The organism is Aromatoleum evansii, from assembly GCF_012910805.1.
GTDB classification, from domain to species: Bacteria; Pseudomonadota; Gammaproteobacteria; order Burkholderiales; family Rhodocyclaceae; genus Aromatoleum; species Aromatoleum evansii.
Genome location: NZ_WTVK01000017.1, coordinates 55,417 through 104,304, shown reverse-complemented (window position 1 = coordinate 104,304; position 48,888 = coordinate 55,417). Strand labels below are relative to the sequence as shown.

Sequence of the window (48,888 nt, the reverse complement as noted above, 5' to 3'; positions counted from 1 at the left end):
GCCTCCAGCCCCCGCCGCCTCCCGGCGCTGAAGGGCCTGTGGCCCTTCCTGCGCCCCTACCGGGCGCGCATGGCGCTCGCCTTCGCCCTGCTGTGCCTGGGCTCTGCGCTCATCCTGCTGATGCCGCTGGCGTTCCGCGACCTCATCGACTTCGGCTTCGGTGCGCACTCCACACGCCCCGCCGGCGGCCTGCTCCCCGGGCTGAGCCTGGACGGGCATTTCGTCGCGCTCTTCGGCCTGGCGGGCGCCTGGGCGCTCGCGGTGTCGGCGCGCTACTACACCGTGTCCTGGATCGGCGAGCGCGCGACCGCGGACCTGCGCAGCGCGGTCTATGCGCGCGTGCTCACCCAGTCGCCGCAGTTCTTCGAGACCCTGCAGACCGGCGAGGTCCTGTCCCGCCTCAGCGGCGACGCGACGCTGATCCAGACCGTCGTCGGCAGCTCGGTATCGATGGGCCTGCGCAGCCTGTTCCAGTTCGCCGGCGGCATGGTCATGCTGGCCGTCACCAGCTTCCACCTCTTCGCGCTGAACCTGGGCCTGATGGCGCTGCTGACCCTGCCCATCCTCGCCATCGGCCGCAAGCTGCGGCGGCTGTCGCGCGAATCGCAGGACCGCATCGCCGACGCCTCGGCGCTCGCCGGCGAAATCCTCAACGCCATGCCCACGGTGCAGGCGTACACGCAGGAACGGCAGGAAGCGGCACGCTTCGCCGACGCCACCGAAACCAGCTTCGCGACCGCGATCCGGCGCACGCGCATGCGCGCCGTGCTGACGGCCCTGATCATCACCGCGGTGATGGGCACCATCGTCTTCGTGCTGTGGATCGGCGTGCGCCAGGTGCACGCCGGCGCCATGACCCAGGGCCAGCTCGCGTCCTTCCTCCTGTATGCCGTGCTCGTCGCCGGCGGCGTCGGCACGCTGGCCGAAGTGTGGGGCGACGTGATGCGCGCGGCCGGCGCCGCCGAGCGCCTGCTCGAACTGCTGCACGCCGACAGCGCGATCCGCGAAGCGCCCCACCCGCAGGCGCCGGTCCGCCCGACGCAGGCCGCGATCACTTTCGAGCACCTCACGTTCTGCTATCCGGCCCGCCCGCACACGCGCGCGCTCGACGACATCTGCCTCGACGTCGCACCGGGCGAAAGCGTCGCCCTCGTCGGCCCCTCGGGCGCCGGCAAGACGAGCCTCTTCCTCGTCCTGCTGCGCTACTACGACGCGACCGGCGGTCGCATCCGCCTCAACGGGCAGGACATCCGCGAACTCGGCCTGCACGACCTGCGCCGCGGCATTGCCATCGTCCCGCAGGAACCGGTGATCTTCTCGGCGAGCGCGCTCGACAACATCCGCTACGGCCGCCCCGGGGCGAGCGACGCCGAAGTTCGGACAGCCGCCCGCGCCGCGCTCGTCGACGAATTCGTCGAGCGCCTGCCCGACGGCTACGACACCTTCCTCGGCGAACGCGGCACCCGCCTGTCCGGCGGACAGCGCCAGCGCATCGCCATCGCGCGCGCGATCCTCAAAGGCGCCCCGTTGTTGCTGCTCGACGAGGCCACGAGCGCCCTCGACGCCGAATCGGAAATCCTCGTGCAGCAAGGCCTCCACAGCGCGATGCAGGGCCGCACCACGCTCATCATCGCCCATCGCCTCGCCACCGTGCAGAAGGTCGACCGCATCGTCGTGCTCGATCAGGGGCGTGTCGTGGAAACCGGCACCCCGGCCGATCTCCGCCGCCAGGGCGGACTTTATGCGCGTCTGGCGGCGCTGCAGCTCGCCATGTGAGCCGCGGGGCCACGGCCATGCGCCCGGCCCGCGCGCCGCCCCGCAGTCACGGTCCTTCCCCCCGACGACCGGCGCGATGCCCGCAAGCGTGCGCGCTACGACAAGCGCGTAGCTTGGCGGGTGTAGACTCTGACCTTTGCCCCGGGGGCGTCGAGCAGCCGCCGACTCCCGCCCCGGCGAGTTCCACGGAGACGCCATGCGCAAGCGCGACAACACGCTCACCACCGACCAGAAGGCCCTCGCGATCAACCTCGACAAGTACAAGTACGGCTCGATCGTCGAGATCGGCGCCGGCCAGGAAGTGGCCCGGCGCTTCTTCTCCGTCGGGGCCGCCGCCGGCACGATCGCGAAGACCATGTCGGCCTACGACATGGCCGTGAGCGACGACATCTACGGGCACGTCGACCGCTACGTGAGCCGGGCGCGGCTGCTGCAGATGCTGGAGAAGGAATTCACCCAGGTCGTCGACCGACTCGCCCATCTGCGGGCGAAGAACACGACCTTCTTCGCCTACGCTGCGACCGTGACCGCCCGCAGCTTCAAGCAGAAGAACGAATGCCACGGCTGGGTCGGCATCCGCCTGCAACTGCATCCGGGCGCCATGCCCAGCGACGTGATCATGCACGTGCGCATGCTCGACAACGACAATGCGCTACAGTCGGAAGCGCTCGGCATCCTCGGCGTGAACCTGATCCACGGCGCCTTCCTCCATCACCAGCACCCCGAATGGGTCGTCGAGGGACTGGCGGACGGACTCGGCTCCGACCGCATCGAGGTCGACCTCATCCACTTCTCCGGCCCCTACTTCGAGGAAGTCGAGAACCGCCTGATGAACCTGCACCTGATCCGCGCATGGCTCACCCGGGCGGTGGTGTTCAATCCGGCGGGCGAGGTGGTGGTACCGGGAGAGTTGTTCTATCGCAAGCCGGTGACGGTCATTCGCGGCAGCTTCAAGCCGGTGACGCTGGTGAACGTCGACATGATGTCCGCGGCCCTCAAGCAGTTCAGCCAGCTCGCGGCGGTGGATGAGAACGAGATCCTGTCACTCGCCGAGATCACGATGAATTCGCTCGTGAGCGGCGACAACGTGGACGGCGCGGACTTCCTCGCGCGCATCGACCTGCTCGCGTCGCAGGGCTGCACGGTGATGGTCTCGGACTACGTGCGCTTCTTCCGCCTGCGCGCCTACCTGCGCCGCTACACGCAGAAACCCATCGGCATCGTGCTGTCGGTACGCGACTTCGACTTCCTGTTCGACGAAAAATACTACGACGGCCTGGAGGGCGGAATCCTCGAAGCCTTCGGCAAGCTCTTCCCCGACAACACGTATGTCTACGTGTATCCCTCGCGCCCGCGCCACGGCAACACGCAGGCGCTCGTCACGCTGGACAACGTCGTGGTACCCGCCAACCTCGGCCACCTGCTCGCCTTCCTCAAGGAAAACCGCAAGCTGATCGCGGTCGAACCGCGCGACGAGAGCCACCTGCACATCGACGCCACCGAGGTGCTGGCCGCGCTGCGCCGCGGTCGCGGCGAATGGGAGCACGACGTGCCAGCGGTGGTCGCCGCGCGGATCATCGAATCTCGGCTGCTCGGCTTCGACACCGAGTGAGGGCTTGCTCCGGGCGGGCGCCCCGCCCGCCTCAGTCCTCCAGCGGGCGCTCCGGGTGCAGCCGGCGCCACAGCTCCGGCATCGCCTCGGCGGCGCCCAGGCGCAGGCGGTGCGAGACGATCTCGCTGACTTCGGTTTCGCCCGGGTTGATCTCGACGCTGGGCACGCCGACCTCCCTCGCCCACCACACCGGCCCCGAGATGTAGGGGAACACGCTGGTGGTGCCGATCGACACGACGAGGTCGAGGCCATGCGCGATCAGGGTCTCCAGCCGGTGCAGGCCGGCCTCCGGCAGCATCTCGCCGAACAGCACGACATCGGGCCGCAGCACGCCGCCGCACTTCGGGCACGCCGGCGGCAGCTGCAGGCCGGAGTAGTCCTTGACGCTGCGATGATGATTGCACTCCATGCAACGCAGGTGATGCACGGTGCCGTGGATCTCGATGACGTTGCGCGAACCGGCGTCGCGGTGCAGGCCATCGACGTTCTGCGTGAGCACCCAGACGCCCGGCTTCTCGTGTTCCAGCGCGGCGATGATGCGGTGCGCGATGTTGGGCTGTGCGCCGCGGCAGTTGGCCTCGATCTGCGCGATGTACTTCCACGAGATGTCGGGGCGGCGATTCATCATCTCGCCCGACAGGGCCTCCTCGATCATCAGCCCTTCGTCGGTGAGGCGTTCGTGGTACAGCCCGCCGATGCCGCGGTAGGTGGGCAGGCCGGAATCGGCCGAGATGCCCGCGCCGGTGATGAAGAGGATGCGCTTGGCGTCGGCGATCAGTTGCGCGACGCGGTCCAGGGTTTCGGCTTCGCTCATGCTTTCGCCACTTCGACGAGACAGTCGTAGAAGGTCGGTCCGCCGCCGAAGTCGGTCAGCGCGGGCGAGGTGACGGCGTTGGCGTTCTCGCCGTCGCCCGAGAGCTTGCGCCACCACACCGAGGGGCACACGACGACGCCCGGCCGCACGCGTTCGGTAACGACCGCCTGCGCGTGGAAGGCGCCACGGTCGTTGAAGATGCGCAGGCGCTCGCCCGCGGCGATGCCGCGCCGTGCGGCATCGTCCGGGTGGATCTCGAGCTTCGGCCCGCCTTCCTGCTCGCGGAAGCGCGGCAGGTTGGCGAAGCTGGTATTGAGGAAGTTGCGCGCCGGCGGCGAGATCATCGCCAGCGGATAGCGTGCGGCGAGTTGGGGGTTGCTGACCGGCGACTCGTGCGGCGGCACCCAGCCCGGCAGCGGGTCGAGGCCGCGCTGCGCGAGCGATTCGGAGAAGAACTCGCACTTGCCCGAAGGCGTCGGGAAGTTGCCCTTCGCGAACGGGGCGAAGGGGCGCGGCAGGTTGAGGCGCACCCAGCCGCGCGTGCGCAGCGTCTCGGGGTCGAGGCCCAGCGCGCGGTTGTCGCGACGCTTGAAGGCCTGCGCGGCGATCTCGTCGTCCGACTCGCGCAGCGCCGCGTCGGTGAAACCCATGCGCGCGGCGAGCAACCGGAACACTTCGCTGTTGGGCTTGGCCTCACCGAGCGGTGCGATCGCCGGCTCGTTCGTCAGCGCATAGAGATGGCCGTAGGCCTTGTGCACGTCGCGGTGTTCGAGCTGGCTGGTGGCGGGCAGCAGGATGTCGGCGTAGTCAGCGGTGTCGGTCTGGAAGAGCTCATGCACGACGCAGAAGAGGTCCTCGCGCATGAAGCCTTCGCGCACGCGCGTGCCGTCCGGGGCGACCGCGACGGGGTTGGAGTTGTACACGTACAGCGCACGGATCGGCGGCTCGCCGGCGCCGAGCAGCGCCTCGCCGATCGCCGACATGTTGATCGTGCGCGGCGGGCGCGTGTGGTGCGCGGTGTACAGCTCGGGGCGTTCCAGCGACTGCTGGTCGAGGGGGAAGTTGCCCGAGGTCGATAGCAGCGCGCCGCCCGCCGGATGGCGCCACGCGCCGGTGAGCGCCGGCAGGCAGGCGATGTTGCGCATCACCGTGGCGCCGCCCGCGCAGCGGTTGAGGCCGTAGTTGAGGCGGATCGCCGCCGGTGTCGTGCTGCCATATTCGCGTGCGAGGCTGCGGATCGCATCCGCGGGCAGGCCGGTAAGCGGCGCCGCCCATTCGGGGGTGAAGGCCTGCACGCGCTCGGCCATGGCCTTGAAGCCCAGCGTGTGGGCGTCGACGTACTCACGGTCGATGAGGCCGTCGGCGATCAGCACCTGCATCATCGCCAGCGCCAGCGCGCCGTCGGTGCCGGGCCAGGGGGCGAGGTGCAGGTCGCACTTCTCGGCCGTCTGCGAACGCCACGGGTCGATGCACACGAGCTTCGCGCCGCGCCGCTTCGCCTCCAGGATGTAGCGCCAGCCGTGCAGGTTGGAGACGACCGGGTTGCCGCCCCAGATCAGGATCAGCCTGGCGTCGACGATCGCCTCGGGGTCCATGCCGACCGAGGCCCCCATCGTCGCCTTCCAGCCCGCCGCACCGGCCGAGGCGCAGATCGTGCGGTCCAGCAGCGAGGCGCCGAGGCGGTGGAAGAAGCGGCGGTCCATGCTCTCGCCCTGAACCAGGCCCATCGTGCCGGCGTAGCTGTAGGGCAGGATCGCGCGCGGGTCGTCGGCGGCGATCGCGGCGAACTTCGCAGCGATGGTATCGAGCGCCTCGTCCCACGAGATGCGCTCGAAGCGCCCCTCGCCCTTCCTGCCGACGCGCTTCATCGGGTGCAGCAGGCGCTGGTCGGAGTAGACGCGTTCGAGGTAGTGCGCGACCTTGGTGCACAGCGCGCCGTTGGTGAAGGGCAGGTCGTCGGCGCCGCGGATCTTCACCGCGCGGCCGTCCTCGACGGTGACCTCCATCGCGCAGGTGTCGGGACAGTCGTGCGGGCAGGCGGCGCGGACGACCTTGCTGGCGGCAGTGCTCATGACGACTCCTGAATCCTGCCGGACCACGCGACGCGCGCCGGCCTGCAATCACGGGGCGGAGATCGCGGCGCCCCGCCCGCCGCGAGCCGGCCGATGAAGGCCGGCACCCGGCACGTTCAGCGCTGCTTCGCGGCGGCGCTGCTCAGTTCCACGTAGCGGGCGCGGTCGGCCTCGAAGCGCGCGCGCGTCGCTTCGAGTTCGCGCGTCTTGTCCTCGATCAGCTTGCCCTGCGACGCCAGCTCGCTGTCGATCGAGCGCAGGTTGGCGGCGAGGTCGCGCGGCAGGTCGCGTCCCTTGTGGAACTCGGCTTCCTTCTCGAAGCGCTGGCGTTTGGTGCGCAACTCCTTGTCGCGCTTGCGCGCCTCTTCGATGCTGCGCTCGATGTCGGCAACGTCCTTGTCGCGGCGGCGGTCGAGATCCTCGACGCTCGCATAGGTCTCCAGCAAGGCCTGGTCAAGGCGGCGCTGTTTGGCCTGGCGCGTCTCGTCATCCTTCTTCTGCTGCTCCGCGGCATTGCGCCGTGCGATTTCGTCAGCCGTCAAGGGCGCGGAAACCTCGCGCTTGATCGTGCCCTGCGGGCCCATCTCGCGGTACGCACGCCCGTAACAAGCCTGCGGCAGCACGTCGCCGCACTGGCGCCGCCCGTTGGCATCCTCGCAGCAATACACCTTCGCACCGGCCGTGTTCGCCAGCGTCAGGCCGAACAGGAGGGCCACCAGCAGCTCAGGACTGCGTCGCGATGCCATATGTGCTCCGGTAGGCCTGCACGGCCTCGAGGTTGGCGGCCAGTTCGGGGCTGTCGCCCAGGTAGCCGATCAGGTCCTCGAGCGTCGCAACGGCGACGACCGGGATGCCGAAGGACTCGCGCACTTCCTGCACCGCCGATTTCTCGCCTTTGCCGCGCTCCATGCGGTCCAGCGCGATGACGACGCCGGCCGGCTCGGCACCTGCGCCGCGGATGATGTCGACCGATTCGCGCACCGAGGTGCCGGCCGAGATCACGTCGTCGAGGATCAGCACGCGGCCCTTGAGCGGCGCACCGACGAGGGTGCCGCCTTCGCCATGATCCTTGGCTTCCTTGCGGTTGAACGCGAAGGGCAGGTTCACGCCCTGCTCGGCGAGACGGATCGCCACGCCGGCGACCAGCGGGATGCCCTTGTAGGCCGGCCCGAAGAGCATGTCGCAGGGCACGCCCGCGGCCAGAATCGCGCGCGCGTAGAAGCCGCACAGCTCGCGGAACGAGCTGCCGTCGTCGAACAGCCCGGCGTTGAAGAAGTACGGCGAATTGCGCCCCGCCTTGGTCACGAAGGACCCGAATCGCAGCACGCCCTTGTCGCAGGCCAGTGCGATGAAATCCCGGCTAAAATCCACGCTTTGCATCCAGTTCTGGGTTATCCGGCCGAATGTTACGCATCATCACCCTAAACCTCAACGGCATCCGCTCGGCTACCACGAAAGGCTTCCTCGACTGGCTCCCCGCGCAGGACGCGGACGTCGTCTGCCTGCAGGAACTCAAGGCGCACGCGGGCGACCTCAGCGAGGCGATGCGCACGCCCGCCGGCTACACCGGCTACTTCCATCACGCCGAAAAGAAGGGCTACAGCGGCGTCGGCCTGTATGCGCGGCGCACGCCGGACCGCGTGATCGAGGGGCTCGGGATCGCCGACATCGACGCCGAGGGGCGCTTCCTGCAGCTCGACTTCGGGCAGCTGTCGGTCGTGTCGCTGTACCTGCCCTCGGGGTCGAGCTCCGAGGAACGCCAGCAGATCAAGTTCGGTTTCATGGAGCGCTTCCTGCCGCACATGGAGAAGCTGTACGCGAGCGGGCGCGAGGTCGTGATCTGCGGCGACTGGAACATCGCGCACAAGGAGATCGACCTCCGGAACTGGAAGTCGAACCAGAAGAATTCCGGCTTCCTGCCCGAGGAGCGCGCATGGATGACGCGCGTGCAGGACGAACAGGGCTGGGTGGACGTGTATCGCCGCCTGTACCCGGACACCACGGACGCCTGCTACACGTGGTGGTCGAACCGCGGCCAGGCCTGGGCGAAGAACGTCGGCTGGCGGCTCGACTACCAGCTCGCGACACCGGGCATCGCCGGGACCGCGCGCGAAGCCCGCGTCTACAAGGACCAGCGCTTCTCCGACCACGCGCCGCTGACGATCGACTACGACTGGTCCGCCTGAGCCCGCTCCCCGGGCTCAATGCGCGTGGCCGGCGGCCTCGCGCAGCACCTCGCGCAGGTCGCCGAACTTCCGCCGGTAGCGCGCCGGCGTGAGTTTCACCTCGCGCTTGAACAGGCGCGAGAAGAAGCTCGCGTCCTCGTAGCCGAGTTCCTCGGCGATCGCCTCGACCGGCAGGCGCGTCGATTCGAGCATCTGCTTGGCCTCCTCGATGCGCACCGCGTGCACATACGCGAGCGGCGACATGCCCGTGACCTGACGGAAGCGACGCACGAAGGCGCGCTCGGACAGGCCGGTGAGTTCGGCCATCGCGGCGACCGGCGCCGCCTCCGCATAATGCGTCGCCGCCCACACCTGGGCGCGGGCGATCAGCGCATCGTCGGTCTGCCGGCTGGCCGAAAGGCGCGCGAAGGGCTGCTGGCCGACGTGATGCCAGTCGATGAGGTTCATGCGCGCGAGCTGCATCGCGGGCTCGACGCCGGCGAAGCGTGCGATCAGGTACAGCGCGAGGTCCTGCCAGGTCGTGCCGCCGCCCGCCATCACCAGACGCTGGCCATCGCCGGCGACCACCAGCGAGCGCTGGCACTGCACCCGCACCCTGGGGAAGCGCTCGGCGAGCGTGCCGCAGAAGGCCCAGTGCGTCGTCGCCGGCTCGTCGTCGAGCAGCCCCGCCTGCGCCATCAGCAGCGCCCCCGAGCAGGCCGAGGCGATGACGGCGCCGCCCGCATAGGCCCCCCGCAGCCACGCGCACTCGGGCTCGAAGCGCTGCAACAGCTCATCGTTCGGCATCACCGCGATTTCGGGAATGCAGACCAGGTCCGGCTGCGGCGTTGCGTCAAGACGGCAGTCCGGGCACACGCGCACGCCGTTCCCGACCGTCAGCGGCGCACCGTCCCCCGACACGACCACCGGCGCCATCAGCGACAGGCCGGGGGCACCATGCTCGATCAGGCCCCAGTCGCGCCCGGCCGAGTGGAACAGGTCGTGCATGCCGTACAGCACCGACGCGGTCGTCTCGGGGAAGGCGAGGATGGCGACTGTGGGCAGACTGTTTCCGCGGCGGGGGGCATGCATGGCGCGATCGTCCTGTTCGTGACCGTTTTCACCTTAGTCCACACCGGCCATCCACCATAGGATGCATTCCAGACACCGCCGCCACGACGGCGCAAGGTGCACCACCCCAATGGAGAGACACCATGAAGACGACCGACCTTGCCGGCAACCCCCTCAGCGCGACCGACGACGCCGCGTTCGCGCACTACGCGCGGGCGCTGCAGGAATTCCACTGCTACCGCAGCGACCCCGTCGCGACGATCAACGCAGCGACGGCGATCCAGCCGGATTTCGTGATGGGCCATGTGCTGCATGCCTGGCTGCATCTGCTCGGCACCGAACCGGAAGGCCTCGCCGTGGCGCGTGACGATGCGGCGAAGGCGGCGGCCTGTGCGCCGAACCGCCGCGAGCAGGCTCACCTCGACGCGATCGCGCACTTCGCCGGCGGACGCTGGGAAGCGGCCGGGCGCGTACTGGAGGACCTGGCGATCGAGTGGCCGCGCGACATCCTCGCGCTGCAGGCGGGGCATCTGGTCGACTTCTACCGCGGCGACTCGCGCATGCTGCGCGACCGCATCGCCCGCGCGCTGCCGGCATGGGACGCGTCCCTGCCCGGCTACCACGCGCTGCTCGGCATGCACGCCTTCGGCTGCGAGGAGACGGGCGACTACCGCCGCGCGGAGGCGCAGGGGCGGCGCGCGCTGGAGCTCGAACCGGGCGATTCCTGGGCTCACCACGCGCTCGCCCACGTGATCGAGATGGAGGGGCGCAGCGCCGACGGCATCGCATGGATGCGCGAGCGCCGGCCGCACTGGGCCGAGGACAACTTCTTCGCCGTGCATAACTGGTGGCATCTCGCGATGTTCCACCTCGACCGCGACGAGATCGACGAGGCGCTCGCACTCTTCGACGGCCCGATCCACGGACCGCGCTCGGTGCTGATGCTGGACCTCATCGACGCTTCCGCGCTGCTGTGCCGGCTGCAGTTCACCGGCATCGACGTCGCCGCGCGCTGGGCGAGCGTCGCGGACTGCTGGCGCACGTCGGCACGGCCGGGGCTGTATTCCTTCAACGACCTGCACGCGATGATGGCCTGGCTCGGCGCGGGCCAGGATGCGTCGGCGGGCGACTGGATGGCTGCGCAGCGTCATCTCGACGCGGCGAAGATCGGCGACCACGCCGCCCTCGGGACCGCGGTCGGCGAACCCCTGCTGCGCGCCTTCGCCGACCTCGCCGCCGGCCGGTACGAGGCGGCGATCGAGACGCTGCGCACGGTCCGCCCGATCGCCCACCGCTTCGGCGGCAGCCACGCGCAGCGCGACCTGATCGACCTCGCGCTGGTCGAGGCGGCGCTGCGCGGCGGGCGCGCCCCTCTCGCCCGCGCGCTGATCAACGAACGCCTCGCGCGCAAGCCGGACAGCGCGATCAACCGCCGGCTCGTCGCGCGCCTGCCCCGCTGAGCCGTCCCGCGCCGGCCGCGGCGGCGTTCGCTGCGACGGCGCGGCCCGCGGGCGGACTTACCCCCGTCCGGACACGGATCGCATGATATCGGCGTAGGCGGTTTCCAGCGCCCGCACGTAGGCAGGCCCATCCATGATGGGCGATGCGCGAAGCCTGGCCCGCAGCGAGGAACGCAGCCCTGCCAGCGCATCCACGTCGGTGGCGATCGCTTTCCCCTTCGCGACGAACTCGTCCGGCCCGTCCGCGATGAACCGCTCCAGTCCGAGGTTGGAATTGATCGAAACGCCGCCGTTGCTCGTCTGGGTCGGTCCCCTCATGGTCAGAACGGGAACCCCCATCCAGACGGACTCCAGCGTCGTCGTGCCACCGGCGTACGGGAAGGTGTCAAGGCCGACGTCTATGCGGTCGTAGAACGTCAGGTAGCTGCGATGGGCGGCCGGATCGGCGAAGGCGACCCGGGCGGCGAGTCCGCGGCCGGCGAAGTGGCGCTCGAGGTCCTGGCGCGGCGCCGCTCCCCATACGACCATCAGCAGGCGAGCATCGGGCACCGCGGCGAGGATGTCGGCAAAAAGATCGAGCTGGGCCGGCGTCAGCTTCGCCAGGTTGTGGAAGCTGCCGAACGTGAGATAGCCGTTCTTCTGTGCGGGCGAAGGTCCGACCTGCGGCTGCTCGTCATCCGGTTCGTAGCACCATTGACACGCTGGCAGGCGCACCAGTTTTTCGGTGCCGTATTGGTCGAGCCCCGGCGGACAGGTGAAGCGGTCGCCGAAGCGGTAGTCGATGGCTTGCAGGCCCGTCGTGTTGAGATAGCCGAGCATCGTGGCCTGAACTGGCGCCGGGCGGGTGGCCAGCGCCTTCAGGCGTTTTCCGTGGCTATGGCCGGTCATGTCGACAAGCAGGTCGATGCCGTCCGCGCGTATTCTTCCTGCAAGCTCTTCATCCGACATCGAATGGCAGTCGACCCAATGATCGACCATGCCCTTCAGTTCCACCGTCACTTCATCCTCGATCGGGGAGTTCGAATAGCAGTGGATCTCGAAACGGGATCGGTCGTGGTGCCGCAGGATGGGGCGAACGAAAAAACGCAGCGCGTGCCGCCGGAAGTCGGCCGAAAGATAGCCCACGCGCAGCTTGCGACTCCCGTCCCAGGCCAGACCGGCCGACGGCGAGGCAGGCGTGTCCTGCGGGACGAAGCGCCTGGCCCACTCGCGGTGAACGGCGCTCATCGCCTGCAAATCGGTGGAGAGGTAGTTCAGGTTCATGAGCCGCGACCACCAGGCGGGCTCGAAGCCGGGGTCCAGGCGCAGCGCTTCCTCGATCAAGGTCTCGGCCTCCCGCACCCTGCCGAAGCGCGTCACGATGACGGCGAGCTTGGTCAGCACGCGGGGGTCGCGGTGCACGCCGAGCGCCAGCCGGTAGCTGTGCTCGGCCTCGTCGATGTTCTCCACGTTGTAGCTTGCGTCACCGAGCGCGACCCACGCCGGAAACATGTTCGGCGCTGCCTCCGTCGCCTTGCGCGCGGCGGGCAGGGCCTCTGCGGACCGTCCCGTCGAGATGCAGGCGTTCGCGAGCCCGAGGAGCGCCGCTGCAAAACCGGGATCGAGCGTGCAGGCCTCGCGGTAGCCTCGTTCCGCGTCACCGAAGCGCCCCAGGCGCATGAGCGCGTTGCCAAGGTTGCAGTGGAAGGCGGGTGTGCGGGGGTTGCGGGCGATGGCCTGCTCGATGAGAGCGACGGATTCCGCATACCGCTGCCGCTGGAACGCGATCATCCCGAGGTAATGCAGCGCATCGCAGTCGCCTGGCGAGGAAACGAGGATTGCACGGTAGGCCTGTTCCGCCGCGTCGAGATGTCCTGCCTGGTGCAGCGCGACGGCGTCGAGGAGCCGGGCCGAAGCGGGACGGGCGTTCGCGGTGTTCGTGACCGGACCCGCCGCGCGATTCTGGCAGCATTTCTTGAACTTCTTCCCGCTGCCGCAGGGACAGGGGTCGTTTCGGCCGGTCATCGGGGGCATCCTCGCGAAAGGGGCGAGGCTACCATAAGCCGCGCCACGGCACGCATTATGCCGATGCGTTAAATCGTCACGCATCCGGCAATCCGCAGTTGCCTTCATCCGGGATTGGGGCTAGCCTGACCTTCCAACCCGCGCGTTCGCGCGCATGTCATGTTCAGAGCAGAAACGGGGGTGCAAGATGACTAATAACGCAGATGTTTCCCGCGACAAACTGGTTGCCGACTTCAAGGTCGTGATGAGCGACGCCGAGGAACTTCTGAAGCTGACCGCCGGGCAGGCAGGCGACAAGCTGAGCGAGGTCCGCAGCCGCCTCAACGATCGCATGCTGGCCGCGAAGGACCGCATTGCCGACATGGAGGCCGCGGCCGTCGAGCAGGCGAAGAAGGTCGCCCACGCGACCGACGACTACGTGCACAAGAATCCGTGGCAGTCGGTCGGGATCGCCGCCGGCGTGGCCTTCCTGCTGGGCCTGCTGTCGGGCCGCCGCTGAGCCGTGGCGGGAGAGGAGCACAAGCGACGCCTTGCGGGCAGCCTGCGCGGGCTGCTCGATACCGGGCTCGCCACCGCGCAGACGCGGCTGGAACTGCTCGCCGTCGAGGCGCAGGAGGAGAAGCTGCGGCTGACCGCCCTGCTCTTCAACACCGTGCTGAGCGCGGTGTTCCTCGGCTTCGGGGTCGTGTTCCTGGCGGTGTTCCTGACCGTGCTGTTCTGGGAGGAGCACCGCTTGCTCGCGCTCGGGCTCGGCACGGTCGTGCTGCTGGGCGCCGGCTTGCTCGCGGCGAGCAATGCGGCACGCGAGGTGAAGCGTGGCAGCCGCCTGTTCGCGGCGAGCCTGGGCGAACTCGCGCGCGATCGTGAAGCCTTGCGGCCACGCGAATGAATCCGCGGCTGCTCGAGCTGGCGCTGAAGAAGCAGCGCCTGCAATTCGACGCCGAACGGCAGCGCGAGACGCTCGTCGCCGGGCTGGAACGCATCGAGTCGGTGCTCGACGCGGTCGACCGCGCCCGCGACCGCGCGCAGGGTCTGCGCGAGCATGTTCCGCTGCTGTCGGCCGTGGCGTTCGCGGTCGTGCTCCTGCGGCCGCGCCTGGTGCTGCGCGTCGCGCGCCGCGCCTGGTTCGGCTGGATGCTCTACCGCAAGCTCGGGCGTGGCCTCGATCCGCTGATCGGCTTCCTGCGCCGCTTCGCTAGCTGAGGCGCTTCTTCGGCAGCACGAAGTTCAGCAGCACCGCCGCGACGCCGCACAGGCTCACGCCCTGCAGCGCGACGCCGTCGAGCTTGAGCGCGAGCCCGCCGATGCCGAACACCAGCACCGAGGAGACGATCACGAGGTTGCGCGGCTCTTCGAGGTCTACGCGCGCGGCGATCAGCGTCTTCAGGCCGATGCTCGCGACCGAGCCGAACAGCAGCATCATGATGCCGCCCATCACCGGAACCGGGATCGACTGCAGGATCGCGTTGAACTTGCCGAAGAAGGCCATCACGATCGCAAGCACCGCCGCCCAGGTCATGATCGCAGGGTTGAAGTTGCGCGTGAGCGTCACCGCGCCGGTCACTTCCGAGTAGGTCGTCACCGGCGGGCCGCCGATCAGGCCGGCGAAGGCGACCGCCAGCCCGTCGCCGGCGAGCGTGCGGTGCAGGCCGGGGCTCTCGGTGTAGTCCTTGCCGGTGACGCCGCCGATGGCGACGATGTCGCCGACGTGCTCGATCGCCGGCGCGAGCGCGACCGGCAACAGGAACAGGATCGCCGCCCACTCGAAGCTAGGCGCGGTGAATTGCGGCAGCGCGAGCCAGGGCGCGGCGGCGATCTTGCCGAAATCGACCAGGCCCAGCATCGCCGAGAGCATGTAGCCGACCAGCACGCCGGCGAGAATGGGCACCAGCTTGAGGAAGCCGCGCGCCCACACCGCGACGACGACGGTGGTGCCGAAGGAGGCCACGGCGATCAGCATCGCCGTCGTGTAGGGCACGAGCTCGGCCTTGCCGTCGCCGGTCCTGCCCATCGCCATATTCACGGCCACCGCCGCGAGCGACAGGCCGATAATCATGATGATCGGGCCGATCACCACCGGCGGCATGTACTTATGCACGATCTCCGCGCCGTGGCGCCACACCAGTCCGGCGAACACGAAGTACATGAGGCTCACGCAGATCATGCCACCCATCGTCGCCGCGAGGCCCCAGGTCTGCATGCTGTAGATGATCGGCGCGATGAAGGCGAAGCTGGAGCCGAGGAAGATCGGCACCTGGCGGCCGGTGACGAGCTGGAACAGCAGCGTGCCCACACCCGCGCCGAGCAACGCCATGCTCGGGTTGAGCCCGGTGAGCAGCGGCACCAGCACCAGCGCGCCGAAGGCGACGAAGAGAATCTGGGCACCGGAAATCGCCTGCCGCCACAGCGGCTCTGCGCCCTCGATCGGGAGTTCGCGCATGGGAACCTCAGTTGTTGTGCTTGGTGCCGAAGATCTTGTCGCCGGCGTCGCCGAGGCCCGGGATGATGTAGCCGTGCTCGTTGAGGTGGCTGTCGATGCTGGCGGTAAAGATCTTCACGTCGGGATGCTTCCCCTCCATGAGGCGGATGCCTTCGGGCGCGGCGACCAGCACCAGCGCGCGGATCTGGCGGCAGCCGGCGCGCTTGAGCATGTCGACGGTCGCCACCATCGAGCCGCCGGTCGCGAGCATCGGGTCGATGATCAGCGCCATGCGCTCGGCGAGATTGCCGACGAACTTCTCGACATAGGGCGCAGGCATCAGCGTCTCCTCGTTGCGGGCGATGCCGACGACACTCACCTTGGCGCTCGGGATCATGTCGAGCACGCCGTCGAGCATGCCCAGCCCGGCACGCAGGATCGGCACGACGGTGACCTTCTTGCCCTTGATGCGCTCGACTTCGACCGGACCGGCCCAGCCGTCTATCGTAACCGCTTCGAGCTCGAAGTCCTGGCACGCCTCGTAGGCGAGCAGGCGGGCGAGTTCGGCGGTGAGTTCGCGGAACTTCTTGGTGCTGACGTCGGCCTCGCGCATCAGTCCGATCTTGTGGCGGACGAGCGGATGGTTAATCTGTTTCACGGACATGGAGGGTGGCTCCCGGCTGCGGTGTGGAATCGCGCGCCAGTCTAACGCAAGGGCGCGCGGCAAAGCCCTCCGGTAGAATGGGGTCTTTGCATGAATTGTGCAGGAGGGCCGCGATGGCCGTCGATCTGGACGAAATCATCCGCGTGCGTGAGGAGGCCGACTGTCTCGCCGACGGCACGACCGTGAGCGCGGCGCTGGACCGCATGGCGGCAGAGATCACCGCGCAGATGGGGCAAAAGAACCCGCTCGTGTACGTCGTGATGAACGGCGGCATGATCCTCGCCGGGCAGATCCTGCCGCGTCTGCCCTTTCCGCTGGAGCTGGCCTACCTGCACGCGACGCGCTACGGCCACGCGCTCAAGGGCGCGGACCTCGACTGGCGCATGCGGCCGACGCAGGACCTGCGCGGGCGCACGGTGCTGGTGCTCGACGACATCCTCGACGAGGGGCACACGCTGCACTCGATCCTGGAATACCTGAAAGGCGAAGGCGCCGCGGAAGTGCGTTCCGCGGTGCTCACGCACAAGCTGCACGAGCGCAAGGCCTATCCGGGCATGCGCGCCGACTTCACCGGGCTCGACGTCGCCGACCGCTTCCTGTTCGGCTGCGGCATGGACTACAAAGGCTACTGGCGCAATGCGCCGGGGATCTACGCCGTGAAGGGACTCTGAGGACAAGCAATGCTGATTACTTTCAAGTCGGCCGCCGGTGCCGATGTCATCATGTTCGGCGACATCGCGAAGAAGCTCGTCGCGATCCTGGGCAAGGATCCGCAGGACGCGAAGGGCATCGTCACCGTCGAACAGCTGCCCGACGCGATCGCGCGCCTGCGCGCGGCGATCGACGAGGACAAGGCGCGCCAGGCCGGCCATGCGCAGGACGACGAGGACGAACCCGACCCCGAGCGCCGCGGCATGGCCGCGCCGGTGAGCCTCGCGCAGCGCGCGTGGCCGCTGCTCGATCTGCTGCAGCTGTCGCAGAAGGAAGGGGTGCCGGTCGTGTGGGGCGTGTGAGCGCCTTGGGCGGCGTGCGATTGCCGCGATGACGCCGCAGGCCGAAGCGCCCGGTGCTTCCGTGCCGCCCCTCACCGGCGCAGTGCTGTTCGGCATGGTGTTCGTCGAGGGCTTCGCGTCGCTCGGCGCGGAAGTCATCGCGCTGCGGCGCTTGGTGCCGCACCTGGGCAGCGCGATCACGATCACGGCGCCGACGATAGGCTTCTTCCTGCTCGCGCTCGCGCTCGGCTACCAGGCTGGCGGGCGCGTCGAACGCGATTTCCTCGCACGCGTGCGGCTCAACTTCGTCATCGCGGCGACGCTGACCGGCGTCGGGCTGGCCGGCCCGGTCGTCGACGCGCTGTTCGCGCACGTGCGCCCGCCTCTCGTCGCCTACCTCGTCTTCATCGCCGGCGTGCTCGGCCCGATTGCCTGGCTCCTCGGCCAGACCGTGCCGGTGCTGACCAACCTGCTGCGCCACGAGCGCGCCGGCGCGCGCAGCGGCGCGGCGCTGTACTGGTCGACGCTGGGCTCCTTCCTCGGCTCGCTGTCGCTGTCGCTCCTCGTGATGCAGTGGCTGGGCGTGTCGGCGGCGGTGCTGGTGTGCACGGCGCTGCTGCTCGCGATCGTGCCCTTGCTCGATGCGCCCGCGGCACGGCCCTCGCTGCGCGCGCTACCGCTGCCCGCGCTGGTCGCCGCGGCCGCCCTCGCCTGCAACGTGCTGCTGCCGCAGCAGATCGAGACGGCCTACGCGACCTATCGCGTCGATGCCGCATCGGTGCCTGGTCGCAGCGATGCGCGCGTGTTCCGCAACAACAACTCGGCCGCCTCGATGATCGACGCCAGCGAGCCGCCGCGCTACACGCGCTACATCGAGCGTCTGCGCGCGATCCTGCTCGACGAACTGCATTTCCGCGAGCGGCGCGTGCTGGTGCTGGGCGGCGGCGGTTTCACGCTGTCGCACCGCGAGCCGCTCAACGACTACCTCTACGTCGACATCGACCCGGCGATCCGCGACATCGCCGAACGGGAATTCCTGCGCGAGCCGATCCGCGGCCGCTTCGTCGCCGCTGACGCGCGCCGCTTCGTGGCCGATACCACCGAGCGCTTCGACGCGGTGGTCGTCGATGTGTACAGCGCGCTCACGAGCATCCCGGCGCACCTGGTGACGCAGGAGTTCTGGGCGGGCACGCGCCGCGCGCTCGCGCCGGACGGGGTGATGCTCGCCAATCTGATCCTCGACCCGCGCCTCGCATCGCCCTACGCGCGCAACCTGCTCGCGACGATCCAATCGGTGTATGGCCAGTGCGCGGTCGAGGTGCTGTTCCGCGACCGGCCGCAGAGCAACGTGCTGGTGCAGTGCTTCGCCGGCGACGGCGAAGCGGCGCCGGCCGAGCCCTATACCGACGAGCGCAACCGCGCCGACATGGACATCCTGCGCGGCGGCTGAGGCGACTCGCGCGCGGGCGTTCGCCGCGGGAACGACGAGAGTCGCTCCATGAGGCGCGCCTGCGGGCCGCAGTCCGGATGGTAGAATATTACACAGACATGATCGCGCACCCTTCGCGGTGTGTGCGGCCCGCGTCGCACTCCATCCCCGCCGAAAACCCATCCTTCCCTGCCGCGACCCCGCCGTGACCGGTCTTGCCATTCTCCTCGTCGGCTATTCGCTGTTCAGCGCCCTGATCATCGCGCTGACGCATTTCCGCAGCGAGCATTACCGCGACCAGCCCGTGTCACGGGCCATGGGCCTGCTCCTCCTGCTGGCGCTGAGCGCCCTGCAGGCCGCGCACTTTGCCTGGCTGTACCTCGATCGCGAATGGGTGGCCGCCCTTCCCTACCGCATGATCCTGTTCGCCGTGGCGCCGGCTTTCTACATGTTCAGCCGCCCCTTGCTGCGCCCGCAGGCCGCTTCCGCGACCCGCCCCGCCCTGCTCGTTCACGCCCTCCCGCTCCTGATCTGCCCCTTCCTGCCGGAAACGTCGGCCTTGCCGCTGGCCTTCCTCGTCGGCGCCGGCTACATGCTGTGGCTCGCGCGCAGCCTGTTCCGGCTTCGCCACGAGCGCGCCCATTTCCATCTCGAACTGCTTCTGCTCGGGGGCGTCTTCACGATCGCGATCGGCGTCTCGGGGCTCGGGCTCGTGCAGGCATCGCTGCCCGACAGGCTGTTCTTCAGCCTGTACGCGGTTGCCATCGGGCTGGCCTTCCTGCTGGTGCAGACGACGCTCGTCCTTCGGCCGCAGTTGTCGACCGAGGTGCGGGAAACGGTGCAGGCCGCGTACGCGACGTCGACGCTGAACAACGTGGACTGCGATGCGATGCTCGCCAGGCTCGAGGCACTCATGACAAGCGAGCGGATCTACGCCGATCCGGAGCTGAGCCTGCCGGGCCTGGCCGGACGGGTCGGGCTGCGCCCCCATCAGCTGTCGGAACTGCTCAATGCCCGGCTGGGGAAAAGCTTCGCGCGCTACCTGCGCGAGCGGCGCCTGACCGCCGCCAAGGCCATGCTGTGCGACGAGCCCTCGGCTTCGGTGCTGTCGGTGGGGCTCAGCGTCGGCTTCACCTCGCAGTCGAATTTCTACGACGCGTTTCGCGAAATCGAGGGGACGACGCCCGGCCAGTTCCGCAAGCTCAACGCCCGGCGCGGGGCGGCGCGATAGCGGTCAGCGCCGACACAACGCTCCGGAATGATCTTTCCGGAGCCGAAAACCGTTCCTTTTCGATAAGAACGGAAGCCCCGCCGGGCACCGTTCCGCAGAGTGAGGGCTCCTGTCATACGCAAGGAGCCACTCATGAACGCCTATCTCCAGTTGCTCGCGGCATCGCTCATCAGCATCGCCGCCAGCCTTGTCGTCCTGCATGTGCTGTCCGGACCGCTGGCGAACATCCTCGACCGGATCTGCCCGGACGAACAGGCCGCCGCCTTCTGGACGAGCTACACGAAGCTCATGCTGGTCATCGCACCGCTGCTGCTCGTCCTCCTGGTGGATATGTTCGCGCGTGTCGGCAATCCGCTCGACAGCCTGCGCCTGACCCTGATGGCGGCGCTGGGAGGGCTGCTGCTCGGGCTCTTTTCGGTCGGCCGGCATCTCGGCCGCTTCGTCGAATCGGCGCGCGGAGGCGATGCATCATGAACATCCTGCTCACCGGCGCCAGCGGCTTCATCGGGCGCAACATCGCGACGGCGCTCACTGCGGCCGGCCATCGCGTCACTCCCGCGGCACGCGCGAACGGCATCGATTTCCGCCGCATGCACTCCGCCTCGGACTGGCAAGCGCATCTTGCGGGGATCGACGCGGTCATCAACTGCGTCGGCATCATCGGGGAGAACGGCCGCCAACAGTTTGCGCCGCTGCACACCCAGGCACCCTCGGCCCTGTTCCGGGCCTGCGCCCAGGCCGGGATTCGCCGGGTGCTGCAGATCTCGGCGCTGGGTGCCGACGAGACGGCGTTTTCCGCCTACCACCTGAGCAAGCGCGCGGCCGACGACTGCCTGCGCAGCCTCGACCTCGACTGGTTCGTGCTGCGCCCTTCCCTGATCTATGGCCGCGGCGGCAAGAGCGCCCGCCTGTTCATGGGCCTGGCCGCGCTGCCCCGCATTCCCGTCATCGGAGACGGGCAGCAGGCGATACAGCCGGTGCATATCGGCGACGTGGTGGCGACCGTCATGCGCTGTCTCGAGTCGCCCCAGGTCCGGCAGACGCTCGATATCGTCGGCCCCGAGACCGTCACGTTCGCCGATTGGCTGCAGCGCATGCGCGAAGCCCAGGGCCTGCCCCGCGCACGCCTCGTGCGCATCCCCGTTTCCCTGGCGATGGCCCTGGCTCGCGTGGGACGGTACATCGACCCGATCCTGCAACCGGAGAACCTGCGCATGCTGGAGATCGGCTACAAGGCCGACTTCCGCCCACTGGCGCGGTTCCTGGGGCACCTGCCGCGCAGCGCCGAGCACCGCCTGTTCTTCTCGGATGGCATCGATGCAGGGAGCGCATCATGACCTACACCCTGCTCAAGACCTTCCATGTCCTCAGCATGGTGTTGCTGTTCGGCACCGGCCTCGGCAGCGCGTTCTACAAGTGGATGGCCGACCGCAGCGGGAATCTGGCCCACATCGCGGTCACCAACCGGCACGTGGTGCTGGCCGACTGGATCTTCACGACCCCGACGGTGATCCTCCAGCCCGTCAGCGGCTTGTGGATGGTATTCCTGCTCGGCGTACCGCTCATGACGCCCTGGGTGGTCGCCAGCCTGACCCTGTTCCTGCTCGCGGGCGCCTGCTGGCTGCCCGTGGTGTGGCTGCAGATCCGCATGCAGAAGATCGCCGAGGACGCCGTCGCCCGCGGGACGCCCCTGCCCGCGCTGTACTGGCGCATGACGCGCTGGTGGTTCTGGCTGGGGGTTCCCGCCTTCACCGCGATGGTGCTGGTGGTGGCCCTGATGGTGTTCAAACACGTTCCGGGAGTCGGATCATGAAGAGTCTCATGCAACAGGCGCTGGGCGCCGACTGGGAAAAGCTGCCTCCGGCATTGCAGGCCCATTACCGCTTCGGCACGAACACCGACAGCGGGCACATGGATATCCACTACCCCGGCTACCTCCAGCCCCTGCTGAGCGCCCTGCGGCTCCTGGGGGCCCTGGTCAATCGCCGCGGCAGCCGGGTCGATACCGTGGTCGAAAAGGAGGTGGTCGGCGAGCGGCAGTACTGGCGCAGGACCGTGACCTACCCGGACGGCAGGGTGATCCGCTTCGACAGCTTCTGGGTCGCTGCGGGCGCGGGAGAGGTCATCGAGTTCGTCAATCCCGTGCTCGGGCTGCAGATGGCGCCGTACGTCCGCGGGGAGCGGCTGCATTACCGTGGCGTGCGCTACGTTGCCAGGATCGGGCCGCTGCTGCTGCCGATCCCGGAATGGCTGATGCTGGGGCACGCCACCATCGTGGAGGAGGCGGTCGATGACACCCGCTTCGCCATGGACTTTCGCCTCACGCATCCGCTGCTGGGCGAGGTCTTCCGCTACGCGGGGGAGTTCGAGACCGCCTCGCGCGGATCCTGACCGGTCGCCCCGCGCATTCACCCTGCCGGCTGCCGCACCCACGCGAAATAGCTGCCCAGGCTGGCGCTCGCACCGACGGCGATCACCAGCGCCATCGGCACGACGGACTGCGCAAGGCTGTGGCCGACAATCACGCCGGCCAGCGCCGCGAGGCCCATCTGCGAGAAACCCATCAGCGAGGCCGCGGAACCGGCCATGTGCGGATAGGGCGCCATGCCGATCGCGGCCGCGTTGGGCATCACGAGGCCGATCGAGCAGGCGGAGAACCACATCGGCAGCATGACCGCGAGCGGGTGGTGCACGCCGGCGAGCGCGAGGCCCAGCATCGCGCCGCCGGCGAGGACGCCCAGCAGCGCGCCGTTGCGCATCAGCCGCTCCGGGCCGACGCGGCGCGACAGGCGGCCCGAAGCCGTCGTGCCCGCCATGTAGCCCGACACCATCACGCCGAAGGCCAGGCCCATCTGCTGCGGCGTGAAGCCGAACATGCCGATGAAGACGAAGGACGAGCCGGAGATGAAGGCGAACAGGCCCGCGTAGGCGAGCGCATTGCAGAGCAGCACCCCGCGGTAGCGGCGGTCGCGCAGCAGCGTCGCGAAATTCGCCCAGATCTCCGCCGGGCGGCCAGCCGCGGGGTTGAGGTGGGGATTGGTCTCGCGCAGCAGGAACATGATGGCGAGCACGAGCAGCACGGAATACGCGGCCAGGAACACGAAGGTCGCGCGCCAGCCCCACCACTCGGTGAGCCAGCCGCCGACGAGCGGGCCGACCAGGGGCGCGATCGCCATCGCGGTGCCGACGTAGGAGAGCATGCGCGCCGAGTCCTGCGGCCCGTACACGTCGCGCACGACCGCACGGCCGAGCACCGGCCCGGCGCAGGCCCCCAGCGCCTGCAGGAAGCGCGCGGCGATGAGCGCGTCGATCGACACCGCGAACACGCACGCGAGCGACGCGAGGACATACACCGCGACTCCGAATAGCAGCACGGGCCGGCGCCCGTAGCGGTCGGACAGCGGCCCGCAGGCGAGCTGGCCGACGGCGAAGCCGAACAGATAGACCGACAAGGTGAGCTGGGTGTGCGCGACGTCGGTGGCGAGCGACGCGGTAATCGCCGGCAGCGCGGGCAGGTAGAAGTCGGTCGACAGCGGCCCGAGCGCGACGAGCGCGGTGATCAGGACGGCAAGCGTGAGCGTGGGCGCGGCGGTCATCGAAGCGTGGGCAAAAAAAAAAGAGGCCCGATCTTAGAGCCGCATTTGTTAGCTATCAACCAATAACCGATGCTTTCTACTCCGCATCCGGCTGTACGCCCGGCGCGGCGAGCCGGAAGGCGTCGAGCATCTCGCAGGCGTCCACAATGCGCAGCACGGTCGGCATCGCGTCGAGCTTCGCACCGAAGCGCCGCGCGTTGAACACCTGCGGCACGAGGCAGCAGTCCGCGAGCCCCGGCGCGTTGCCGTGGCAGAAGCGCCCGGTGCGCGCATCGCCCGCAAGCATCGCCTCCACCGCCGCGAGGCCGAGCTCGCACCAGTGGCGGTACCAGGCATCCTTCTGCTCGTCGCTCACGCCCAGTTCGCGCTTGAGGTACTGCAGCACGCGCAGGTTGTTGATGGGGTGGATGTCGCAGGCGATCGCCTGCGCGAGCGCCCGCACCCGCGCCCGCCCGGCCGCGTCGGCGGGCAGCAGCGGCGGTTCGCGGTGCGTCTCGTCGAGGTACTCGATGATCGCGAGCGACTGCGTGAGCACGTTGCCGTCGTCCTCGAGCGCGGGCACGAGGCCGGCCGGGTTCAGCGCGAGGTAGTCGGGCTTGCGGTGCTGGCCGCCGTCCTTCACGAGATGCACCGGCACCGCCTCCCAGGCGAGGCCCTTGAGGTTCAGTGCGATGCGCACGCGATAGGCGGCGGAGCTGCGGAAGTAGGTGTAGAGCTTCATGCGGTTTCCGGGGCAAGAGGTGTCAGGCACGCGGGCGGCACGTGCTGCTGCGCGACCGTCCGTCAATTCGCATGCATCCGGGCGCAGTGCCGGATCATGCCGATCGGTGTGGGCGGTTCGCCGCGTCGCTCACGCGCCTTCGCGCGCGATCTTCATCGCCTCGCGCAGCACCGCGATATCGCCGATGTGGTTGGCGAGCAGCAGGATCAGGCGCGCATTGACCATCGCGCTCTGCTCGTCGGTGAGCTCGCGGTGCATGTCGATCAGCGCCTCGTAGAAATCGTCGCCGGGCGAGAAGGCGCGGAAGTAGCGCTTGCCGGGGGTGAAGAAGTTCGGATCGGTGTTGAGGCTCATGGGGCATTCCTTCAGGCGTTGCAGGTCGCGCGGGCGAGCGCGGCGCGCAGCTTGGCGAGGTCGAAGCTGCGCCAGCGCGCAGCCACATGCTGGTCGGGGCGGATCAGGTAGCACGTGCCCGGCTTGAGGTCGTAGCGTTCGCGGATGCGCCCTTTCACGTCGACGAGCGTCCGCAGGCCCGCGGGGGCCTGGCCACGCTCGGCGACAACCAGGGTCTCGACCGGGATCGCGCCCGCGGCGAGCTCCGCGCAGGCGGTGGCCGTGGCGGCATCGACGTCACCCGCATCGGGCATGCCGTACAGCAGCTGGAAACGGTTGCCGGCCACCTGCAGCAGCCACTGCTCGCCGCCGGCACTCTCGATCGGGGCGTCGTCCATCGGCGCACCGGGCACCATGTGGCCGGCGAAGACCTCGCTGTCGGGCGTGTTGAGGCGCGACTCGACGAGGAAGCTCGGCACCGACAGGCGCCCGGAATTCACCAGTGCGCGCGCGAAGGGATAGTCCTTCGCCAGCCCCAGTACGGCATTGCGGAAGGTCCGGCTGGTCGCGCTCTTGGGGGTGATGAAGTCGGTCGAGCGCGTCGAGTTCATGAGGTTCTCGTCGGCCGCGGCGACGCGCTCCTCCGAATAGGTATCCAGCAATGCTGCGGGCGCCTTGCCGTCGAGCACCAGCTTGAGCTTCCACACCAGGTTGTCGGTGTCCTGAATGCCGGAGTTCGCGCCGCGCGCGCCGAAGGGCGAGACCTGGTGCGCGGCGTCGCCCGTGAATAGCAGCCGGCCGTGGCGGAATTCGTGCATGCGTCGGCACTGGAAGGTATACACGCTGACCCATTCGAGCTCGAATTCCCTGTCGTCGCCGAGCATCGCCTTGATGCGCGGAATGACGTTCTCGGGCTTCTTCTCCTCCTCCGGATCGACGTTCCAGCCGAGCTGGAAGTCGATGCGCCACACGTTGTCGGCCTGCCGGTGCAGCAGCACCGACTGGTTGGGGTGGAAGGGCGGGTCGAACCAGAACCAGCGCTCGGTCGGGTAGTCCGCCTTCATCACCACGTCGGCGATGAGGAAGCGGTCCATGAAGATCTTGCCCTCGATGTCCAGCCCCATCATGTGGCGGATCGGGCTGCGCGCGCCGTCGGCGACCACCAGCCATTCAGTGTCGATTGAATACGCGCCGTCGGCGGTCTCGACGCGCAGCGCTACGCACTCGCCGTGGTCGGTCACGGCGATCACGTTGTTCTTCCAGCGCAGGTCGATGTTGGGCAGCGACTGCGCGCGGCGCACGAGGTATTCCTCGAGGTAGTACTGCTGCAGGTTGATCATGCCCGGGCGGTGGTGGTCGGGCTCCGGGCACAGGTTGAAGTTGAACACCTCCTGCTCGCGGAAGAAGGTGCGGCCGACGTTCCACGACACGCCCTTCCTCACCATCTCCTCGGCGCAGCCGAGGCGGTCCATGATCTCGAGCGCCCGCTTCGCGTAGCACACGCCGCGCGAACCGATCGACACCGTGTCGTCGTTGTCGAGCAGCACGACGGGCACGCCGTGGATCGCCAGGTCGATCGCCGCCGCGAGGCCGACCGGGCCGGCGCCGACGACCACGACCGGGTAGCGCCCCTCGCTCGCCGCACGCCCCTCGGCGAGCTCCGGCGGGCGCCGGTATTCGAACTTCGGGTACTGGTACGTGCTCAGCACGGAATCCTCCTCCTGTGTTCCAATCGGCCAGGGCGCCGCCTTCTGCGGGCGGGTCGCCGGGCTCCTGTTCGCCGCGGCCACACACGGCCCTCTTCCGAGGCCGTGCGCAATGAATTTCATCCTAGCCAACGATTTGTTAATCGTCAATTAGTTTGCTATGGTTGAATATCAATCGAGAAAGTCGATCGACGCAGCTGCTAAGATTCGCGCTCCATGGGAGACAATAAGTTGGACAACGAAACGCTCGCGGAGCGCCCCGACGAACGCGGCGTCAAACAGGGTGGCGACCGCCGCGGCATCCAGTCGATCGAGGTCGGCGGCGCACTGCTGCAGGCGCTGGTGCGCCAGGGCGCACCGATGATCCTGAAGGATCTTGCACGCGAGGCCGGCATGCCGCCCGCCAAGGCCCACCCCTATCTGGTGAGCTTCGGCAAGCTCGGCCTGATCGAGCAGGATCCGCTCACCGGCCGCTACGGCCTGGGTGCCTTCGCGCTGCAGATGGGCCTGACGGCACTGCACGGGCTCAACCCGCTGCGCGTCGCGGCGCCCGAAGTGGCAAAGCTCTCCGACGAGATCCAGCAGAACGTCGCGATCGCCGTGTGGGGCAACCAGGGCCCGACCATCGTCAGCATCGAGGAATGCAGCCGCCAGGTGCACGTGAACATGCGCGTCGGCACCGTGATGGACCTCCTCACCTCCGCCACCGGCCGCACCTTCGCCGCCTTCCTGCCGGCGCGCATGACCGCGGCGCTGATCGAGGAGGAATTCGCATCCCTCGAGGCCGATCGCGGCGGCGTCTCGCGCGTGGAACTCGAAGCCGAACTCGACGAAATCCGCCGCGAGCGCCTCGCCCGCGCCGTCGGCAAACCCATCCCCGGCATCAACGCCTTCACCGCCCCGGTGTTCGATCACACCCGCCACCTCGCGCTCGCGATCACCGCGATGGGTCCGGCGGCGAACTTCGATCCCGCATGGGACGGCCCGATCGCGACGAAACTGCGTGCCTGTGCGCAGGCGATCTCGGCGCGGCTCGGCAACACGGACGGCTGAGCGCGTGGGCGCACGACGCCGGCCGCCATCGCGCCTTCGACGCACGGCCCAGGTGGCGCTGGGCCTGCTCCTCGCTCCGATTGCAGTTCCCGCCTCGCCTGCCGCCGGCGGATCTCCCCTCGTCGCCGTCGACATCGGCCACACGCTGCAGGCGCCCGGCGCGATCAGTGCGCGCGGCCGCAGCGAGTTCGAGTTCAACCGCGAGCTCGCCGGGCGCGTCGTCACCGCCCTCGCACGACTCGGCCTGGAGGCCGTGCTGATCAACGCCGACGGCCGCATCGAATCGCTGCAGGCGCGCCCCGAACGAGCAGCCGGTGCCGTGCTCCTGATCTCGATCCACCACGATTCGGTCGGCGAGCAGCACCTCACGCCCTGGGAATGGCAGGGCATCCCGCTCGATTTCAGCGACCTGTGGGCCGGCCATTCACTCTTCGTGTCACGCCGCAATCCCGACGTCGCCGCCAGCCTGATGTGCGCGTCGGCGATCGGCGCGCGGCTGCAGCGCGCGGGCTTCGTGCCGACGGAGAAGAACGGCCGCCGCCGCGAGTACGCCGACGCGCAGCACGCGGTGCACTACTACGACAACCTCGTCGTGCTCTACCAGGCGCGCCAGCCCGCGGTGCTGTTCGAGGCCGGCGTGATCAAGCACCGCGACGAGGAGCTGCTGCTGCGCGATGCGGCGCGCCAGCAGCGCATGGCCGAGGAGATCGCCACCGGCGTCGCGGCGTGCGTGACGGCGGGCGGGATCACCGCGCCGCGCTGAGGGGGCTTGCTTGAGGGGGCTTGCCTGAGGGGCCTTACTTCAGGCTCGCCAGGTAGTGCACGACCGGCTCGATGTTCGCCTCGCCGAGCTGGCCGACCGAGGCGCTCATCTCGGCATTGGTGCGCTCGCCGCTGCGCGCCAGGTAGCGCTTCATGCTCAGCCGCAGGTAGGCGGGCTGCTGGCCGGCGATGCGCGCGAAGGCCTCGCTCCCGTAGCCGCTGGCCTGATGGCAGGACATGCACAGGCGCTTGTAGTGGCCTTCACCCGCGGCGGCGGCGGGCGGCGGCGCAGCGACGGCAGGCGTCGCCGGCTGGTTCGCATAGAACAGCGCGATGGCTGCCTTCTCGCGGTCGCCCAGGACCTTCATCAGCCCCTGCATGAACTCGTTGCGGCGCTTGCCGGACAGGAAGGCCTCGATCTGGCTGACGATGTAGGCCGGATTCTGGCTAGCGAGGTTGGGCACCTCGGGATAGCGGGCGATGCCTTTGTCGCCGTGGCAGTTCTTGCAGAAGAAGGCGGCCGCATCGCCTTCGCGCACCAGCGCCGTGCGGGCGGCCGAATCGGATGCCGCCTTTGCGATCAGCTGCATCACCGCGTCGTTGCCGGCCGATGCCGTGCCCGTGCCGACGCCGATCAGCAGCACGAAGAGAGCCAGACGGCTCCGGATCATGTTCGTTTCCCCCGGGGAGTGGCGGGCCGTAGCGGCACGCGATTATGCCGACGGCAAGGCCGCCGTCGGATAAAAGCCCGCATTTGAACATGGTTTTCACGCCCGGTCCACGGGCACCACGGATACCGTCACACGAAGACGGGCTCGGGCTCCAGATGCACGCCGAAGCGCGCGAACACGTCGTCCTGAATCGCCCGCGCGATGCGCTCGACATCGGCGCCGGTGGCGCCGCCGCGATTGACGAGCACCAGCGCCTGCTGCTCGTAGGCGCCGACAGGGCCCAGGTCGCGCCCCTTCCAACCGCAGCGGTCGATCAGCCAGCCGGCCGCGAGCTTGTAGCGGCCGTCCGCCTGCGGGTAGCGCGGCAGCTCGGGATGGGCGGCATCCAGGCGCGCCAGCACGGCAGCATCGACGACCGGGTTCTTGAAGAAGCTGCCCGCGTTGCCGAGGCGCGCGGGGTCGGGCAGCTTGCGCCGGCGGATGGCGATGACGGCGTCCGACACGTCCAGCGCGGTCGGTGCGGCAATGCCCCGTTCGGCAAGCTCGCGTGCGACGTCCGCGTAGCCGGTGACCGGCTGCCAGCGCTTGGGCAGGCGGAAGGTGACGGCGGTGATGAGCACGCGGCCCGCGAGCGCCTGCTTGAACACGCTGTCGCGATAGGCGAAGCGGCAGTCCGCGGGACCGAGCCGCAGCATCTCGCCCGTTTCCAGTGAAACGGCCTGCAGGCCGTGGAAGCGCTCGGCGATCTCGAGTCCGTAGGCGCCGATGTTCTGCACCGGGGCGGCACCCACCGTGCCCGGAATCAGCGACAGGTTCTCGAGCCCCGGCCAGCCTTGCGCGAGGGTCCAGCGCACGAAGTCATGCCAGTTCTCGCCCGCACCGGCCTCGACGTACCACGCATCGTTGTCCTCGTCGGCGAGGCGGCATCCGGCGATGGCGACCTTCAGCACCAGGCCGGGAAAGTCGCGCGTGAGCACGAGGTTGCTGCCGCCGCCGAGCACGAGGCGCGGCAGTCCCCATTCCGGGGCTGCGATCAGCGCGGCGACCTGGGCCGCGTCCGTTATCGTGGCGAGCCGCGCGGCGCGCGCCGGCAGGCCGAAGGTGTTGAAGGCACGCAGGTCGGCGTCCGACTCGATCGCCGGCGCGGCGCCACGCACAGGGCGCTCATTTCGCACGGACAAGCCCCTCGGTCGCGGTCGCTTCGATGGGGAACACGCGGTCGTAGCCGAGGTTGAAGGCGAAAGCATAGATCACGTACGCCGTCGCCAGCCCGAGATCGGCGATCAAGGCTTCCACCCAGCCCATGCCCGTCCACGCCATGATCACCGGCAGGGTCATGAGCAGCAGTCCGCCCTCGAAGCCGAGCGCGTGCATCGCGCGCAGCCCGACGGGCCGGCGGTCCGCGGTGCGGCCGGTAAGGCGCCCTTCCACCCAGTCGAAAGCGGTGTTGTAGACCGCATTCCACAGCGCGGCGATCAGCGCGGTGACGGCGAGAAGCCCCAGCGAATCGCCCATCGGCACACCACTCAGCCACGCAAAAGGCGGCGTGATGAGCGCAAGCCCGCCGACCTCGAACAGGATCACCTGTCGGGCACGATCGCGGACGGAACGGAGTTTGGGATGATGAACGGACAAGGAAGCAGAACTCGGAGGGGCGACCCGAGAAGATAGGCCCTCGCCCCCCCAAAATCAACCGCTGCACTGCAACAAACCCTGCAGCAGGCGTGTTCAGCGCGCCCCTTCGGGCTGACCGAAGGGCGGGCGGCGGCGCTGCTGTTCTTCCTCGCTGTTGCGGCGGTTGTCCTGCTGCGGTTCGCGCTGAGTGCGCTGACGCTCGGCCTGCCGCTGTTGCTGCTCGGCCTGCCGCTGCTGTTGCTCGGCTTGGCGCTGTTGCTGGATCTGCATCTGGCGCTGCTGCAACTCGCGCTCGCGCTGCTCGGTCTGCTGGCGGATCGCCTGCTGCCTGCGTTCCTGTTCCTGCGCCTGCTGCCGACCGCGTTCTTCACGCTGCTGCTCGATCTGCTGCCGGCGCGCCTCGCGCTCACCCGCCTCCTGCTGGCGCTGAGCCTCGAGCCGCTGCTGACGTTCCTGCTGGCGCTGTTCGGCCTCTTCCCGTTGCGCACGGCGGGCCTCGTCGCGCCGCTGCTCCTGCTGCTCGCGCAGCACCGAACGCTGGCGCTGCTGCTCCTCCTGCTGTGCCGCCTCGCGACGGGCCTGTTCCTCGCGCTCCCGTGCGTTCTGCTGACGCAGCGCCTCCAGGCGCTCCTGACGCGCAGTCGCCTCGTCGCGCCGTTCGTCGCGCAACTGCTCGCGGCGCTGCTCCTGCTGATCGCGCTGTAGTTGGCGCTGGCGCTGCTGCTCCTGCTCGCGCGCGGCCCGCTCCTCGCGTTCGCGCGCCTGCTGCTGGCGCAGCGCCTCCGTGCGCTCCTGGCGCGACTCAAGGCGCTGCTGGCGCTCTTCCTGACGCTGTCGCTCGTCCTGACGCTGTTCGCGGACCGCCTGCTGGCGCTCCTCGCGCTGCTGGATGAGCTGCGCGGGCTGCACGGTGCGCACGCGCGTGCCGTCTGGACGCACCACCTCGCGCACCGGGAAGCCGCGCCGCTCCCATTCGCGCACGCGCTGCTCGCGCCGGCGCTCGACGTCGAGCGCGACGGGCTTGGGCGGACGCAGGATGCGTTCCGACACCCGCGTCACCGCCTCGCTGCGGTCGCGGAAGGCATAGCGCACGTGGCGCGGCTCGCGCACCACGCGCTCGATCTCGACGACGTTGGTGACGTGCGTGATGTTGATCTGGCGCACGTAGGTCGGGCTGTAGCGGTAGTACGGCACGTACACCTCGCGCGGGGCGAGCGGGAACCAGCTGAGGTTGGGCAGGCCCGAGGTGTAGGTGATGCTCACGCCGGGCGTGCCGATCCACGCCACCAGCGCAGGCGCATACACCGGGCGGGCGATGTAGCGGCCCGGCACCCACGCCCACACACCGCGGATGCGCACCCAGCGGCCGTAGTGGAAGGGCGCGAAGCCCCACGGCGCGTCGTCCACCCAGGTCCAGCCCCACGGCGCGATCGACACCCAGCGGCCGTAGCGATAGGGAGCCCAGCCGTAGGGCACGTCGCGCGGGAACCACACCGGGCCATAGTCGTCGTATTCGCGCCAGTCGCCGTATTCGTACAGATCCTCGGCGCCGGTCATCTCGGGCGAGACGTAGCGGTTGCGCGCGATGCGGTCGTCGCGCCGGTCGCGCGCGAAGGACCACTCCATGAAATCGTCCTCGTCGGGCTCGTCCCACACCACCTGAGTCGGCCCCTCGCTCCAGATCTGGGCGCGACGCCCCTCGGTGACACCGACGTGGCGGTCGTCGGTGCGGAAATCGACATGCCCTTCGTGGTTGCTCACCAGCGTTCCCGAATCGACGAAGTCGACGCGGTAGCGGCCCGGCTCGGCGGGCACGGCCACCCCATCGCGCGTCTCGACCTCGATCGCGTCCTCACGCTCGGCGCTGCGGATGCGCATGGCGACGCTGCCTTCCTTCAGCAGCACGCGGATGCGCTCGTCGTCGAGCCGCCGCACCTCGACCGCGGTCGCCTTGTCGAGGCGCAGCACGCTCGATCCGATGCGCAGCTCGGCCCGTCCGTCGGCTTCGGTCGCGATCTCGTCGCCGGTGGTGATCGGCAGATTGACGGCCGCGCTTTCCCAGTCGCGACTGCCGTCGCGGCGCAGGGCCACTTCGCCCTCAACAACCGACAGGCGGCCCGCGCGTGCGGGCGGATCGGCCAGGGCGGTGCCGCTCGCGCCGGTCAGGACGAGCAGCAGCGGGACGATAAGCAGCAGTCGCAGGGCATTCTTCAGGTTGCGGACCATTTTGGTGTCACTCCGGACCATTATCCCGGCAAGCAAATACCGTTCGGGCTAAGCCTGTCGAAGCCCTGCCCATGCCCTTCGACAAGCTCAGGGCGAACGGTTGTACTTAATTGCCGCCTTAATAACCCCTCCCGGGGCGGACGGATCCGGCGCGTCCCGCGTCAACCGCGTACACGCCGGGATCCCGAGTATTCAACGGCCATGGAGCGCCGTTGCCGACCGTTCAAACAAATCCTTTCAATTCTGCGGTCTTGCGCGCTCGGCCTCGCCTTGCCCCTCCGGCGCCGGCGCCAGCGAACGGACCTCGCCGGTCGCCATGCCGGCGTCGGCATTGCCGCGTGCCGGCTCCTCGGCGGATGTTTCCGCCTCGCGCGCGGGCTCGGTCGGCGGCACGCGCGCCGGCTCGGGTTCGGCGACGGGCTGGCTCAGGTAGGGCAGCAGGGTCGGCGCCATCGACTTGAGGATCTGCACCGGCAGGCCGGACGTGAACTTGAACGCCGCGGCGTCCGACCCGATCACGTACGCCGTCAGGGTGCCGAAGTGGCGTGGTCCGAGGTAGAAGACGAAGGTCGCGGTGCGGTTCATCGCGACCCCCCCCTTCACCTGGCCGCGCCCGCCCGAGATCACGATGCGGTTGTCGCCCGTGCCGGTCTTGCCGCCGACCGCGAGCGGCGTGCCGTCGGGCGCGGCAAAGGCACCCGCCAGCCGGCGCGCGGTGCCGCCTTCGACGACCTCGGACAGGGCGCCGCGCAGCGCCGTGGCCACCTCGGAGGACATCACGCGCTCGCCCTCGCCCGGACGGCGTGCAAACACGGTCTCGTAGGGCGTGTCGGGCGCGAAATGCAGGCGGTCGATGCGCGAGGTCGGCAGGCGCACGCCGTCGTTGACGATGATGCCCATCAGCTCGGCCAGCGCCGCGGGACGGTCGCCGGAGCTGCCCAGCGCGGTCGCGAGCGAGGGCACCAGCCGGTTGAACGGATAGCCCAGGCGCACCCAGCGGCGGTGGATGTCGAGGAAGGCCTCGACCTCGAGGATCGTGTAGATGCGCGTGTCCTGGGCGCCCTTGTAGCGGGTGCGGAACAGCCAGCGATACACGGCCTGGCGCTCGGCCTTGCTCGCGGCGATCGCCTCGTCGAAGCTCGCGTCGGGATGGGTCGCGAGATAGCCGGCGAGCCACAGCTCCAGCGGGTGCACGCGTGCGATGAAGCCCTGATCGGGCAGATCGAAGGAGCCCGGCGCATAGCGCTTGTACAACGCGGCCAGCCGCTCTTCGCCGAGATCGGCAGCCGGCAGGCGCTCCGTCACGAAGACCGAGAAGGTCTTCAGGTCGGCCTCGGGGTTCAGGTAACGGTAGGCCGCCGCGAGGCGGTCGGCGCTCGGACGCAGGCCGTCCATGAAGGTCGCGCGGATCTTCTCCGGGCTCTGTCCCTTGTACTTGCGCCAGAAGCGGCGCATGAAGACCTGCGCCTCGCGATCGGCGAACTTGGCGAGATACTCGCTGCGGCGCGGGTCGTCGTCGTCCTGCAGCAGCTTCGCGGTACTGCCGGGCACCTCGTACATCGTGTGGCGCACGATGTCGCGCATCAGGCGCACGAAGGGCAGGTTGATCGAGGCCTGCAGCGCCTGGCGGATCGTCGGCACGCGACCGTCGTCTTCCTTGCGGAAGTTGTTGAAGGTGTGCAAGCCCCCGCCGGTGAAGAAGGCCTCGCCCGGGCCTGCCGAATAGGTGCGCTCCAGCGCCGCTTCGAGCATCGCAGGCAGATTGCGGTCGGCCGTGCGGATCAGGTAGTCGATCGCCCAGCGCTTGATGTGGTCGCGCGGGTCGACCTGCACCGCACGCAATTCCGCCACGGACTGTTCCGCGTGACGCTGGTGCAGCTCGGCGACGATCTCGAGATAGGTCGCGAGCACGCGCAACTTGGCCGTGGAACCGAGCTCGAGCTTGCTGCCCTCGTTGATGTCGAGCGGCTGGTCGGTGGTGTCGGTCTGCACGCGCACGCGGTTGCCGCCGGGAGTGCGCTCGAACAGGGTGAAGCTGTAATGCACCTTGTCGAGCTGCGCCGGGGTGAGCAGACGCTCGCCGATGACCCCCGCGTCACGGCCGAACTCGGGCTCGGCGAGCCGCCGCAGGTACTCGGTGACGACCTCCTGCAGCCTGCCGTCGAGGGTGGTCGCGGCGCGCAGGTCGAGGCGGTCGAGGTCGTAGAGCGACACGTCGAGCATGCCCGCGATGCGTGTGCGCACCAGCGTCGAGCCCTTGTCCGCGGGCACGGGCACGCGCGCGGGGTCGACCGCGGAGTCGCGGAATGCGAGCTTCGCCTTGAGGCCCGCATCGCGCAGCGCGGCGCTGATCAGCCCGCCCTCGGCGAGGATGCGCAGGTGTGCGTCGGCGAGCTTGGCGAGGTCGTCGCGGCCGCGGCCGAGGTAGTGCGAGGGGCGGCGGTGGGCGATCATCAGCGCGAGCACCTGGCGCAGCGCGAGGCCCTGCTCGGCGAGCTCGTCGCCGCTCGCCTCGTCCCTCGCCAGCAGCGCGTTCACGCGTGCGAAGTCCGCGCCGAACCACACCCACAGGCCATCGCCCAGGCCATGCACCTCGCCATACACCGGCGCGGCCGACAGCGGCACGGTGTTGAGGTAGTCGAGCACCAGTTCGCGCCGCGCCGGCAGCGTCTCGGCGCCGTCGCGATAGGCGCGCACGCTCGCGGACACCATCTGGCGCAGCTTCTCCTGCGGCGAGTGGGTGACGCCGTCGGGCGAGTGGCGGTATTTCTCGATCTGCGTCGCGAGCGTGCTGCCGCCCGGGGTGTTGAGGTCCTCATCGACAACCTTCGCCAGCTGCGCGAAGATCGCCCGGCCGAAACGCGCCCAATCCACCGCCGGGTTCATGTGCGGCCGCTCGGGATCGAGCAGATCGCGGTTCTCGATGAACAGCAGCCCCTGCACTATGCGCGGCGGGATGCTGTCGAAGTCGTCGTAGTGGCGGATCGGATAGTGCGTCGCATACAGCGTGTCGCCGCGCGCGTCGTTGACCGCAAGGCCGCTGCGCGTCTTTTCGCGATACGGCGGGAAATAGCCGCGGCCGGCGTAGTCGAGGAGCGCGTCGGAAAAACGTGCCTGGCGTTCGATGGCGTAGCCGCGCGCCGCGAGGCGCTCGGAGAATTCCTTCAGCTGGGTGTAGCCGAGGCGCTGGTCGAAGGGGCCGTGCTCGGGGAAACGGATCGCCTCGCTCGGACCCGGCTGGACCTCCCAGGCGAGCTTCGCCGCATAGCGCGGAATCTCGCGCGCCTGCAGCCAGGACGTTTCGCTCTCGTAATACGCGGCGACGCCGCCGACGATGATCGCCAGGACACACAGCCAGAACAGCGTGCGCCGCAGCGCCCTGAACCAACCTCGCCGTTGCGGCTTCTTGTTGCTGGTGTTACCTGACACGTCGGCGCCCGAATGCATGAGATGCGGGGATTATCCTGCATCGCCACGCCATTCAGATACCCGTGTTGCGTGAAGGAAACAACCGCACCATGCTGCGATGCAACATCCTTCACGCGATCCGGGGCACGCCTGCTCCGCTCAGGCGAGTACCTGACCGTGCTCGCGGGTCGCGTGGAAGCCGACCTTGGGCCACTTCTCCATCGTCACTTCGAGGTTGTAGCGGCTGGAGGCCAGATACACAGGGTTACCATCGACGTCCTTGCCGATGCGCATCGCCTGCTCGCGCTCGAAGTTGCGCCGCGTGAGCTCGTCCGGGAAGGTGAGCCAGCGCGCGGTGTGGATGTCGGCGGACTCGAAGATCGCGTCGACCTTGTACTCGTCCTTGAGGCGCTGCGCGACGACTTCGAACTGCAGCTGGCCGACCGCGCCGAGCAGCATGTTGCCGCCTTCCTGCTCGAACACCTGGATCGCGCCTTCCTCGCCGAGCTCCTGCAGGCCCTTCTGCAGCTGCTTGGACTTGAGCGGGTCGCGCAGGCGTGCGGCGCTGAAGAGTTCCGGGGAGAAGTAAGGGATCCCCTTGAAGCCGAGATTCTCGCCTTCGGTGAGGGTGTCGCCGATGTGCAGCTGGCCGTGGTTGTGGATGCCGATGATGTCGCCGGCGACGCCGTCCTCCATCAGCACGCGTTCGTTGGCCATGAAGGTCAGCGCGTTGGCGAGCTTCATGTCGCGGCCCGCGCGCACGTGCTTGACCTTCATCCCCGACGTGTAGCGCCCGGAACAGATGCGGAAGAAGGCGATGCGGTCGCGGTGCTTGGGGTCCATGTTCGCCTGGATCTTGAACACGAAGCCGGTGAAGGGCGCCTCGGCGGGCTGCACGAGGCGGGTGTCGGCCCCGCTGGTGCCGGCCACCCGCGGCTGCGGCGGCGGCGCCCAGTCGATCAGCGCCTGCAGGATCTCCTGCACGCCGAAGTTGTTGATACCGGAGCCGAAGAACACCGGCGTCTGCTTGCCGGCGAGGAAGTCGCCGAGCGAGAACGGGGTCGACGCGCCCTGGATGAGGTCGACGTCCTCGCGCAGCTTGCCGACTTCGAGCGGGAACAGCTCGTCGAGCTGGGCATTCGCGATGCCCTTGATGAGCTCGCCCTCGCTGCGCTTTTCCTCGCCCGCGGTGAAGCGCAACACGCGGTCCTCGAGCAGGTGATAGACGCCGCGGAAGGTCTTGCCCATGCCGATCGGCCAGGTGATCGGCGCGCAGTCGATCTTCAGCACCTCCTCGATCTCCTGCAGCAGGTCGAAGGTCTCACGCACCTCGCGGTCCATCTTGTTCACGAAGGTAATGATGGGCGTGTTGCGCAGGCGGCACACTTCCAGCAGCTTGATCGTCTGCGTCTCGACGCCCTTGGCGGCGTCGATGACCATCACTGCCGCATCGACCGCGGTCAGCACGCGGTAGGTGTCTTCCGAGAAGTCCTGGTGGCCCGGCGTGTCAAGCAGGTTGATGGTGTGGCCCTGGTAGTCGAACTGCATCACCGAACTGGTCACCGAGATGCCGCGCTGCTTCTCGACCTCCATCCAGTCGGAGGTCGCGTGGCGGGCGCTCTTCCTGGCCTTGACGGTGCCGGCGAGCTGGATCGCGCCGCCGAACAGCAGCAGCTTTTCCGTGAGCGTGGTCTTGCCCGCGTCGGGGTGGGAGATGATGCCGAAGGTGCGGCGCTTCGCGACGTCGCGCATCAGTTCGGGCGGATAGGGAGTCTCGGCCATGGATCGGTTCGCAAAAAAACAAAGCCGCCGGCCGGAATCGGCGAGGCGGGACAAATGCAATTCTATCAAGGAATTAGCCCGCGCCACCGGCCAGGGGCGGCAAATCCGCGGAAATCTGCGATGATGCGCCCCAGTTCAGCCCCACCTTCCCACCGGAATCCGCCCGCCATGCCCAAAGCCGCCCCCACGCTCCGCCAGCGCAAGGTCTTCGCCCTCACCCGCATCCTCGGCGGCCTAGTCGCCGCCTTCTACCTCGGCTATGTCGTCATCGCGAATCTCGCCGCCGGCCTGCCCTTCGACAACAAACTGATGTTCACGGCGCTGGTGGCCGCCGCGGGATTCGGCTATGCGGCCTGGTACCTGCGCGATCTTTCCGCGGTTGCGCGCGAGGAGCGCGAACAGGGCGTAAACGGCAACGGCGGCAGCGCGGGCTAGCCCAGGGGCGACCGCACGAAGCTTTGCGTAGCGAAGTGCCTGCGTGCCGCGGGAGTGCCTGCGCCTCGTGGGAGCGGCTTCAGCCGCGAATCGGCGTCTGATGTGGCCCGACGGCTGCATTCGCGGCTGAAGCCGCTCCCAAAAAAGCTCCACCCGCAACTGCCTCCGCCAAAAGCTTCAGCCGCAACAGGCTCCCACCAAAAGCTTCACGCGCTGCCGCTCGTCCTCAGCGGGCAGGCTGCTTCTCGGCGACGTAGGGCTCGTGCAGCACCACCGGCTGAGCGGCGCGCTTGCGCATGCGGATGTTGAGCATCTCCACCACCACCGAGAAGGCCATCGCCGAGTAGATGTAGCCCTTCGGCACATGGTGACCGAAGCCTTCGGCCATCAGCACGACGCCCACCACCATCAGGAAGGACAGCGCCAGCATCTTCACCGTCGGGTGGTTGGACACGAAATTGCCGATCGGCGCGGAGGCCACCATCATCAGGCCGACCGACGCGATCACCGCGGCCATCATCACGGTGAGGTTGTTCACCATGCCGATCGCGGTGATGATCGAGTCGAGCGAGAACACCAGGTCGATCACGATGATCTGCATGATCACCGCGGTGAAGGTCGCCTTGACGGCCGACGAGGCCTCGCCCTCCTCGCCTTCCATCAGCTGATGGATCTCGCCGGTGCTCTTCCACACTAGGAACAGGCCGCCGCCCAGCAGGATCAGGTCGCGCGCCGAGAAGCCGTGCCCGAAGAGCTCGAACAACGCCTGGTTGAGGCCGGCGAGCCACGCGAGGATGGACAGCAGCGCCAGGCGCATGAACATCGCGAGGAACAGGCCGAGGCGACGCGCGAACGCACGGCGTTCCGGCGGCAGCTTGTCGACGAGGATGGAGATGAAGATGATGTTGTCGATGCCCAGCACCAGCTCGAGTGCGGTGAGGGTCAGAAAGGCGACGATGAGTTGCGGGTCGGTGAGGAATTCGATCATGACGGGTCATCAAACGGACAATCCGTCTTTTTATCATGCCGCCCGCAAGGAACGCGAATTGCGCAACCGCAGCACAGGTTCCGCAATTCCTGATTGACTGCGGCCGGCTCACGGCCGGCCTGCCGTTCAGCGGCGGCGATTCTTGCCCACCTGGTCGCCGATCACACCGCCGATGGCCGCACCGCCGACCGTGCCGAGCACCCCGCCGTCGGTGATCACCGCACCGGCCACGCCACCGACGCCCGCGCCGATCACGGCGCTCTTCTCGCGCGCGGACATGCCGTCCCAGGTCGCACAGGCGCTCGTCGTCAGCGCCACGGCGATTGCACAAATGCCAGTCCGGATGTTCATCACACTCTCCTTGCCAAAGGGATCGAAAAAGCCGGCGCCCCGGCCGTGGCGCCGGAAATGGGACGCGATTCCGGCGCCGGCGTTCCGGCGCCGCGGCTGCGCTGTGTTACACGGCGTTGCGCGACGCCTCCACGCCGGGGCCGCCCCTGCCGGCGGCAGACGCACGGCCGTCAGAGGGTTCCGCAAATCCGGCGGTCGCACCTTAGCGCAATGCACTATTACAATTATTCCCTGGCTGAACACGACAGAATAATCAGTGAAAATATCCGCGCTATCACCATCGGATTATCGAACAGGGTAATATTTGCGGTTTGGCATCCGTCGCCCCAGGACCGGAATTCAGTTGGCTGCCTCGTCGCCCCGCCCCTTCAGCCTGCACCTGACGCTCGCATTGCTTGCCGGCGTCACGCCACCTGCATCCGCGGCCGAGTCACCCTACTTCGAGGAGCTGCCGCTGGTGCTGAGCGCGACGCGCCTGCCCCAGCCCAGGCACGAGGTGCCCGGCGCAGTGACGGTGATAGACCGCGAGATGATCGCCGCGACCGGCTATCGCGACCTCGCGCGGGTGCTGCGGCTCGTACCGGGGATGCAGATCGGACAGGAGCGCGGACATGCGCAGTGGGTGACCTACCACGGCCTGTCGAGCGACTACCCGACCGAAATGCAGGTACTGGTCGACGGCCGCTCGGCGATAAACGGCAGCGCCTTTGGCGGCGTCGACTGGACCGCCCTGCCCCTCACGCTCGACGAGATCGACCGCATCGAGGTGGTGCGCGGCACCAATGCGACGAGCTACGGCGCCAACGCATTCCTCGGCATCATCAACATCATCACCCGGCATAGCGTCGAGGACCCCGGACTGCGGGTCGACCTGCGCGCGGGCGACGACCGCATCCGCGACGCGACATTCAGCTGGAGCGGCGGCGGCGACCCCCTGACCCTGCGCATGAGCGCGGCAACGCAGCGGGACGAAGGCTTCGACGGCCTGCACGACACTCGCCGCACCGACACCTTCTCCCTGCGCGGAGATCTGCAGATGGGCGCCGATGACGCGCTGCTCGTGCGCATCGCGAGCAATAGCGGCGTACGCGGCGAGGGTTATGAGGGTTCCGTGTTCGACAACAACGGCACCCGTCACAGCCGGCATCACAGCCACAACATCCATCTGCAGTGGCAGCACAACGACTCCGCGGACACGGAATGGCTGCTCAACTATTACCGCAATCACGAGCGCGTGCGCGAAGAGTGGCTCGCGAGCGCACCGATGTTTCCGGCGGTGCCGCTCAACCGCAACCGCGACAGCGTACGCGACAGCATCGGCATCCAGCGGCGCAGCGCCCCTGCCCCCGAAGTGCAGCTCGTGTGGGGCCTGGAGGCCCAGCGCGAGGACGTCGACGCGCCCTTCCTCTACTTCGGCGGCAACCCCGACCCCCAGTACCTCTACCGCGCATCCGGCAACGTCGAGTGGCGCGCACTGGACGACGTCACGCTGAACCTGGGAGGCGCGGTGGAGCGGTATTCCGGCGGGAAAACGCACCTCAGCCCGCGCGCCTTCGTCAACTGGCAGGCGGCCCCCGGGCACACGCTGCGCGCCGGCTATTCGCGCGGCCTGCGCCAGAACAACGTGTTCGCGCGCTACGCGGACATCCGCGCGATCGATCCGGCGAGCGGCCTCGAGCTGGTCCGCCCCTACGTGCCGAATCCGGACCTCGAGCAGACGCGCGTCGGCGCCCGCGAACTCGGCTACTTCGGCCGCCTCGAGACCTGGAACACGACGCTGGACGTGCGCGTGTTCGAGGAGAACATCCAGGATTTCGTCGTGCGCGTGCCGCAGCCCGACCCGGACCCCGCCCCCCTGCTGTCGCCGAGCGTGAGCCCGCTGCCCTTCAGCCTCGGCTCGACCCGCTACGAGAACCTCGACTCGACGGTGCGCCTGCGCGGCATCGAGTACGAGCTGTCGACGCGCCCACTGCCGGGCACCGAGCTGCGCGTCGCGCACGCCATGCTCGACCGCGACAGCCGCAGCGCCGCGATCGAGGACCGCAGCGCGCCCTATACCGCGGCGCTGAGCTGGCTGCAGGACTGGGGCGGCGGCTGGACGAGCATGGTCAGCGTGCTGCGCATGGGCCCGCTCGCCGGCGGCGACGGCTACGTGCCGCGCTACCGCTTCATCGCCAAGCCCTACACGACGGCCGACGCGAACATCACCTACACCACCCGCGTCGCGGGTCACGCGGTGCGGCTGGGCCTCACCGCGCAGAACATCGGACCGCGCCACCAGGAATTCGCCGACCGCAGCCAGCAGGCGGCGAGCGGCTCGAACGACCCGGTGAATGAAGTCTGTCCGGTCGCCTACCTCTCGCTCAGCATCGCGCTCGAGCGCGGCAAACATCCGTGACGGCGACGGCTCAGCTTCTTCCCTTCCCCGGCAGCCCGCCCTGCCCGATCGATTCGATCGCGGTACGCGTCTTCCGTGAGGACCGCGGCGGCCTGCGGCTGCGCTTCGAACTCCTGGGTGAGGTGCAGCACGTGCTCGTTCCCGCCACGTGCGCCCCACGCGCTGCTGACGGCCTGTGGGCACACACCTGCTGCGAGGCCTTCGTCGCCACGCCCGGCCGCCCGGCCTACCGCGAGTTCAACTTCTCGCCCTCCGGCGAATGGGCGATCTACGACTTCGACGCCTACCGCCAGCGCAGCGCACCCGGGATCGCCCCGGCCGCCCCGATGATCGTGTCGCACCTCGAAACGGGCCGGCTCGTGCTCGACGCCACGCTCGACGCGACCGCCCTGCCGCAGGGCTCGCCGCTCGAACTCGGGCTCACGACGGTCGTCGAAACGCTCGACGGCACGCTATCCTATTGGGCCCTGCGCCACCCCGGTGAGCGCCCCGACTTCCACCTCCGCGACGCCTTCACGCTGCCCCTGGCCCGGCCCTGAACGCGGCGCAAACGTTCCGCACACCATGACCGCCTCCATCCGGTTCGGCCTCGACCGCCTGCTCGAAGAACCCGCACTGCGCCGCCCGCTCGCCGGCCGCCGCGTCGCCCTGCTCGCCCATCCCGCATCCGTCACGCGCGGACTTTCCCACTCGCTCGACGCACTGGGCGCCCTGCCCGACATCACGCTCACCGCCGCCTTCGGCCCGCAGCACGGCCTGCGCGGCGACAAGCAGGACAACATGGTCGAATCGCCGGACTTCATCGACCCGCTGCACGGCATCCCCGTGTTCAGCCTGTACGGCGAGGTGCGCCGGCCCACCGACGCGATGATGGACACGTTCGACGTATTGCTCGTCGATCTGCAGGACCTGGGCTGCCGCATCTACACCTTCATCACGACGCTGCGCTACGTGCTCGAAGCCGCCGCGCGCCACGGCAAGGCCGTGTGGGTGCTCGACCGCCCCAACCCCGCCGGGCGGCCGGTCGAAGGCCTCGTCCTGCGCCCCGGCTGGGAGAGCTTCGTCGGCGCCGGCCCGTTGCCGATGCGCCACGGCCTGACGATGGGCGAACTGGCGCGCTGGTTCGTCGCGACGCTGAAGCTCGACGTCGAATGCGAAGTGATCGCGATGGAAGGCTGGCAAGCGGACGCTGCGCCCGGCTACGGCTGGCCACTGGGCGAGCGCAGCTGGATCAACCCCAGCCCCAACGCCCCCAATGTGTCGATGGCGCGCGCCTACGCCGGAACCGTGATGCTGGAGGGCACGACCCTGTCGGAAGGCCGCGGCACGACGCGTCCGCTGGAGCTTTTCGGCGCGCCGGACATCGACGCGCGCGCGATCCGGGCCGAGATGCAGCATCTGGCCCCGCACTGGCTCGCCGGCTGCGTGCTGCGCGAGTGCTGGTTCGAGCCGACCTTCCACAAGCACGCCGGCAAACTGTGCAGCGGCCTGCAGATCCATGTCGAGGACCCCGCGCACTACGACCACGGCGCCTTCCGCCCGTGGCGCCTGCAGGCGCTCGCCTTCAAGGCGCTGCGCCGCCTGCAGCCCAACTATCCGCTGTGGCGCGACTTCCCCTACGAGTACGAGCACGACCGCCTCGCGATCGACCTCATCAATGGCAGCGAGCTGCTGCGCCGCTGGGTGGACGATCCGGCCGCGACCCCGGCCGACCTCGACGCGCTGACCGTTCCCGACGAGTCCGCCTGGGCTGCCGAGCGCGAGCCCTTCCTGCTGTACCGCTGAGCGGCGCGGGAATTGCCGCCCGCCACCCCGTAACGTCCCTCCACACAGCCGACGCTGCAACGCAGCATCCCGCCACGCCCCTGTCGTCGCCGGGCGACAGCGCACAAGCCCCGCCGTGCCCCGTTTGCACGCTGCGGCCTGCCACGGGCGTCGCCGCCAGGCGACGGTTTTGCGCCCGCTCGCCCTGCCACGGCCATGCCAATGGCTTCAACACGTTGATACAAAACACTTTTCCGTGACTGGCCCGCTGCTTGCAAAGTGACGGCGGTGTCCTGCGCTTCCCGCAGGAGTCACCAGTATGGAGAAACAACGTGCTCACCAAACGCCTGATCTGCGCCAGCCTGACGCTGAGCGTGCTGGCCCCGCTGGTCGCCGCAGCCGCCGGCGCCTTCACGCCCGTCGCCCTCGACTCCCAGCCGCAACGCGCCACCGAACCCGAACCGGACGCTAACTACGTCTTCGGCCTGCTCGACCGCAACAGCGACAGCCGCATCGACGGCGACGAAGCACGCGCCTCGGCGCCACTCGTGAAGTATTTCGGCGACATCGACACCGATTCGGACGGCAAGATCAGCCGGACCGAATGGGTGGCCTACTTCCAGCATCAGGATCCGCGTACCTGAGCGCTGCGCTCCAAACGGGAAAGGAGTCCATCGTGACGCGGGTCTGACCTCGTCGCCACCCCGGCCCTATCCTCGAACTGGACGGCGCACGGAGGCTTCCCGGCGCCTGAATCGCCCTCCGGCATCCTCGCATCGTGCCGCGGCCCCGTCGTGGCAGCTACAATTCGCAACGGGATGTTGCGCCGGCCCCGCGGCGCGACCGCCACCGGAGCGAATGCGATGAACGACGCCCTGCGCATCTTTGCGTGCCACTCGAACCGCGCGCTGGCTGCGGAAATCTGCGACAAGCTCGGGCTGGAACTGAGCCAGATGGAGATCTCGCGCTTCTCCAACGACAACCTGCACGTGCAGATCCGCGAGAATGTCCGCGAACGCGACGTGTTCGTCGTGCAGTCCTTCACCGAGCCGGTGAGCGACCACATCATGGAGCTGATGATCACGCTCGACGCGCTGCGCAGCGCGTCGGCTCGGCGCGTGACCGCGGTGATCCCCTACTATTCGTACGCGCGCTCGGACAAGAAGGACGCCCCGCGCATCTCGATCACGGGCCGCCTGATCGCCGACATGCTGAAGACCGCGGGCGCCGACCGCGTGCTGACGATGGACCTGCACGCCGACCAGGTGCACGGCTTCTTCTCAGTGCCGGTCGACCACCTCACCGCGATCCCGACCCTTGCCGAGCACTTCCGCCGCAACCACGACCTCGCGCACATGGTCGCCGTCGCCACCGACGCGGGCGGCGCGAAGCGCGTCGGGCGCTTCTCCGAGCGCCTGGGCATCCCGATGGCGATCATCGACAAGCGCCGCGTCAGCGACACCAACGTCACGCACGGCGAAGTCGTCGGTGATGTGAAGGGACGCGACGTGGTGCTCTTCGACGACGAGATCTCGACCGCCGGCACGCTGTTGTCGACGATAGGCACGCTGAAGGCCGCCGGGGCGCGCACGATCCACGCGGGCGCCGTGCATGCCGTGCTGTGCGGCCCGGCGATCGAGCGCCTGCGCGACGCGCCGATCGAGTCCATCGTCGTCACCAACACCGTGCACATGCCGCCGGACAAGCGCCTGGACAAGATCACCCAGCTGACGGTGGCGCCGCTCTTCGCCTCGGCGATCGAACGCATCCATACCGGCGAGAGCGTCGGCGCGCTATTCGAGTAGCGGCACCGGCTCAGGCCGGGCGGTTTGCCGCCTGCCAGGCCTCGTAGCCGCCCTTGAGGGGCCGCGCCGCGACGTAGCCGAGATCGCTCAACACGTGCGCGGCCCGCACCGCCGTCGCGTCGCCGGGGCAGGCGCACATCGTCACGATGGGCCGCTGGAGCGGCCAATCGCCCACCGCGCGCAGGAGGTTGTCGATTTCGGCCGTGCGCGCGCCGTCGATCGCCCCCCTCGCCGCGATCAGCGCGGCGCCGCGCAGGTCGAGGAACAGCGGCGGCTCGTCGGACGCCAGCGCCTCGATCAGTTCGGACGGCGTGATATGCGGGATCGCCGCGAGCCTCTCGAAGCGGTAGCGTTGCCACAGCTTCCACGCGATCCACCCCCCCAGCGCAAACACCAGTCCGACGATCATCGTCGTGCCGTGGCGGCTCATCGCCGCGAGCGCACTCTGCAACTCGTCGCGCAGCCACCATCCGGCGAGAATGGCGCCTCCCGCCCACAGCGCCGCCCCCGCGGCGGCGGCCGCGAGGAAGCCGGACAAGGGCATGCGCAGCGACCCCGCGATGGGCGGCGCGACGGTCGAAAAACCCGGCACGAACTTCGCGACGACCAGCGACCACACACCCCAGCGCATGAAGCGGGCCTCGGTCTGCGTCACGCAGGAACCGGGATTGAGCGACAGCCGGCACAGGCCGGACAGCACGCGATAGCCGAAGATGCGCCCGGCGAGATACCACACCCAGTCGGCGAACACCGAGGCGAGCACCGCTGCGGCGAGCATCGCGCCCGCCTGGCCGGAACTTGCCGCGAGGCTGCCCGCGACCAGCAGCGTCGGCACGGCCGGCACCGGCAGACCGAGCTGCTGCAGCAGCACATTGACGAAGACGACCCACACTGCGTCGCGCTGGATTGCTTCGGTGATCTGGCTGAGATCCATCTCGCCCCTCCCGGCCGCGCCGGGGAGCCCGAAAAGAAAAGAACCACGATTCTCGCTCGAAAATCGTGGTTCCGTACCTCAGGCGCGAGGAATCCCCGTGCATCCGGACGAGTTCAGCGCTCCGGTTCGCCCTTGATCCCGCGCACGAAGGCCTTGCTGCCGTCGCGCACGGTGTGGCCGATCGTGATGCCGGTGCGCTTCATCGCGTCCCACGTCACCACGGCGGCATCCCGCGCGGTGTGCCCGATCGCCTTGCCGGCCTTCCCGGCCGCCTGGCCCACTTCCTTGCCGGCGTCGCGCGCGCCGGTGCCGATGTCATGCATCGTCGAACCGACACCATGGCCGACGTCCTCGGCGGTGGTCGAACCCTCTGCGGCCGCGGCGGACAGCGATGCCGTCATGCCCAGCGCGAGGGCCAGGCCGACGAGGAAGCGGGTAATGGAAGCCGGTCCGCGAGACCGGCGGTTTCGCAGGCGTGTTTGCATGATCGGGTCTCTCCTTCGCAATTGCCCGGGAGCCGGCGCAGCGCACAGGCTCCCTTGCTTGCGAGCTTAGCCCGAAACCATGGCATGCGGGGTAAGCAGGCGTAACCCCTCGACGGAAGCCTCTTGTGGGAGCGGCTTCAGCCGCGAATGGGCGGATCACTCCGCAACACTGCTGCTTCGCGGCTGAAGCCGCTCCCACATAGCCACTCCCACGAGGGGGTCGCGCTACAGTCTGCGCAGGACGTCAGAGAAGCGGGGCGAGCCAGCGCGCCGCCTCGTCCACGCTCATGCCGGTGCGCTGCGCCCAATCCTCGAGCTGGTCGCGGCCGATCTTGGGGATCGCGAAGTACTGCGCCTGCGGGTGGGCGAGGTAGAAGCCGCTGACCGAGGCGGCCGGGTTCATCGCGTAGGACTCGGTCAGCGTCATTCCCGTGTTCTTCGTGGCGTCGAGCAGCGCGAAAAGCCCGCCCTTGGCGGTATGGTCCGGGCAGGCCGGGTAGCCCGGCGCCGGGCGGATGCCGCGGTACTCCTCGCGGACCAGCGCGTCGTTGTCGAGCGTCTCGTCGGCCGCGTAGCCCCAGAACTCCTTCCTCACGCGCGCATGCAGCCACTCCGCGCAGGCTTCCGCGAGGCGGTCGGCAAGCGATTTCAGCATGATCGCGTGGTAGTCGTCGTGCGCAGCCTCGAACTCGGCGAGCTTCTTCTCGATGCCGATGCCGGCCGTCACGGCGAAGGCGCCGGCGTAATCGGCGACCCCCGAATCCCTGGGCGCGACGAAGTCCGACAGGCAGTAATGCGGCCTGTCGGACGGGCGTTCGTGCTGCTGGCGCAGGCCGTGCCACATGCCGAGCGCAGCCGAGCGGGTCTCGTCGCCGTAGAACGCGATGTCGTCGCCGACGCTGTTGGCCGGGAAGAGACCGAACACCGCGCGTGCCTCCAGCCACTGCTCGGCGACGATCTTCCCGAGCATCGCCTGGCCGTCGTGATAGACGTTGCGAGCGGTCTCGCCGACGACCTCGTCGTCGAGGATCTTCGGGAAGCTGCCGGCCAGATCCCAGGTCTGGAAGAAGGGACCCCAGTCGATGAAGTTGACGAGTTCGGCGAGCGGCACGGTGAGCGCCTGCACGCCCAGCATGTTCGGCTTCGACGGCACGTAGGGCTGGTAGCCCGCCTGGTGGCTGTTGCTGCACGCGGCAACCGCCTCCGCGGCCCAGTCGGTGCGGAACGCATTGGCGCGCGCGGCCTCCAGGCTCACGAGCTGCACGCCCTTCTTGTTCGCGTGCTGCGCGCGGATCTTGTCGTAGTCGGCGGCGAGCTGCGCCTTGAAGTCCGCCGCGCCGCCTTCCGACAGCAGCGCCGTAACGACGCCAACCGCGCGCGAGGCGTCCGGCACATAGACGACCGGCTGACCGTAGTGCGGCGCGATCTTGATCGCGGTGTGCGCGCGGCTCGTCGTCGCGCCGCCGATCAAGAGCGGCACGTCAAAGCCCTGGCGCTGCATCTCGGCCGCGACGTGGCTCATCTCCTCCAGCGAGGGCGTGATCAGACCCGACAGGCCGATCGCCTGCGCGCCATGCTCGCGCGCAGCGTTCAGGATCTTCTCGGCCGGCACCATCACGCCGAGGTCGATCACCTCGTAGCCGTTGCAGCCCAGCACGACGCCGACGATGTTCTTGCCGATGTCGTGCACGTCGCCCTTCACCGTCGCGACGACGATGCGGCCCTTCGAGGTCGCGCCGGTCCTGAGTTTTTCCGCCTCGATGAAGGGGATCAGGTGCGCGACGGCCTGCTTCATAACGCGCGCCGACTTCACGACCTGCGGCAGGAACATCTTGCCCGCGCCGAAGAGGTCGCCGACGACGTTCATGCCGGCCATCAGCGGGCCTTCGATCACGGCGAGCGGCGGGCGTCCTTCGGCTTCGAGCTTCGCGCGCACCTCCTCGGTGTCGGCGACGACGAACTCGGTGATGCCCTTCACGAGCGCATGCGACAGGCGCTCCTCGACCGACCACTCGCGCCATGCGAGGTCCGGCCCGGTGCTCTTCGCCTTGCCTTCCTTCACCGACTGCGCGAACTCGACGAGGGCTTCGCCTGCGCCGGGGTGGCGGTTCAGCACCACGTCCTCG

The 48,888-nt window shown here is 68.8% G+C and carries 46 protein-coding genes (1 of these 46 only partly in view); 23 read left to right on the top strand and 23 right to left on the bottom strand.

Annotation, left to right across the window (positions count from 1 at the left end; all coding sequences use genetic code 11):
- Together GO615_RS10950 and GO615_RS10945 are read left to right on the top strand one after the other, a co-directional pair.
- On the top strand, nucleotides 1-1,776 hold a 1,776-nt coding region (locus tag GO615_RS10950), incomplete at its 5' end, for an ABC transporter transmembrane domain-containing protein (RefSeq protein ID WP_246262227.1).
- A 196-nt stretch (nucleotides 1,777-1,972) separates the two neighbouring features.
- On the top strand, nucleotides 1,973-3,388 hold the full coding sequence (locus GO615_RS10945) for a TonB-dependent receptor (protein ID WP_169127874.1): 1,416 nt from the start codon (nucleotides 1,973-1,975) through the stop codon (nucleotides 3,386-3,388).
- Nucleotides 3,389-3,419: 31 nt separating this feature from the next.
- Here GO615_RS10945 and GO615_RS10940 read toward each other — a convergent pair whose 3' ends face one another.
- The 4 genes from GO615_RS10940 to pyrE form a co-directional block, all read right to left on the bottom strand.
- A complete protein-coding gene (locus GO615_RS10940) occupies nucleotides 3,420-4,202 on the bottom strand; it encodes an NAD-dependent deacylase (RefSeq protein ID WP_169127872.1) in 783 nt (260 codons plus the stop codon).
- The gene (locus GO615_RS10935; protein WP_169127870.1) at nucleotides 4,199-6,274 is read right to left on the bottom strand and encodes a molybdopterin-containing oxidoreductase family protein; all 2,076 of its coding nucleotides are present in this window, start codon (nucleotides 6,272-6,274) and stop codon (nucleotides 4,199-4,201) included. Before GO615_RS10935 ends, GO615_RS10940 begins: the two co-directional genes overlap by 4 nt.
- Nucleotides 6,275-6,390: 116 nt before the next feature.
- Nucleotides 6,391-7,020, bottom strand: coding sequence for a hypothetical protein (locus tag GO615_RS10930; RefSeq protein ID WP_169127868.1), 630 nt, complete (start codon nucleotides 7,018-7,020; stop codon nucleotides 6,391-6,393).
- Entirely contained in the window at nucleotides 6,998-7,645 is a 648-nt protein-coding gene (gene pyrE / locus GO615_RS10925) for an orotate phosphoribosyltransferase (protein WP_169127866.1), read from the bottom strand. Before pyrE ends, GO615_RS10930 begins: the two co-directional genes overlap by 23 nt.
- A gap of 32 nt (nucleotides 7,646-7,677) precedes the next feature.
- On the opposite strand from pyrE, the gene GO615_RS10920 reads away from it, so the two are divergent.
- On the top strand, nucleotides 7,678-8,460 hold the full coding sequence (locus GO615_RS10920; RefSeq protein WP_169127864.1) for an exodeoxyribonuclease III: 783 nt from the start codon (nucleotides 7,678-7,680) through the stop codon (nucleotides 8,458-8,460).
- Between the two features lie 15 nt (nucleotides 8,461-8,475).
- On the opposite strand, the gene GO615_RS10915 is transcribed toward GO615_RS10920, so the two are convergent.
- On the bottom strand, nucleotides 8,476-9,531 hold the full coding sequence (locus tag GO615_RS10915; RefSeq protein ID WP_169127862.1) for a GlxA family transcriptional regulator: 1,056 nt from the start codon (nucleotides 9,529-9,531) through the stop codon (nucleotides 8,476-8,478).
- Between the two features lie 122 nt (nucleotides 9,532-9,653).
- Here GO615_RS10915 and GO615_RS10910 point away from each other — a divergent pair, with 122 nt between their 5' ends.
- Entirely contained in the window at nucleotides 9,654-10,970 is a 1,317-nt protein-coding gene (locus tag GO615_RS10910) for a tetratricopeptide repeat protein (protein ID WP_169127860.1), read from the top strand.
- 57 nt (nucleotides 10,971-11,027) lie between these two features.
- Here the strand turns inward: GO615_RS10910 and GO615_RS10905 are convergent, their stop codons facing one another.
- Complete coding sequence (locus GO615_RS10905; protein WP_169127858.1) at nucleotides 11,028-12,974, bottom strand: O-linked N-acetylglucosamine transferase, SPINDLY family protein; 1,947 nt, start codon at nucleotides 12,972-12,974, stop codon at nucleotides 11,028-11,030.
- Between the two features lie 187 nt (nucleotides 12,975-13,161).
- On the opposite strand from GO615_RS10905, the gene GO615_RS10900 reads away from it, so the two are divergent.
- The 3 genes from GO615_RS10900 to GO615_RS10890 are packed head-to-tail and all read left to right on the top strand — an operon-like array spanning nucleotide 13,162 to nucleotide 14,177.
- On the top strand, nucleotides 13,162-13,473 hold the full coding sequence (locus GO615_RS10900; protein WP_169127856.1) for an ElaB/YgaM/YqjD family protein: 312 nt from the start codon (nucleotides 13,162-13,164) through the stop codon (nucleotides 13,471-13,473).
- 3 nt (nucleotides 13,474-13,476) lie between these two features.
- Nucleotides 13,477-13,863, top strand: coding sequence for a phage holin family protein (locus GO615_RS10895; RefSeq protein WP_169127854.1), 387 nt, complete (start codon nucleotides 13,477-13,479; stop codon nucleotides 13,861-13,863).
- On the top strand, nucleotides 13,860-14,177 hold the full coding sequence (locus tag GO615_RS10890) for a YqjK-like family protein (protein ID WP_169127852.1): 318 nt from the start codon (nucleotides 13,860-13,862) through the stop codon (nucleotides 14,175-14,177). Before GO615_RS10895 ends, GO615_RS10890 begins: the two co-directional genes overlap by 4 nt.
- On the opposite strand, the gene GO615_RS10885 is transcribed toward GO615_RS10890, so the two are convergent.
- Both GO615_RS10885 and upp read right to left on the bottom strand, forming a co-directional pair.
- Complete coding sequence (locus GO615_RS10885) at nucleotides 14,170-15,414, bottom strand: uracil-xanthine permease family protein (protein WP_169127850.1); 1,245 nt, start codon at nucleotides 15,412-15,414, stop codon at nucleotides 14,170-14,172. The genes GO615_RS10890 and GO615_RS10885 overlap by 8 nt on opposite strands.
- 7 nt (nucleotides 15,415-15,421) lie before the next feature.
- Nucleotides 15,422-16,057, bottom strand: coding sequence for a uracil phosphoribosyltransferase (gene upp / locus GO615_RS10880; RefSeq protein WP_169127848.1), 636 nt, complete (start codon nucleotides 16,055-16,057; stop codon nucleotides 15,422-15,424).
- A gap of 113 nt (nucleotides 16,058-16,170) precedes the next feature.
- Here upp and GO615_RS10875 point away from each other — a divergent pair, with 113 nt between their 5' ends.
- The 8 genes from GO615_RS10875 (at nucleotide 16,171) to GO615_RS10840 (ending at nucleotide 22,100) form a co-directional block, all read left to right on the top strand.
- Nucleotides 16,171-16,728: a hypoxanthine-guanine phosphoribosyltransferase gene (locus tag GO615_RS10875; protein ID WP_169127846.1), complete on the top strand. Its 558-nt coding sequence runs from the start codon at nucleotides 16,171-16,173 to the stop codon at nucleotides 16,726-16,728.
- A 9-nt stretch (nucleotides 16,729-16,737) separates the two neighbouring features.
- Nucleotides 16,738-17,070, top strand: coding sequence for a DUF1840 domain-containing protein (locus tag GO615_RS10870; protein ID WP_169127844.1), 333 nt, complete (start codon nucleotides 16,738-16,740; stop codon nucleotides 17,068-17,070).
- A gap of 28 nt (nucleotides 17,071-17,098) precedes the next feature.
- On the top strand, nucleotides 17,099-18,499 hold the full coding sequence (locus tag GO615_RS10865) for a fused MFS/spermidine synthase (protein WP_169127842.1): 1,401 nt from the start codon (nucleotides 17,099-17,101) through the stop codon (nucleotides 18,497-18,499).
- 184 nt (nucleotides 18,500-18,683) lie between these two features.
- Complete coding sequence (locus GO615_RS29370) at nucleotides 18,684-19,709, top strand: helix-turn-helix domain-containing protein (RefSeq protein ID WP_169127840.1); 1,026 nt, start codon at nucleotides 18,684-18,686, stop codon at nucleotides 19,707-19,709.
- A gap of 132 nt (nucleotides 19,710-19,841) precedes the next feature.
- Nucleotides 19,842-20,183 (top strand): hypothetical protein, encoded by a 342-nt coding sequence (locus tag GO615_RS10855; protein WP_169127838.1) that lies wholly within the window; start codon nucleotides 19,842-19,844, stop codon nucleotides 20,181-20,183.
- The gene (locus GO615_RS10850; protein WP_169127836.1) at nucleotides 20,180-21,046 is read left to right on the top strand and encodes a complex I NDUFA9 subunit family protein; all 867 of its coding nucleotides are present in this window, start codon (nucleotides 20,180-20,182) and stop codon (nucleotides 21,044-21,046) included. The genes GO615_RS10855 and GO615_RS10850 overlap by 4 nt, the downstream gene beginning before the upstream one ends.
- Complete coding sequence (locus GO615_RS10845; protein ID WP_169127834.1) at nucleotides 21,043-21,522, top strand: DUF2269 family protein; 480 nt, start codon at nucleotides 21,043-21,045, stop codon at nucleotides 21,520-21,522. The genes GO615_RS10850 and GO615_RS10845 overlap by 4 nt, the downstream gene beginning before the upstream one ends.
- Complete coding sequence (locus GO615_RS10840) at nucleotides 21,519-22,100, top strand: DUF4166 domain-containing protein (RefSeq protein ID WP_169127832.1); 582 nt, start codon at nucleotides 21,519-21,521, stop codon at nucleotides 22,098-22,100. The genes GO615_RS10845 and GO615_RS10840 overlap by 4 nt, the downstream gene beginning before the upstream one ends.
- A gap of 17 nt (nucleotides 22,101-22,117) precedes the next feature.
- Here GO615_RS10840 and GO615_RS10835 read toward each other — a convergent pair whose 3' ends face one another.
- From GO615_RS10835 to GO615_RS10820, 4 genes are all read right to left on the bottom strand, one after another.
- Entirely contained in the window at nucleotides 22,118-23,305 is a 1,188-nt protein-coding gene (locus GO615_RS10835) for a multidrug effflux MFS transporter (protein ID WP_169127830.1), read from the bottom strand.
- A 76-nt stretch (nucleotides 23,306-23,381) separates the two neighbouring features.
- On the bottom strand, nucleotides 23,382-24,026 hold the full coding sequence (gene maiA, locus GO615_RS10830) for a maleylacetoacetate isomerase (protein ID WP_169127828.1): 645 nt from the start codon (nucleotides 24,024-24,026) through the stop codon (nucleotides 23,382-23,384).
- A 129-nt stretch (nucleotides 24,027-24,155) separates the two neighbouring features.
- Nucleotides 24,156-24,380 carry a DUF2783 domain-containing protein gene (locus tag GO615_RS10825; RefSeq protein WP_169127826.1) on the bottom strand — a complete coding sequence of 75 codons (225 nt, stop codon included), beginning with the start codon at nucleotides 24,378-24,380 and terminating at the stop codon, nucleotides 24,156-24,158.
- A gap of 11 nt (nucleotides 24,381-24,391) precedes the next feature.
- The gene (locus GO615_RS10820) at nucleotides 24,392-26,068 is read right to left on the bottom strand and encodes an FAD-dependent monooxygenase (protein ID WP_169127824.1); all 1,677 of its coding nucleotides are present in this window, start codon (nucleotides 26,066-26,068) and stop codon (nucleotides 24,392-24,394) included.
- Between the two features lie 228 nt (nucleotides 26,069-26,296).
- Between GO615_RS10820 and GO615_RS10815 the strand changes: the two genes are divergently transcribed.
- Nucleotides 26,297-27,118, top strand: coding sequence for an IclR family transcriptional regulator (locus GO615_RS10815; RefSeq protein WP_246262225.1), 822 nt, complete (start codon nucleotides 26,297-26,299; stop codon nucleotides 27,116-27,118).
- A gap of 4 nt (nucleotides 27,119-27,122) precedes the next feature.
- Nucleotides 27,123-27,881 carry an N-acetylmuramoyl-L-alanine amidase family protein gene (locus GO615_RS10810; RefSeq protein ID WP_422614268.1) on the top strand — a complete coding sequence of 253 codons (759 nt, stop codon included), beginning with the start codon at nucleotides 27,123-27,125 and terminating at the stop codon, nucleotides 27,879-27,881.
- A 34-nt stretch (nucleotides 27,882-27,915) separates the two neighbouring features.
- Here the strand turns inward: GO615_RS10810 and GO615_RS10805 are convergent, their stop codons facing one another.
- From GO615_RS10805 to GO615_RS10780, 6 genes are all read right to left on the bottom strand, one after another.
- Complete coding sequence (locus GO615_RS10805; RefSeq protein WP_169127820.1) at nucleotides 27,916-28,551, bottom strand: c-type cytochrome; 636 nt, start codon at nucleotides 28,549-28,551, stop codon at nucleotides 27,916-27,918.
- A gap of 128 nt (nucleotides 28,552-28,679) precedes the next feature.
- Entirely contained in the window at nucleotides 28,680-29,726 is a 1,047-nt protein-coding gene (murB, locus tag GO615_RS10800) for a UDP-N-acetylmuramate dehydrogenase (protein ID WP_339380003.1), read from the bottom strand.
- Complete coding sequence (locus GO615_RS10795) at nucleotides 29,716-30,186, bottom strand: PACE efflux transporter (RefSeq protein WP_169127818.1); 471 nt, start codon at nucleotides 30,184-30,186, stop codon at nucleotides 29,716-29,718. Before GO615_RS10795 ends, murB begins: the two co-directional genes overlap by 11 nt.
- 93 nt (nucleotides 30,187-30,279) lie before the next feature.
- Nucleotides 30,280-32,412: a DUF6600 domain-containing protein gene (locus GO615_RS10790; RefSeq protein ID WP_169127816.1), complete on the bottom strand. Its 2,133-nt coding sequence runs from the start codon at nucleotides 32,410-32,412 to the stop codon at nucleotides 30,280-30,282.
- A 237-nt stretch (nucleotides 32,413-32,649) separates the two neighbouring features.
- Nucleotides 32,650-35,859 carry a transglycosylase domain-containing protein gene (locus tag GO615_RS10785; protein WP_169127814.1) on the bottom strand — a complete coding sequence of 1,070 codons (3,210 nt, stop codon included), beginning with the start codon at nucleotides 35,857-35,859 and terminating at the stop codon, nucleotides 32,650-32,652.
- A gap of 120 nt (nucleotides 35,860-35,979) precedes the next feature.
- The gene (locus GO615_RS10780) at nucleotides 35,980-37,602 is read right to left on the bottom strand and encodes a peptide chain release factor 3 (protein WP_169127812.1); all 1,623 of its coding nucleotides are present in this window, start codon (nucleotides 37,600-37,602) and stop codon (nucleotides 35,980-35,982) included.
- A 168-nt stretch (nucleotides 37,603-37,770) separates the two neighbouring features.
- Here GO615_RS10780 and GO615_RS10775 point away from each other — a divergent pair, with 168 nt between their 5' ends.
- Complete coding sequence (locus GO615_RS10775) at nucleotides 37,771-38,037, top strand: hypothetical protein (protein WP_169127810.1); 267 nt, start codon at nucleotides 37,771-37,773, stop codon at nucleotides 38,035-38,037.
- Nucleotides 38,038-38,263: 226 nt separating this feature from the next.
- Here the strand turns inward: GO615_RS10775 and GO615_RS10770 are convergent, their stop codons facing one another.
- On the bottom strand, nucleotides 38,264-39,025 hold the full coding sequence (locus GO615_RS10770) for a TerC family protein (protein WP_169127808.1): 762 nt from the start codon (nucleotides 39,023-39,025) through the stop codon (nucleotides 38,264-38,266).
- Between the two features lie 126 nt (nucleotides 39,026-39,151).
- On the bottom strand, nucleotides 39,152-39,376 hold the full coding sequence (locus GO615_RS10765) for a YMGG-like glycine zipper-containing protein (protein WP_169127807.1): 225 nt from the start codon (nucleotides 39,374-39,376) through the stop codon (nucleotides 39,152-39,154).
- Between the two features lie 343 nt (nucleotides 39,377-39,719).
- On the opposite strand from GO615_RS10765, the gene GO615_RS10760 reads away from it, so the two are divergent.
- The 5 genes from GO615_RS10760 (at nucleotide 39,720) to GO615_RS10740 (ending at nucleotide 45,343) form a co-directional block, all read left to right on the top strand.
- Nucleotides 39,720-41,774 carry a TonB-dependent receptor plug domain-containing protein gene (locus GO615_RS10760; protein WP_246262224.1) on the top strand — a complete coding sequence of 685 codons (2,055 nt, stop codon included), beginning with the start codon at nucleotides 39,720-39,722 and terminating at the stop codon, nucleotides 41,772-41,774.
- Nucleotides 41,771-42,313, top strand: coding sequence for a DOMON-like domain-containing protein (locus GO615_RS10755; protein ID WP_169127805.1), 543 nt, complete (start codon nucleotides 41,771-41,773; stop codon nucleotides 42,311-42,313). Before GO615_RS10760 ends, GO615_RS10755 begins: the two co-directional genes overlap by 4 nt.
- Before the next feature lie 25 nt (nucleotides 42,314-42,338).
- Nucleotides 42,339-43,559, top strand: a complete 1,221-nt coding sequence (locus GO615_RS10750; protein WP_169127803.1) for an exo-beta-N-acetylmuramidase NamZ family protein — start codon at nucleotides 42,339-42,341, stop codon at nucleotides 43,557-43,559.
- A 311-nt stretch (nucleotides 43,560-43,870) separates the two neighbouring features.
- Nucleotides 43,871-44,182, top strand: coding sequence for an EF-hand domain-containing protein (locus tag GO615_RS10745; protein ID WP_169127802.1), 312 nt, complete (start codon nucleotides 43,871-43,873; stop codon nucleotides 44,180-44,182).
- Between the two features lie 219 nt (nucleotides 44,183-44,401).
- Nucleotides 44,402-45,343, top strand: coding sequence for a ribose-phosphate diphosphokinase (locus GO615_RS10740; RefSeq protein WP_169127800.1), 942 nt, complete (start codon nucleotides 44,402-44,404; stop codon nucleotides 45,341-45,343).
- Nucleotides 45,344-45,353: 10 nt separating this feature from the next.
- Here the strand turns inward: GO615_RS10740 and GO615_RS10735 are convergent, their stop codons facing one another.
- The 3 genes from GO615_RS10735 to metH form a co-directional block, all read right to left on the bottom strand.
- Complete coding sequence (locus GO615_RS10735; RefSeq protein ID WP_169127798.1) at nucleotides 45,354-46,277, bottom strand: VTT domain-containing protein; 924 nt, start codon at nucleotides 46,275-46,277, stop codon at nucleotides 45,354-45,356.
- 113 nt (nucleotides 46,278-46,390) lie between these two features.
- On the bottom strand, nucleotides 46,391-46,762 hold the full coding sequence (locus GO615_RS10730) for a hypothetical protein (RefSeq protein ID WP_169127796.1): 372 nt from the start codon (nucleotides 46,760-46,762) through the stop codon (nucleotides 46,391-46,393).
- Nucleotides 46,763-47,006: 244 nt separating this feature from the next.
- A protein-coding gene (gene metH / locus GO615_RS10725) for a methionine synthase (protein WP_169127794.1) crosses the window boundary here: on the bottom strand, nucleotides 47,007-48,888 show its 3' portion. Its footprint extends 1,853 nt past the window's final position; the window shows 1,882 of its 3,735 coding nt (coding positions 1,854-3,735); the start codon falls outside the window, past its right edge; the stop codon is at nucleotides 47,007-47,009.

Excerpts from the sequence above, each read along its gene's own strand:
- GO615_RS10865 (WP_169127842.1), top strand. The coding sequence starts at position 17,099 with ATGACGCCGCAGGCCGAAGCGCCCGGTGCTTCCGTGCCGCCCCTCACC.
- GO615_RS10730 (WP_169127796.1), bottom strand. The coding sequence starts at position 46,762 with ATGCAAACACGCCTGCGAAACCGCCGGTCTCGCGGACCGGCTTCCATT.
- GO615_RS10750 (WP_169127803.1), top strand. The coding sequence starts at position 42,339 with ATGACCGCCTCCATCCGGTTCGGCCTCGACCGCCTGCTCGAAGAACCC.
- GO615_RS10840 (WP_169127832.1), top strand. The coding sequence starts at position 21,519 with ATGAAGAGTCTCATGCAACAGGCGCTGGGCGCCGACTGGGAAAAGCTG.
- GO615_RS10870 (WP_169127844.1), top strand. The coding sequence starts at position 16,738 with ATGCTGATTACTTTCAAGTCGGCCGCCGGTGCCGATGTCATCATGTTC.
- GO615_RS10780 (WP_169127812.1), bottom strand. The coding sequence starts at position 37,602 with ATGGCCGAGACTCCCTATCCGCCCGAACTGATGCGCGACGTCGCGAAG.
- GO615_RS10910 (WP_169127860.1), top strand. The coding sequence starts at position 9,654 with ATGAAGACGACCGACCTTGCCGGCAACCCCCTCAGCGCGACCGACGAC.
- GO615_RS10770 (WP_169127808.1), bottom strand. The coding sequence starts at position 39,025 with ATGATCGAATTCCTCACCGACCCGCAACTCATCGTCGCCTTTCTGACC.
- GO615_RS10890 (WP_169127852.1), top strand. The coding sequence starts at position 13,860 with ATGAATCCGCGGCTGCTCGAGCTGGCGCTGAAGAAGCAGCGCCTGCAA.
- GO615_RS10765 (WP_169127807.1), bottom strand. The coding sequence starts at position 39,376 with ATGAACATCCGGACTGGCATTTGTGCAATCGCCGTGGCGCTGACGACG.
- GO615_RS10945 (WP_169127874.1), top strand. The coding sequence starts at position 1,973 with ATGCGCAAGCGCGACAACACGCTCACCACCGACCAGAAGGCCCTCGCG.
- GO615_RS10805 (WP_169127820.1), bottom strand. The coding sequence starts at position 28,551 with ATGATCCGGAGCCGTCTGGCTCTCTTCGTGCTGCTGATCGGCGTCGGC.
- GO615_RS10740 (WP_169127800.1), top strand. The coding sequence starts at position 44,402 with ATGAACGACGCCCTGCGCATCTTTGCGTGCCACTCGAACCGCGCGCTG.
- GO615_RS10915 (WP_169127862.1), bottom strand. The coding sequence starts at position 9,531 with ATGCATGCCCCCCGCCGCGGAAACAGTCTGCCCACAGTCGCCATCCTC.
- GO615_RS10940 (WP_169127872.1), bottom strand. The coding sequence starts at position 4,202 with ATGAGCGAAGCCGAAACCCTGGACCGCGTCGCGCAACTGATCGCCGAC.
- maiA (WP_169127828.1), bottom strand. The coding sequence starts at position 24,026 with ATGAAGCTCTACACCTACTTCCGCAGCTCCGCCGCCTATCGCGTGCGC.
- GO615_RS10900 (WP_169127856.1), top strand. The coding sequence starts at position 13,162 with ATGACTAATAACGCAGATGTTTCCCGCGACAAACTGGTTGCCGACTTC.
- GO615_RS10775 (WP_169127810.1), top strand. The coding sequence starts at position 37,771 with ATGCCCAAAGCCGCCCCCACGCTCCGCCAGCGCAAGGTCTTCGCCCTC.
- GO615_RS10785 (WP_169127814.1), bottom strand. The coding sequence starts at position 35,859 with ATGCATTCGGGCGCCGACGTGTCAGGTAACACCAGCAACAAGAAGCCG.
- GO615_RS10735 (WP_169127798.1), bottom strand. The coding sequence starts at position 46,277 with ATGGATCTCAGCCAGATCACCGAAGCAATCCAGCGCGACGCAGTGTGG.
- GO615_RS10825 (WP_169127826.1), bottom strand. The coding sequence starts at position 24,380 with ATGAGCCTCAACACCGATCCGAACTTCTTCACCCCCGGCAAGCGCTAC.
- GO615_RS10875 (WP_169127846.1), top strand. The coding sequence starts at position 16,171 with ATGGCCGTCGATCTGGACGAAATCATCCGCGTGCGTGAGGAGGCCGAC.
- upp (WP_169127848.1), bottom strand. The coding sequence starts at position 16,057 with ATGTCCGTGAAACAGATTAACCATCCGCTCGTCCGCCACAAGATCGGA.
- GO615_RS10855 (WP_169127838.1), top strand. The coding sequence starts at position 19,842 with ATGAACGCCTATCTCCAGTTGCTCGCGGCATCGCTCATCAGCATCGCC.
- GO615_RS10845 (WP_169127834.1), top strand. The coding sequence starts at position 21,043 with ATGACCTACACCCTGCTCAAGACCTTCCATGTCCTCAGCATGGTGTTG.
- GO615_RS10920 (WP_169127864.1), top strand. The coding sequence starts at position 7,678 with ATGTTACGCATCATCACCCTAAACCTCAACGGCATCCGCTCGGCTACC.
- GO615_RS10850 (WP_169127836.1), top strand. The coding sequence starts at position 20,180 with ATGAACATCCTGCTCACCGGCGCCAGCGGCTTCATCGGGCGCAACATC.
- GO615_RS10790 (WP_169127816.1), bottom strand. The coding sequence starts at position 32,412 with ATGGTCCGCAACCTGAAGAATGCCCTGCGACTGCTGCTTATCGTCCCG.
- GO615_RS10930 (WP_169127868.1), bottom strand. The coding sequence starts at position 7,020 with ATGGCATCGCGACGCAGTCCTGAGCTGCTGGTGGCCCTCCTGTTCGGC.
- GO615_RS10835 (WP_169127830.1), bottom strand. The coding sequence starts at position 23,305 with ATGACCGCCGCGCCCACGCTCACGCTTGCCGTCCTGATCACCGCGCTC.
- GO615_RS10935 (WP_169127870.1), bottom strand. The coding sequence starts at position 6,274 with ATGAGCACTGCCGCCAGCAAGGTCGTCCGCGCCGCCTGCCCGCACGAC.
- GO615_RS10885 (WP_169127850.1), bottom strand. The coding sequence starts at position 15,414 with ATGCGCGAACTCCCGATCGAGGGCGCAGAGCCGCTGTGGCGGCAGGCG.
- GO615_RS10905 (WP_169127858.1), bottom strand. The coding sequence starts at position 12,974 with ATGACCGGCCGAAACGACCCCTGTCCCTGCGGCAGCGGGAAGAAGTTC.